This window comes from Agriterribacter sp., assembly GCF_035497235.1.
Lineage (GTDB): Bacteria > Bacteroidota > Bacteroidia > Chitinophagales > Chitinophagaceae > Agriterribacter.
On sequence record NZ_DATJEB010000055.1, the window covers coordinates 1 to 57,010 of the forward strand.

The 57,010-nt window shown below is 41.8% G+C and carries 65 protein-coding genes (1 of these 65 cut by a window edge); 17 read left to right on the forward strand and 48 right to left on the reverse strand.

Translation table 11 applies throughout. The features are described 5' to 3' along the window. A partial coding sequence (locus VL121_RS20330; protein WP_325408452.1) for a hypothetical protein occupies positions 1-1,436 on the forward strand: 1,436 nt, incomplete at its 5' end. A gap of 818 nt (positions 1,437-2,254) precedes the next feature. On the opposite strand, the gene VL121_RS20335 is transcribed toward VL121_RS20330, so the two are convergent. Then, the gene (locus VL121_RS20335) at positions 2,255-4,906 is read right to left on the reverse strand and encodes a CehA/McbA family metallohydrolase (RefSeq protein WP_325408453.1); all 2,652 of its coding nucleotides are present in this window, start codon (positions 4,904-4,906) and stop codon (positions 2,255-2,257) included. Between the two features lie 791 nt (positions 4,907-5,697). On the opposite strand from VL121_RS20335, the gene VL121_RS20340 reads away from it, so the two are divergent. Together VL121_RS20340 and VL121_RS20345 are read left to right on the forward strand one after the other, a co-directional pair. Beyond that, positions 5,698-5,856 carry a hypothetical protein gene (locus VL121_RS20340; RefSeq protein WP_325408454.1) on the forward strand — a complete coding sequence of 53 codons (159 nt, stop codon included), beginning with the start codon at positions 5,698-5,700 and terminating at the stop codon, positions 5,854-5,856. A 390-nt stretch (positions 5,857-6,246) separates the two neighbouring features. After that, a complete protein-coding gene (locus tag VL121_RS20345; protein WP_325408455.1) occupies positions 6,247-6,492 on the forward strand; it encodes a hypothetical protein in 246 nt (81 codons plus the stop codon). On the opposite strand, the gene VL121_RS20350 is transcribed toward VL121_RS20345, so the two are convergent. After that, positions 6,466-7,575, reverse strand: a complete 1,110-nt coding sequence (locus VL121_RS20350) for a galactose-binding domain-containing protein (RefSeq protein WP_325408456.1) — start codon at positions 7,573-7,575, stop codon at positions 6,466-6,468. The two genes, VL121_RS20345 and VL121_RS20350, sit on opposite strands and share 27 nt — an antisense overlap. Positions 7,576-7,928: 353 nt before the next feature. Here VL121_RS20350 and VL121_RS20355 point away from each other — a divergent pair, with 353 nt between their 5' ends. From VL121_RS20355 to VL121_RS20370, 4 genes are all read left to right on the forward strand, one after another. Beyond that, complete coding sequence (locus VL121_RS20355) at positions 7,929-8,804, forward strand: carbon-nitrogen hydrolase (RefSeq protein WP_325408457.1); 876 nt, start codon at positions 7,929-7,931, stop codon at positions 8,802-8,804. A 183-nt stretch (positions 8,805-8,987) separates the two neighbouring features. Continuing rightward, positions 8,988-9,449 (forward strand): hypothetical protein, encoded by a 462-nt coding sequence (locus VL121_RS20360; RefSeq protein ID WP_325408458.1) that lies wholly within the window; start codon positions 8,988-8,990, stop codon positions 9,447-9,449. Between the two features lie 101 nt (positions 9,450-9,550). Then, positions 9,551-10,690, forward strand: a complete 1,140-nt coding sequence (locus tag VL121_RS20365) for an agmatine deiminase family protein (protein WP_325408459.1) — start codon at positions 9,551-9,553, stop codon at positions 10,688-10,690. A 216-nt stretch (positions 10,691-10,906) separates the two neighbouring features. Next, complete coding sequence (locus VL121_RS20370; protein WP_325408460.1) at positions 10,907-11,845, forward strand: hypothetical protein; 939 nt, start codon at positions 10,907-10,909, stop codon at positions 11,843-11,845. A gap of 61 nt (positions 11,846-11,906) precedes the next feature. Here the strand turns inward: VL121_RS20370 and VL121_RS20375 are convergent, their stop codons facing one another. Further along, positions 11,907-13,172 (reverse strand): BaiN/RdsA family NAD(P)/FAD-dependent oxidoreductase, encoded by a 1,266-nt coding sequence (locus tag VL121_RS20375; RefSeq protein WP_325408461.1) that lies wholly within the window; start codon positions 13,170-13,172, stop codon positions 11,907-11,909. 54 nt (positions 13,173-13,226) lie between these two features. Between VL121_RS20375 and VL121_RS20380 the strand changes: the two genes are divergently transcribed. Beyond that, on the forward strand, positions 13,227-14,447 hold the full coding sequence (locus tag VL121_RS20380) for a 1-acyl-sn-glycerol-3-phosphate acyltransferase (RefSeq protein ID WP_325408462.1): 1,221 nt from the start codon (positions 13,227-13,229) through the stop codon (positions 14,445-14,447). A gap of 61 nt (positions 14,448-14,508) precedes the next feature. Here the strand turns inward: VL121_RS20380 and map (VL121_RS20385) are convergent, their stop codons facing one another. The 23 genes from map (VL121_RS20385) to rpsJ form a co-directional block, all read right to left on the reverse strand. Then, positions 14,509-15,312 (reverse strand): type I methionyl aminopeptidase, encoded by an 804-nt coding sequence (gene map, locus VL121_RS20385; protein WP_325408463.1) that lies wholly within the window; start codon positions 15,310-15,312, stop codon positions 14,509-14,511. Positions 15,313-15,314: 2 nt separating this feature from the next. Beyond that, positions 15,315-16,655, reverse strand: coding sequence for a preprotein translocase subunit SecY (secY, locus tag VL121_RS20390; RefSeq protein ID WP_325408464.1), 1,341 nt, complete (start codon positions 16,653-16,655; stop codon positions 15,315-15,317). A 73-nt stretch (positions 16,656-16,728) separates the two neighbouring features. Beyond that, on the reverse strand, positions 16,729-17,178 hold the full coding sequence (rplO, locus tag VL121_RS20395; RefSeq protein WP_325408465.1) for a 50S ribosomal protein L15: 450 nt from the start codon (positions 17,176-17,178) through the stop codon (positions 16,729-16,731). A gap of 132 nt (positions 17,179-17,310) precedes the next feature. After that, positions 17,311-17,490 carry a 50S ribosomal protein L30 gene (rpmD, locus tag VL121_RS20400; RefSeq protein WP_325408466.1) on the reverse strand — a complete coding sequence of 60 codons (180 nt, stop codon included), beginning with the start codon at positions 17,488-17,490 and terminating at the stop codon, positions 17,311-17,313. 6 nt (positions 17,491-17,496) lie between these two features. Next, a complete protein-coding gene (rpsE, locus tag VL121_RS20405) occupies positions 17,497-18,015 on the reverse strand; it encodes a 30S ribosomal protein S5 (RefSeq protein ID WP_325408467.1) in 519 nt (172 codons plus the stop codon). Positions 18,016-18,058: 43 nt separating this feature from the next. After that, positions 18,059-18,412 carry a 50S ribosomal protein L18 gene (gene rplR / locus VL121_RS20410; protein ID WP_325408468.1) on the reverse strand — a complete coding sequence of 118 codons (354 nt, stop codon included), beginning with the start codon at positions 18,410-18,412 and terminating at the stop codon, positions 18,059-18,061. 46 nt (positions 18,413-18,458) lie between these two features. Beyond that, positions 18,459-19,013, reverse strand: a complete 555-nt coding sequence (rplF, locus tag VL121_RS20415) for a 50S ribosomal protein L6 (RefSeq protein ID WP_325408469.1) — start codon at positions 19,011-19,013, stop codon at positions 18,459-18,461. A gap of 138 nt (positions 19,014-19,151) precedes the next feature. After that, complete coding sequence (rpsH, locus tag VL121_RS20420) at positions 19,152-19,550, reverse strand: 30S ribosomal protein S8 (RefSeq protein WP_325408470.1); 399 nt, start codon at positions 19,548-19,550, stop codon at positions 19,152-19,154. Between the two features lie 44 nt (positions 19,551-19,594). After that, positions 19,595-19,864: a 30S ribosomal protein S14 gene (rpsN, locus tag VL121_RS20425; protein ID WP_152267160.1), complete on the reverse strand. Its 270-nt coding sequence runs from the start codon at positions 19,862-19,864 to the stop codon at positions 19,595-19,597. Between the two features lie 2 nt (positions 19,865-19,866). Next, a complete protein-coding gene (rplE, locus tag VL121_RS20430) occupies positions 19,867-20,436 on the reverse strand; it encodes a 50S ribosomal protein L5 (RefSeq protein ID WP_325408471.1) in 570 nt (189 codons plus the stop codon). Between the two features lie 40 nt (positions 20,437-20,476). Next, positions 20,477-20,812, reverse strand: a complete 336-nt coding sequence (gene rplX, locus VL121_RS20435; protein WP_325408472.1) for a 50S ribosomal protein L24 — start codon at positions 20,810-20,812, stop codon at positions 20,477-20,479. Positions 20,813-20,908: 96 nt separating this feature from the next. Continuing rightward, a complete protein-coding gene (gene rplN, locus VL121_RS20440) occupies positions 20,909-21,277 on the reverse strand; it encodes a 50S ribosomal protein L14 (RefSeq protein WP_325408473.1) in 369 nt (122 codons plus the stop codon). Between the two features lie 107 nt (positions 21,278-21,384). Next, positions 21,385-21,642, reverse strand: a complete 258-nt coding sequence (gene rpsQ / locus VL121_RS20445; protein WP_325408474.1) for a 30S ribosomal protein S17 — start codon at positions 21,640-21,642, stop codon at positions 21,385-21,387. A 5-nt stretch (positions 21,643-21,647) separates the two neighbouring features. Beyond that, positions 21,648-21,854, reverse strand: coding sequence for a 50S ribosomal protein L29 (gene rpmC, locus VL121_RS20450; protein WP_325408475.1), 207 nt, complete (start codon positions 21,852-21,854; stop codon positions 21,648-21,650). A 40-nt stretch (positions 21,855-21,894) separates the two neighbouring features. Next, complete coding sequence (rplP, locus tag VL121_RS20455; RefSeq protein ID WP_325408476.1) at positions 21,895-22,317, reverse strand: 50S ribosomal protein L16; 423 nt, start codon at positions 22,315-22,317, stop codon at positions 21,895-21,897. Positions 22,318-22,395: 78 nt separating this feature from the next. Next, positions 22,396-23,208, reverse strand: coding sequence for a 30S ribosomal protein S3 (rpsC, locus tag VL121_RS20460; RefSeq protein ID WP_325408477.1), 813 nt, complete (start codon positions 23,206-23,208; stop codon positions 22,396-22,398). A 25-nt stretch (positions 23,209-23,233) separates the two neighbouring features. Then, positions 23,234-23,575 carry a 50S ribosomal protein L22 gene (gene rplV / locus VL121_RS20465; RefSeq protein WP_325408478.1) on the reverse strand — a complete coding sequence of 114 codons (342 nt, stop codon included), beginning with the start codon at positions 23,573-23,575 and terminating at the stop codon, positions 23,234-23,236. 62 nt (positions 23,576-23,637) lie between these two features. Continuing rightward, entirely contained in the window at positions 23,638-23,910 is a 273-nt protein-coding gene (gene rpsS / locus VL121_RS20470; RefSeq protein WP_324555634.1) for a 30S ribosomal protein S19, read from the reverse strand. A 64-nt stretch (positions 23,911-23,974) separates the two neighbouring features. Beyond that, a complete protein-coding gene (rplB, locus tag VL121_RS20475; RefSeq protein WP_325408479.1) occupies positions 23,975-24,811 on the reverse strand; it encodes a 50S ribosomal protein L2 in 837 nt (278 codons plus the stop codon). Between the two features lie 64 nt (positions 24,812-24,875). Further along, complete coding sequence (gene rplW / locus VL121_RS20480; protein ID WP_325408480.1) at positions 24,876-25,175, reverse strand: 50S ribosomal protein L23; 300 nt, start codon at positions 25,173-25,175, stop codon at positions 24,876-24,878. Positions 25,176-25,259: 84 nt separating this feature from the next. Continuing rightward, positions 25,260-25,904 carry a 50S ribosomal protein L4 gene (gene rplD, locus VL121_RS20485; RefSeq protein ID WP_325408481.1) on the reverse strand — a complete coding sequence of 215 codons (645 nt, stop codon included), beginning with the start codon at positions 25,902-25,904 and terminating at the stop codon, positions 25,260-25,262. Positions 25,905-25,954: 50 nt separating this feature from the next. Continuing rightward, entirely contained in the window at positions 25,955-26,575 is a 621-nt protein-coding gene (rplC, locus tag VL121_RS20490; RefSeq protein ID WP_325408482.1) for a 50S ribosomal protein L3, read from the reverse strand. A gap of 338 nt (positions 26,576-26,913) precedes the next feature. Continuing rightward, positions 26,914-27,219 (reverse strand): 30S ribosomal protein S10, encoded by a 306-nt coding sequence (gene rpsJ, locus VL121_RS20495; protein WP_152267147.1) that lies wholly within the window; start codon positions 27,217-27,219, stop codon positions 26,914-26,916. Between the two features lie 239 nt (positions 27,220-27,458). Here rpsJ and VL121_RS20500 point away from each other — a divergent pair, with 239 nt between their 5' ends. Continuing rightward, entirely contained in the window at positions 27,459-27,647 is a 189-nt protein-coding gene (locus tag VL121_RS20500; RefSeq protein WP_325408483.1) for an ORF6N domain-containing protein, read from the forward strand. Here the strand turns inward: VL121_RS20500 and VL121_RS20505 are convergent. Together VL121_RS20505 and VL121_RS20510 are read right to left on the reverse strand one after the other, a co-directional pair. Continuing rightward, on the reverse strand, positions 27,625-28,155 hold the full coding sequence (locus VL121_RS20505) for a DUF6691 family protein (protein ID WP_325408484.1): 531 nt from the start codon (positions 28,153-28,155) through the stop codon (positions 27,625-27,627). The two genes, VL121_RS20500 and VL121_RS20505, sit on opposite strands and share 23 nt — an antisense overlap. 65 nt (positions 28,156-28,220) lie before the next feature. After that, positions 28,221-28,784, reverse strand: a complete 564-nt coding sequence (locus VL121_RS20510) for a YeeE/YedE family protein (RefSeq protein ID WP_325408485.1) — start codon at positions 28,782-28,784, stop codon at positions 28,221-28,223. A gap of 364 nt (positions 28,785-29,148) precedes the next feature. Here VL121_RS20510 and VL121_RS20515 point away from each other — a divergent pair, with 364 nt between their 5' ends. After that, positions 29,149-31,440: a hypothetical protein gene (locus VL121_RS20515; RefSeq protein ID WP_325408486.1), complete on the forward strand. Its 2,292-nt coding sequence runs from the start codon at positions 29,149-29,151 to the stop codon at positions 31,438-31,440. A gap of 551 nt (positions 31,441-31,991) precedes the next feature. Then, on the forward strand, positions 31,992-32,603 hold the full coding sequence (locus tag VL121_RS20520; RefSeq protein ID WP_325408487.1) for a hypothetical protein: 612 nt from the start codon (positions 31,992-31,994) through the stop codon (positions 32,601-32,603). Positions 32,604-32,818: 215 nt separating this feature from the next. On the opposite strand, the gene map (VL121_RS20525) is transcribed toward VL121_RS20520, so the two are convergent. The 15 genes from map (VL121_RS20525) to VL121_RS20595 all read right to left on the reverse strand — a co-directional run bounded on the left by map (VL121_RS20525) (position 32,819) and on the right by VL121_RS20595 (position 44,746). Next, the gene (gene map / locus VL121_RS20525) at positions 32,819-33,583 is read right to left on the reverse strand and encodes a type I methionyl aminopeptidase (protein ID WP_325408488.1); all 765 of its coding nucleotides are present in this window, start codon (positions 33,581-33,583) and stop codon (positions 32,819-32,821) included. A gap of 403 nt (positions 33,584-33,986) precedes the next feature. Next, a complete protein-coding gene (locus VL121_RS20530; protein WP_325408489.1) occupies positions 33,987-34,556 on the reverse strand; it encodes a hypothetical protein in 570 nt (189 codons plus the stop codon). Position 34,557: 1 nt separating this feature from the next. Beyond that, positions 34,558-35,880: a hypothetical protein gene (locus VL121_RS20535; RefSeq protein ID WP_325408490.1), complete on the reverse strand. Its 1,323-nt coding sequence runs from the start codon at positions 35,878-35,880 to the stop codon at positions 34,558-34,560. Next, positions 35,873-37,162, reverse strand: coding sequence for a DNA cytosine methyltransferase (locus tag VL121_RS20540; RefSeq protein WP_325408491.1), 1,290 nt, complete (start codon positions 37,160-37,162; stop codon positions 35,873-35,875). The genes VL121_RS20535 and VL121_RS20540 overlap by 8 nt, the downstream gene beginning before the upstream one ends. A 3-nt stretch (positions 37,163-37,165) precedes the next feature. After that, positions 37,166-37,495: a helix-turn-helix domain-containing protein gene (locus tag VL121_RS20545; RefSeq protein WP_325408492.1), complete on the reverse strand. Its 330-nt coding sequence runs from the start codon at positions 37,493-37,495 to the stop codon at positions 37,166-37,168. After that, the gene (locus tag VL121_RS20550) at positions 37,492-37,755 is read right to left on the reverse strand and encodes a hypothetical protein (RefSeq protein WP_325408493.1); all 264 of its coding nucleotides are present in this window, start codon (positions 37,753-37,755) and stop codon (positions 37,492-37,494) included. The genes VL121_RS20545 and VL121_RS20550 overlap by 4 nt, the downstream gene beginning before the upstream one ends. Before the next feature lie 370 nt (positions 37,756-38,125). Beyond that, positions 38,126-38,722: a MarR family winged helix-turn-helix transcriptional regulator gene (locus VL121_RS20555; RefSeq protein ID WP_325408494.1), complete on the reverse strand. Its 597-nt coding sequence runs from the start codon at positions 38,720-38,722 to the stop codon at positions 38,126-38,128. A gap of 2 nt (positions 38,723-38,724) precedes the next feature. Then, entirely contained in the window at positions 38,725-38,988 is a 264-nt protein-coding gene (locus tag VL121_RS20560) for a DUF2024 family protein (RefSeq protein ID WP_325408495.1), read from the reverse strand. Between the two features lie 72 nt (positions 38,989-39,060). Further along, on the reverse strand, positions 39,061-39,294 hold the full coding sequence (locus tag VL121_RS20565; RefSeq protein WP_325408496.1) for a thioredoxin domain-containing protein: 234 nt from the start codon (positions 39,292-39,294) through the stop codon (positions 39,061-39,063). A 677-nt stretch (positions 39,295-39,971) separates the two neighbouring features. Further along, entirely contained in the window at positions 39,972-40,673 is a 702-nt protein-coding gene (locus VL121_RS20570; protein WP_325408497.1) for a VIT1/CCC1 transporter family protein, read from the reverse strand. 239 nt (positions 40,674-40,912) lie between these two features. After that, the gene (locus VL121_RS20575) at positions 40,913-41,239 is read right to left on the reverse strand and encodes a type II toxin-antitoxin system PemK/MazF family toxin (protein ID WP_325408498.1); all 327 of its coding nucleotides are present in this window, start codon (positions 41,237-41,239) and stop codon (positions 40,913-40,915) included. Beyond that, the gene (locus tag VL121_RS20580) at positions 41,227-41,475 is read right to left on the reverse strand and encodes an AbrB/MazE/SpoVT family DNA-binding domain-containing protein (protein ID WP_325408499.1); all 249 of its coding nucleotides are present in this window, start codon (positions 41,473-41,475) and stop codon (positions 41,227-41,229) included. Before VL121_RS20580 ends, VL121_RS20575 begins: the two co-directional genes overlap by 13 nt. Positions 41,476-41,677: 202 nt before the next feature. Continuing rightward, the gene (locus VL121_RS20585) at positions 41,678-42,502 is read right to left on the reverse strand and encodes a formylglycine-generating enzyme family protein (RefSeq protein WP_325408500.1); all 825 of its coding nucleotides are present in this window, start codon (positions 42,500-42,502) and stop codon (positions 41,678-41,680) included. Positions 42,503-42,740: 238 nt separating this feature from the next. Next, on the reverse strand, positions 42,741-44,378 hold the full coding sequence (gene groL, locus VL121_RS20590) for a chaperonin GroEL (RefSeq protein WP_325408501.1): 1,638 nt from the start codon (positions 44,376-44,378) through the stop codon (positions 42,741-42,743). 86 nt (positions 44,379-44,464) lie between these two features. Continuing rightward, positions 44,465-44,746, reverse strand: a complete 282-nt coding sequence (locus VL121_RS20595) for a co-chaperone GroES (protein WP_152266749.1) — start codon at positions 44,744-44,746, stop codon at positions 44,465-44,467. 318 nt (positions 44,747-45,064) lie between these two features. Between VL121_RS20595 and nusB the strand changes: the two genes are divergently transcribed. The 4 genes from nusB to coaE all read left to right on the forward strand — a co-directional run bounded on the left by nusB (position 45,065) and on the right by coaE (position 47,534). After that, entirely contained in the window at positions 45,065-45,985 is a 921-nt protein-coding gene (nusB, locus tag VL121_RS20600) for a transcription antitermination factor NusB (RefSeq protein ID WP_325408502.1), read from the forward strand. 69 nt (positions 45,986-46,054) lie between these two features. Then, positions 46,055-46,498: a DUF1573 domain-containing protein gene (locus tag VL121_RS20605; protein ID WP_325408503.1), complete on the forward strand. Its 444-nt coding sequence runs from the start codon at positions 46,055-46,057 to the stop codon at positions 46,496-46,498. A gap of 23 nt (positions 46,499-46,521) precedes the next feature. Next, positions 46,522-46,854: a preprotein translocase subunit YajC gene (gene yajC / locus VL121_RS20610; protein WP_325408504.1), complete on the forward strand. Its 333-nt coding sequence runs from the start codon at positions 46,522-46,524 to the stop codon at positions 46,852-46,854. Positions 46,855-46,940: 86 nt separating this feature from the next. Beyond that, positions 46,941-47,534 carry a dephospho-CoA kinase gene (gene coaE, locus VL121_RS20615; protein ID WP_325408505.1) on the forward strand — a complete coding sequence of 198 codons (594 nt, stop codon included), beginning with the start codon at positions 46,941-46,943 and terminating at the stop codon, positions 47,532-47,534. Positions 47,535-47,713: 179 nt separating this feature from the next. Here coaE and VL121_RS20620 read toward each other — a convergent pair whose 3' ends face one another. Further along, the gene (locus VL121_RS20620; RefSeq protein ID WP_325408506.1) at positions 47,714-48,118 is read right to left on the reverse strand and encodes a hypothetical protein; all 405 of its coding nucleotides are present in this window, start codon (positions 48,116-48,118) and stop codon (positions 47,714-47,716) included. 144 nt (positions 48,119-48,262) lie between these two features. Here VL121_RS20620 and VL121_RS20625 point away from each other — a divergent pair, with 144 nt between their 5' ends. Further along, entirely contained in the window at positions 48,263-49,243 is a 981-nt protein-coding gene (locus VL121_RS20625) for a lipoate--protein ligase (protein WP_325408507.1), read from the forward strand. Between the two features lie 108 nt (positions 49,244-49,351). On the opposite strand, the gene VL121_RS20630 is transcribed toward VL121_RS20625, so the two are convergent. Next, complete coding sequence (locus VL121_RS20630; protein ID WP_325408508.1) at positions 49,352-50,002, reverse strand: YdcF family protein; 651 nt, start codon at positions 50,000-50,002, stop codon at positions 49,352-49,354. A 321-nt stretch (positions 50,003-50,323) separates the two neighbouring features. Between VL121_RS20630 and VL121_RS20635 the strand changes: the two genes are divergently transcribed. Continuing rightward, positions 50,324-51,565: an MFS transporter gene (locus tag VL121_RS20635; protein WP_325408509.1), complete on the forward strand. Its 1,242-nt coding sequence runs from the start codon at positions 50,324-50,326 to the stop codon at positions 51,563-51,565. Between the two features lie 234 nt (positions 51,566-51,799). Here the strand turns inward: VL121_RS20635 and VL121_RS20640 are convergent, their stop codons facing one another. From VL121_RS20640 to VL121_RS20650, 3 genes are all read right to left on the reverse strand, one after another. Beyond that, the gene (locus VL121_RS20640) at positions 51,800-52,948 is read right to left on the reverse strand and encodes a PepSY-associated TM helix domain-containing protein (protein WP_325408510.1); all 1,149 of its coding nucleotides are present in this window, start codon (positions 52,946-52,948) and stop codon (positions 51,800-51,802) included. 26 nt (positions 52,949-52,974) lie between these two features. After that, a complete protein-coding gene (locus VL121_RS20645) occupies positions 52,975-55,335 on the reverse strand; it encodes a TonB-dependent receptor (protein ID WP_325408511.1) in 2,361 nt (786 codons plus the stop codon). 589 nt (positions 55,336-55,924) lie between these two features. Next, on the reverse strand, positions 55,925-57,010 hold the 3' portion of the coding sequence (locus VL121_RS20650) for a cation:proton antiporter family protein (RefSeq protein ID WP_325408512.1). The gene runs 477 nt beyond the window's last position; the window shows 1,086 of its 1,563 coding nt (coding positions 478-1,563); its start codon lies beyond the right edge, outside the window; the stop codon is at positions 55,925-55,927.

Consider the following 57,010-nt stretch of genomic DNA (forward strand, 5'->3'; position numbering starts at 1 on the left):
GGAATTTTATAAAAACATCCGTGCCATACAGTCCCGGGCCTCCGCCAAGATCACTGTATCCGCAATATTATTTTTACTGTGCTTACAAGGTAGGTAATGGAAAAATCCTGCAGGAGCCTGATGCCTGGATGAATGATGTTGGCGAAAAAATCCCTAACTGGTTCGAGTCGGCCCGCCTGTATTACGCGTATACCGGCGATACAACGGTAATGCATATTGTAGAAAAGCTGGCGGAGTACGCCATTGATCATGGCATAACGCCTGCTACATTTGCCTGGCCAAACTTTCCATATACCACTACCAATGCCGGCGATATGGAATTTAAAGGCTTTGACGCTGCCAAACGTTTTGTATTACATGAGGTACAGGTTGATCACGCAGCCGAAATGGGGTTAACATTTTACCGGCTTTATTTATACACCGGAAAGGAAAAATACAAAAAGGCGGCAATTAGTATTGCCAATACATTAGTGAACAAGGCAACGACAGGAAATGCAGATACATCGGTTTGGCCTTACCGCGTAGTAATGAATACCGGTGAAGTAACCGCACCCTACGGCGCCAACTGGATAGGCGCCTATTCTCTTTTGGAGCATTTGGTTAATGACAGAACCGGCAATATTGTCGCATACCAAAGCACTATGAATAAAGTGCGGGATTTTATGCTTCGTTTTCCTATGCAAACCGGATATTGGGCCGATGGGCATACAGATACCGATGTAAGAAGCAATACTTACAAAAGCAATATGGGCAAAAGTAACACGGCGTTATATATACTGGAGAATCCTTCCTTTGACCCTGAATGGAAAAAGGACATACCCAAAATGATACAATGGACAGAAACTAATTTTGTAACGCGTTGCAACGAAGGTGAGCCGGCTACACAATGGGGCGCTAACCTCGTAGGCGAGCAGGATGATTTTTTGCCTAAGATGGATTATCAAACTGCACGGTATGCGGCCGAATGTGCGAAATGGTATGCCATTTCAGGAGATGCCTACTATAAGGGGAAAGCTTACCGTTCGTTAAACTGGGTTACTTATTGCAGCGATTCCATTGGGCTTGCATATGAAAGCCCCGTAAGCAATGGCGTTGCGAGCTGGTGGTCGGATTGTTATGGAGAAGGGCCCAGAATGTTTTATCATGCATTAGCAGCGATTCCTGAATGGGCGCCGCCACATGAAAATCACATCCTGTATTCGCAGGGTATATTAAAAAACGTATGGTACGAAGCTAAAAAAATTCGATACACTGCAACTGGTGAAAATGGCACAGAATTCCTGCGCCTGTCGTTCAAACCCGCAAAGATTTTGCTAAACGGGCAGCGTATCTCTGCTCAAAACAAAAAAACTGGTTATTCAATAAGGTTACTTGGAGGCGGAGATTATGCCGTAACGATTACAAGGGAAAAAGCGGGGCAAATTATTATAGAATGATCGTGGCCTTCAGTTATTGGAAATAGGATAGAGTATTTCTGTTATCTAAAAATATCATCACTTACATAACCCGCGTTCGTATAAGGTCTTAAATAAACAGTATCCTTATTTATATTATTCATCCAAAGTTCTTTATCATCTAATTCTTCAGGAGGATACTGAGAGGTGTTGCAAGGCATAGCTTCCCTGGCAATTTTGTTTTCCGCTTCGCTGCACCATATATGTACGGGCAAATACTTTTTCTATACCGGTTTATAGCCTCTGTGATAACCCATTGATATCTCAGACTTATACGGAGGTTCATCTCTCCAGTGCTCCGTTGGTATCGCAGTATAAAATAATTTTTCAAATTGGGAAGACTGGCCAGACTGGAAAATTTCGGTAACCACCGCGCCAACCATCCTGTGATCCGGATGACCTGAACCACCCTGTCCCCATGTAATGACGATATCCGGCTTATAGATAGTAATAACGCTTACTTATGAATTGACGAATATTTTTTACTACATAGACATTTGCTCTTTTCTTTTTTGCTTGCCCAAAAAAGAAACAAAAAAAGCCCCGCCCGACTGAACATCGTTCGTCCGCCCGGATGACCCAGTCGGACGGGGGCGGGCAGGGATTACTGCCCGTTTTCGTGATTGTTCCCTGATGTGACTTTTGCTCTACTGTAACTTCAACAACAGTAATCCCATTGCTGGCATCGGGTTCAACAGATGGACAAAACCGGTTCTTCCGGTTACCGTCAATAAATTTATCCTATCCGTAACTATGTTTCTATGCTCCTATGTGTTTACACTCCTTCGTTATATCAACCATCATTTACCGGCGCTCATAATACCTGCATAATAATCTCTCGCCTGCCGATAATGCATCCTCACCTGGGCAAGTGTTTCGGGAAAAAATTTTCTCCATTTTCCTTCATCAGCAATATTGGCTAATATATGATCTATCCATCTAACAAAATACAACGCATCTTCTTTGTCTGCCATTATATTTTCCCCGCCAATATATACATATACCGGTGAGGTATGTGTATGATACTCGTTGCCGCTTACCCGCCTGGCAGCAATCCATGAGCTTTTATCAACCACAAAGTTTGATTTCAATACTAAAGGTTTACCGGGCGTAGCGGCGCCACCTGCATTTGCAATAACCTTGCCGTTACACAATATTTCAATTTCACCTTTTGCATCACTCTCCACATTCCATGCAACTTCAATGTTTACTTTTTGCTTATCAGAAAACTGAATGGATGAGCCAGGCGCCTGATCACCATTCACTTTTAAATCCAGAAATTCTTTATCACCCAACCTTGATATGACCGTCTTCCCTTCGCGTATCGCTTCAATCCAGTTGTTATAAGTGAGATTGGTATTAACATGGGCGTAAGTTCGTACGGTTCCCAGCGGCTCAAAATTATTACACGGAAAATCCGTACCGGCAGCAAGAGGCAATTGAATACCGCAGTTGAGCATTTTATAATATACATCAAGGGATTGCTTCCCAAAATACGATCCGTAATTGGGAGAATACGATCCAAAAACATCTGTTGAAACAAAATCAATATTCTTTAATGCCGCTTCCACCGGCAGGTCAACAGGAATGCAGCAGTTTAGCTCCGCAGGTATATTTTCATTAAGATATTCCAGGTGAGCGAATCCTCTTACCGCGTTTTGTTTTTTAGCCCATTCCAATATTGTATAGGGAGATTCTGCCCATATTTGTTCAGCATGCGATAAGCCGAGCATTACCAGGTGTCCGCCCAATGCCTGTTTAGCGAAATTCGTATACGTTGCATCCCAGTGCCATTCAGCATCCCAGCGAACAATGGCTTCGGGAGTTGATTGTGGAGCGTCTTTACCTGTTACCAGTTTCAGATCTGTTTCGGCATTATACACTTCTCCGTTCCCCATATCTGCCAGTAAGGAAATAACCGACAGTCCATTCTTTTTCATAGCAGCCGTTAACGAATCTACTGAATATACGGGAGTGCCTCCACCGCAATTCCTGTGCACATGTATGTCGCCCGCATACCATCCTTTCGCCTTTAGTTTATGGTTTAATATTCCTGCATTTGCAGCCGTGGCAGGTTTAGCAACAAGCGTATATATACAATTAGCCGGAACTACTATTTTTAATTTGCCATCCTTACCAGGCAAATATGTTTTTTGAGTTTTGAGATTATTAAGACTATCCGTAAAAATGAGCTGCGCCGATTCAATTCCCTGAAAATTATCCAAAGATATTTCAAGCTGCGCCGCCTTATTGTATGTATTTAGCCCAACTATTACAGGAGCATTCCGCGAGGGATTGAAGAAAGCAAGCGCAGGCGCTTTACTATCGCTGCTTTGCAATTCTAATAACCAGGAACCAGGCGTTACATATTTTGATATTTGGGAGATGGCAAAAAAATGTTTTCTGGGCGTATAGGTTTTGTTTTCTTTATTATATCCCAAAATCCCCCAATAGCTAAACAGGCTGGGCGCATGATGATCATAATAACTGTCATACCCTTCCCATACCATTGCCGCGGCCGCGCCATTCTTCAGCAGATCCAGCAAATATCCCATGCATTGCGCTGCGAACTGATAATTATAGGCCGTCATAATGCCGTCATCCAATCCATCTCTCCAGGCATTCCATTCGGTTACCCAGAATTTTTTACCAGGAAACGCGGAGTGCTTAATCAGGGAATCTACAGGAGCATAATAACCGCTATAACTATGAACGGCAAAGCGGCTGATGTGGGACATGATGAGCGAATCCTTCATCATCGCCGGAATATAGCGGTTCACACTATTGTTCATACCGGCTGCATCGGGACCAACGAATTGTATATCATTCATCCCGCTTTGCTTTACCCGCATTATAATTTTTTTCATGATGGCCACATACCTGAACTCATTGAGCTTTGGACCTTCTTTTTGAATATCAGGCTCGTTAAAAGGGGCTACCAGTCCAAATTTTAAATGTTGGTTATTCCTGGCATACTGTAAAAAAGAAATAAACATCTCAACAAACTCATCTTCCTGCCCGGGATCTACTGTCTCCCCTCCCATCCACGCGGGAAGATACCCCATCAGGTTGATCATGATATTATGAGAGATGCCTTTTTTATTGAGGTATGCGATTGTTTTCCATACGCTGGTAAACTTTGCTGTTCCATAAAGGCTGTCGTAGTATTTCCAGTTATATACAAACGGGTCATCATTATCATTAACGTCTTCCCATTCTTTAGGCGTTTCTACAATTACACGAAAAATTTTTGCCTGCATGGAGTCAACCAACAGATCAATAGCAGGCTTCAGCTCATCCTCTTTCCAACTCCGCGAATTGATATTAACGCCTATGCCATCTATGGTCTGCAACCGGTTAAGACCACTTACAGCCATTTTAATGTTTTGCTGTGAATAAGAATATATACTAAAAACAAAACAGGCAATCAGCAAAGTAAATTTTACAGGCATATAGAAATTGTTTGATAATGTTTAATTTTCTTCTACTCGTTGTTCCATATTTCACCTAACTAAAATTAAATGCATCAACGCATCAACTGTTAATCAATTTGTGCAAAGTGGTAACCTATTTTGTCTTCCATTTATTAGAGAGAGTACAATCAGAGGGTATTTTTTAGTATGAGCCTGGCGGAATTACTACAGTGGAATCCAATTGCCCGCCCGGATGATTCTGTCCGGACGGGCATCGCACGCTTCAACGTTTGGTAATACTATTCAGCAATGCCAAAAGCATGTTACTTTCAAGGAAATTTTTTATATACAGAAGTTCTTTTGTAAATAAACATTCATTACTCCGGCAACCCTGTCTTGAGCCATCCCATATAATTGTTTCGGTGAATAACCGAAGTGAGGGATGGTTTGTATGCTTCTACAAACGACTTCGGAAAACTTACTTTTTTATAGTTGAGCATAAAATAGAGACGATAATTTTTATAGTTAACTATAAATTTATCGCGTAAATATAGAAAATTGCAGAAAACACAGCTCTTGGGTGATAATCGTTAACCGGATGTGCAATCCGGCGCTGATCTGAACTCCCTGTACAACTATACACATTGGTTGAGAACCTGGAAAATCTTGCTCAAACAGCTATCCATAGCCCCATATACCGTTTCATCAACAATTAAATTATATACCGGAGCTCTTTTTTTTTAAAGAAAACAGCAACATGAAACCTTCTAATTTAAGTAGCAATTGCAATTTTATTCTGCTCTTAAATGGCTGCGTACATTTAACCCTGGGTGGAATACATTGACATCGGTAGCCTGGGCGATTGGGGCGAAGCACACACTGCATATTCAGGCTGGAAGGATACTCCGGCGGGGATGCTGAAACAACATATTGATCTGTATAAACGCTGGTATAAAAAACAACCCTTATCATCAGCAATGATGCAATAGGGCAACGCGATACGGATGACGATCGGATTATATTATATTTGACTACGCCTTAAAAAACGGTATTGGATTCAGGGATGACAGCGGGAATGTGAACAGGAATTAAGCAACTCCGATTGCCGCAACTGGTTGCCGGGAGAAATCATTGCCGGGCAGCACCCTGTCACCATACACAAAAACATGCAACCCGGCATTTACGATATAGCCATTGGTTTACGGGATGAATGCGGCTTTCATAACAAGCTATTGAGCTGCTCATAATAGATAGCAGGAAACTACCGGGAGGATTGTATAAAATAGGAGAAATTGAGTACATTGATTAAGCCAGGCCCTACATGTCTTTTTTTCACCATACAGGCACAATAGAATTATAGGAAAACATGGGGTATTGTTTTGTTTCAAAAACCCCGGGGTAATTATAAAAAAGTGGTAAGTGATAGAATTGCTGCAAAATTTGACAACGAGGTACTCTGGCTGGGGCTATCGTATTCGGCCCACCCGGTAAGCTGCGCTGCCCCACTGGAAGTATTAAAAATTCATGAAGACGAGAACATGATTGCCAACAAAAAAACGGCCGGCATTAAGCCGGCCGTTAAAAAACAATATCTTTTCCTATTTGCTGATAATGATCTGCTTTGAACGGGCAGGCTGGTTTCCTTCCAGCACCTGCAATATATAGGTACCCGCGCTAAGATGCTTATTTAGCTTCAGTTCCGTTATTGTATTGTTCGAGCTCATTTCCTGCTGTTCAATTATTTTACCCGTAATAGTAAGCAGGCGCAGTGTGAGTTTGCCTTGCCCTGTTCTGCCTGATTCCACGCGAATTACATTACCGGCAACCGGGTTGGGAGAAACAATAAAGCTCCGATCTTCCGAAAACCGTACGCTCAAAATATCGGAATACAACGTTTTTTCACCGGTTTCCGTGTACTGCAGCCGGTAATAGTTTATGCCTGCAAGCGGCGATTCATCTACAAAACCATAGCTATTGGAAATGCCATTGGTGCCGGTGGGGTAATATAATTTTCCGATAGTAGCAAAATCAGCCCCATTATTGCTGCGCTGCACATTAAACCGGCTTTCGGCATCCATGCCTGCATTCCAAAGCAATTGAACCGCATTATCTTTTTTTACTGCTGCAAAATCATTGAGTGTAATAGGAAGAATGACATTGGGACCATACACCTCAAACTCATATAGAGAATACCCATAGCTTGCATTATTCCTGGTCAGCCCATTCATTCTTACATGTCTTGCAGGTATACCCGCAACCACATCCCCAATAACAATGGTACTGATATATGCATTAACCGGATTATCAGTAATCGTTGCTACCGTTGTCCAGGTTGTAGCACCTGAAACAGCTTCATCTGTAGTCACTTCAATGTTGAAGTTTTTTCCAATCGCCACTTCCCAATAGAGCTTCACCTCTTTCACTTCATACACAGCGCCCAGATCTACTGCAATCCATTGCGGGTCTGCAATAAGACTTGACCAGCGTCCGTATTCATCACCATTCCCATCAAGCGCCTTTCCGGTTCCCGGATCTACACCCTGTCCTGCACCATCAAAAGCCAAATCAGGGGTATAGGTTCCGTCCTGAATAGATGAAGCTGTTCCTGTTTTTGAAAGTGCAAGGTTAATATCCTGGCCGATTGCCTCATTAATAAACAAACAAGAACCCCAAAGAGCAAAAAATAAAAAGTAAAATTTTGATTTCATAATTATCAAATTTTATCAATTAGTTAATGGTAAACCCTAAAAGAGAATGGGGTTGTGGAATGAGGTTTCAAAGGAACATTAGGAAATGAATAACAAAAAAGCACATACATTCTAATATTATTAAATGTATATGATTGCGTAAAAGTAGCAAATTTTATCATATATCAAGTATAAGCATGTATTTTGTGAATCGCTATATAAAAATACCAGCAGCATAGTAAAAAAGAGAAATGTATTAATTCATGACATTTATAATTGGTGCAAAGCATTTTTTTATACACTTTCGTCATCACAGGAAATAAAGGCTATACTAAATATTAGGGTTAATTTTGCGATTCTTTAAGCCATCATTTATGCGTAATATTAATATCGGACTCATTCAACTGAGTTGCACAGCAAACAAAGCAGAGAACCTGGAAAAAACGATCATAAAAATTCGTGAGGCAGCTCAAAAAGGCGCGCAGATCGTATGCCTGCAGGAATTGTTCACTTCGCTTTATTTCTGCGATGAGGAGGATTATGAAAACTTCAAACTGGCAGAACCTGTTCCCGGGCCTTCCACAGACGTACTTGGAAAAGTGGCTAAAGAAACAGGGGTAGTTATTATAGCATCTTTATTTGAAAAAAGAGCGGAAGGCTTATACCATAATACTACCGCCGTACTTGATGCAGATGGAACTTATTTAGGCAAATACCGGAAGATGCATATTCCCGATGACCCGGCCTACTACGAAAAGTTTTACTTTACACCGGGCGATCTTGGCTATAAAGTATTCAAAACAAAATTCGGCACTATCGGCATATTAATTTGCTGGGATCAGTGGTACCCGGAAGCAGCCCGTATAACAGCGCTTATGGGAGCCGAGATACTGTTTTATCCTACCGCTATTGGCTGGGCCACTTCGCAGAATGAAGCCACCAATACAGAGCAATATAATGCATGGCAAACCATTCAGCGCAGCCATGCCATAGCCAATGGAGTACACGTGGTAAGTGTAAACAGAACAGGCTTCGAGCAAAACGGGGCTATGCAATTTTGGGGTGGATCCTTTGTTGCCAACCCTTTTGGAACAGTATTATACCAGGCCACACATGATAAGGAAGAAGTGCATGTAATAACGCTCAATACTTCAAAAACCGACCAGTACCGTACGCATTGGCCTTTTTTGCGTGACCGGAGAATTGACAGCTATCAGCCTATCACAAAAAGGTTTATTGATGCGGATTAGACAGCGCCTGCACAACATTAATGCGTTCATGCCGATGACGATGATTTCTGATTATCTAACTTTGCATCCAGGGAGACACCTAATAAATTTTCAAAAACAAATAGTAGAACTTTTATGAGAAGGGATGCTTTATCAAAGGTGTTTTTGTTTTGTATTTGCATATGTATAACTGTATGTACAACTGTGTATGCACAGCCTAATGGGCATACCTATAAAACAGCATTGGGCGTTAAATTCTACCCGGGGGCAATTACCGTTAAACACTTTATCAAAAAAGATGCTGCTTTGGAAGGGCTTCTTTATTTTTGGGAAGATGGCTTTCGCCTTACCGGTTTATACGAATTTCATGGAAATATTAACGGTGCGCCCGGATTAAAATGGTATGCAGGATTTGGTGCACACGCAGGATTTTGGAATGAACGGTGGAGAGAGCATGATGATGATGATTATCGCTACAGAAATGATCATGACTTTTATTTTGGAATAGATGGCGTGCTGGGAATGGATTATAAGTTTAAAGGCGCTCCCATTAATATTAGCCTTGACTGGCAACCCTCATTTAATTTTGGTGATGGCCCTTATAATCATTATTATGGCTTTTATTCAGGCTTTGGCGGGTTGGGTATAAGGTATACAATTAAATGAGATTACCGCGCTAAGGTCAGAAGTGCTGTTACGATGCGTAAATAATCGCCGGCAAAAGTGCTTAACTTCACGCGTAAACTATAACTAAAAAAGAAGAGAAATTGGAACGTACACATACATTCTTCCGTTCATTAGATACAACTGCTTCGGGGAATTTAAAAGAAAGCGATTCGGATATTACTGCTCCCGGACTCCCCGCATTTAATACGCCTAAAAAGCTGGGCTACTATTTCCCGGCGGAGTTTGCGCCGCACAGCGCCACATGGTTAAGCTGGCCGCATAAAGAAGCATCGTGGCCGGGAAAGATAAATAACATTTATCCATATTATGGCCAATTTATTAAAGCGGTAAGCGAGGGAGAAAAAGTAAATATTAATGTAAATGACGAGGCTATGAAGTCATTTGCCATTAAATGTCTTGCAGATGCAGATGTTGATCTCACTAAAATAGCCTTTTTCATCCATCCTACCAATGATGCCTGGTGCCGCGATCACGGGCCGGCATTTCTAATTAATCCAAAAGCAGACCATAAAAAGATCATCATTGACTGGGGCTATAACGCCTGGGGTAACAAGTATCCGCCTTACAACCTGGATGATATTATTCCAACCTTAATAGCCAACGAATATAACATCCCGGTGTTTCATCCCGGCATTGTTATGGAAGGCGGCTCGGTTGAATTTAACGGGGCAGGCACACTGCTTACCTCCACAGCCTGCCTGCTTAACCCTAACCGTAATCCACAGCTTAACCAACAGCAAATTGAAGCCTATTTACGCCACTACTATGGGGTTGAACAAATATTGTGGGTAAGCGAAGGTATAGTGGGTGATGATACCGATGGACATATAGATGATACGGTTCGGTTTGTAAATGAAGACACCGTGCTTACGGTTGTGGAGCAAAACAAATCAGACGAAAACTATGAACTTCTGCAAACCAACCTGAAGGAACTGAAACAAATGCGCCTGCCCAATGGCAAGCAACTTAACATCATTGAGCTGCCGATGCCCGATGCGGTTGTTTATGAAGATCAGCGCCTGCCTGCATCCTATGCCAATTTCTATATTGCCAACGCGGCGGTTATTGTTCCAACCTACCGGTGCAGGCAGGATGATATAGCTTTGCAGCTTATCCAGGATTGCTTCCCCAACCGAAAAATAGCGGGTATTGACTCTACTGATCTTATATGGGGACTCGGAAGTTTTCACTGCCTGAGCCAGCAGGAACCGAGCGTGTAGGAAGTTTATGGTTTGGATTACAGGGTGAAAGGTATAAGTTGCAGGTGAAAAGTAAGAAGGGGCTGCCTTCTACCCTCTATCCTACACCCTCTACCCCCACCACTCTGATACCTGATACCTTCACCCCTTTTTACCAAAACTTTAAGCACTAAGTGGCTCTATTTACCGTTCATCAAAAAGCATTGTTTGTAATTTCGTTATCTTACAGTATCACGCATGAAAAGCATATTTCTATACCTTTTTTTATTATGCACAGGCAGCCCAGGCCTTAGCGCCTTTGCCCAAACCAGCAAAAGCCACTTTCCTGCAGAAATGGCCTTGCGTGAAGATTCCATGAAGTCTTATGCTTTTGATATTGTAAATGCGCAACGAGCAGCAGAACGGTTCCGCGCCGACAGTATTTTTACCCGTATGCTGGTAAGGGCCTTAAAAGAACCGCATTCTTTCTCCTATCCTTTCGATTCATTGCAAACCATATCGCGGCTATATGCGCCCGACAGCAGCTTCCGCATTTTTACCTGGCAACTGGTACAGGATGAAACCACATTTCGCAGGCATGGCGCCATACAAATGCATACTGCGGACGGTTCCTTGGTATTATACCCGCTCCTTGATAAAACACAACTGGTAGAAGATATTCAAAATGCCATCACGAACAATGAAGAATGGATTGGCGCCATTTATTACAAAATCATTCAAACTTCCTACCGGAACAAAAATTTCTATACGCTTTTGGGTTACGATGAAAACAGCTTCAGAAGCACAAAAAAGCGTATTGAAGTACTCACCTTTAATAATGGCAAGCCTGTTTTTGGAGGCCCGTTTTTTAGTTTTGAAAAAGACAGCTTGCATAAACCTGTTCAGGCAAGGTTTTCAATAGAATATAAAAAAGAGGGTAATGCCAGTATAAAGTACGATGAGGAATTAGGCATTATTATATTTGATCACCTGATTTCAGAAAACAACCAGCCTGCAAAAAAATATACGTATATACCCGATGGAGATTACGAAGGCTTTAAATGGGAAAAGGGAAGATGGGTGCATATAGATAAAGTATTTACTTTTAAACTGCAGGATGGACAGGCGCCCGTTGAAAAACCAATACGGGAAGGCAAGTTAGATATACCTCCTCCGGGAAAGAAAAAAAACAGGTAGCCAATACCTGCATACGAACCGCTTTTCCCTGCAATATTTTCATGATAGGGCAATCCGTAAATCAGTTGCCGGCCATTTGTGCAATTGCTTTTGCGGCTATCCACCCGCTCGTCCAGGCATGCTGAAAATTAAACCCGCCGGTAATGCCATCTACATTCATTATTTCACCGGCGAAGAATAAGCCGGGATGCTTTTTACTTTGCATGGTATTTACGTCTATTTCAGCTACATCTATTCCTCCACAGGTAACAAATTCTTCTTTAAAAGTGGTTTTACCCTTTACTTCAAACGGCGATGCGGTAAGGAGTTGTATTAATGTATTCTGTTGCTTTGTCAGCAATTCGCTCCAGCGTTGCGTTTCGGTAATATTACTTTGCTGAAGCAGGTAGTGCCATAAACGGGCGGGCAATGCAAACGGATTACGCTGGTATATTTTGTTTGCACCATACTGCTGCCGCCACACCATCCACTCCCTGCGGAGTTGCTGCTCGGAGTAGCCGGGCGCCCAGTTTACAAGCAGTGTAAAGTGATACTGCCTTTCCGCAAGTTCTTTTGCACCCCAGGCGCTTAAACGCAATATACACGGACCGCTCATGCCCCAGTGGGTTATTAGTAACGGACCTTCCGCTATGCGTTTTGTTCCCGCAATTTTAGCAATAACATGCGCTGCACTTACACCCATTAAACCGGTAATGCTGTTACCCGGCATATTAAAAGTAAATAAGGATGGAACGGGAGGTTCAATATGATGTGCGGCAAACTGCAACCAGTTGTACTGTGATGCTTTTGGATATCCCCCGCAGGCTAAGCACACAAAATCTGCCTCCAGAAATCCCGTATCTGAATAATAAACACCAAATTTTTTTTGCTTTGCATCAGGCACCTGCTGCTCATTATTGAACATACTGATCTTTTTTACCGCTGCATTCATACGTATATCAACCCCATAGCGGTTAGCTTCTTTCAGTAAACATTCAATAATAGTTTCGGAACTGTTTGTTGCCGGAAACATGCGCCCGTCATTTTCTGCTTTAAGCGCCACACCCCTGTCTTCAAACCACTGAATTGTATCGGTTGTAAAAAACTGATGAAACGCTTTTTTTACAAACTGAGCTCCGCGGGGATAGTTTTTAATCATTTCCCCTATTTCAAAGCAATGATGCGTAACATTGCAGCGGCCTCCCCCGCTCACGCTTACCTTTGACAATAGTTTACTACTCTTTTCCAGCAAGGTTACCTGCAACGCCGGATGCATCCTGGCCGCATTTACCGCGGTAAAAAAACCTGCTGCTCCGCCACCAATTACAACCAAATGTTTTTGCTTCATTTAATTTTACCTAATTTAACCTCATCTATTTTAAAAATTAAAGCTAAGGCTGATTTGTTTTACTATTGCATAAAATTGCTTGCCCGGTGCAGCTTATTGTTCTTTTTCAGAAAAAAGATCACCTGTGGTTTTCCGCTGCATGCGCTAAAGGGGCCGGCAATCATTGCATCCAACCATCCTAATTCGCTGCTGGATGCCGTTGTTATTGCCTGCCAATGCCGGCAACCTGTACATTTTACGATCAGGAGCGATATGTTCAATAATCCGATGTTCCGTTTATTATTAAAATTTTTAAATGGTATACCTGTTTACAGGGCATCTGAAGAAAAAGAAAAACTAAGAGCAAATTTCAGCAGCATAGCACTTTGCAGTAACATATTAAAAAACCGCGGGATCATTATCGTTTTTTCGGAAGGCATTACCCTGCACGACTGGAAGTTAAAGCCGATAAAAAGCGGAACAGCCAAAATTGTACAACACGCCCTGCGTGATCCCCAACTTATACAAACGCTTCAGGTAGTGCCTGTGGGATTAACCTACAGCGATTATGCACACCCGGCTAAAACCATTATTATACAAACCGGTGAAGTTTTTTATCCTGGAAAACTTTTGTACACTGAGCATTCGGGGGTATGGAAACAGGCATTCAACACCCTATTGTTTGAACGGCTTCAGCCGCTTATTCCGGCAATGGAAAGGGATGAAGCAGGGGTTAAACTCATCTGGCAGTCTGTTATTGCCAATATAACGTTCAGGGATAACTGTAACGCGGGTATGGAACACCTCCAATACCAGGGAAGGCTTTTATCAGCAATAGATATTAAGCCCGCCATAGCGCAAAAAATAAAGTACCCGTTCTTCCACCTGCATTGCACAAACTATTACAAAATCTATTTTGCAGCAGCGCTGTTTGGCATGCCTGCACTGGCAGGACTTTTACTCAACAGCCTTTTTTATTTCCCGGTAAACTGCTTTACAAGGATCAAAACAAAAAGCACTATTTTTTACGATTCTCTTTTTTTTGGATTGCTTACTATCCTGTACCCGGTATATATACTAATAGCTTCTATATCATTGGCATACCTTACCGATATACCCCTGACGTTGTGGGTGCTAACTATTCCTTTCTGTGGCTGGTGTACTGTACAATTTTGGGTGTATGCGCTGAAAATTAAAAATCATCTCACCCTATCGCCCCCGGAAAAAAAATATATGCAGGCGTTTATTACCGGAATGGAATATAGTGTTATATCAAACGCAAAATTTAAGCCATGAATGTTCATTTCACCTTTCACATCTCACGATAATATACAGCTATAATTTGATTGACCCAACGCTAGTAGTACGAAGCATCAAGATACGGGTTCGCCCGCTCATTTGCTTCTATTTCAGAAAAGGAAGATAGTATATCGGGTTTGTTTTTTTGCACACAAACCGTATGTTCGTAATGTGCCGCGGGTTTACCATCCTTCGTTTTTACGGTCCAGCCATCCTCTTCATAAAATACATCTTTCTTCCCCATATTGATCATGGGTTCAATGGCTATCACTAATCCTTCCTTCATTTTTAACCCCGTGCCTCTTTTACCGTAATTAGGCACCTGCGGATCTTCGTGCAGTTGTTTGCCCAATCCATGGCCTACAAGCTCACGCACAACCCCGTAGCCGTGTTTTCTTTCCGTATGCTCCTGAACGGCATAAGATATATCGCCTACCCTGTTACCTGCAATGGCTTTCTCCACACCCTTATATAAGGATTCCTTCGTAACCTTCAGCAGTTGTTTTGCATCTGGGGCAAGCGTACCTAAAGCAAATGTATAAGCGCTGTCGCCATGATACCCGTTCATAAACACGCCTACATCAACAGATACGATATCACCTTCCTGTAACACTTCGTTATTGGGAAAGCCATGCACCACGGCATCATTTACGGAAATACAGCAGGTAAAAGGAAAGCCTTTGTAATTTTTAAAAGAAGGGACTGCACCATTATCGCGGATAAATTTTTCCGCTAATATATCTGCCTGCATTGTAGTAACACCAGGCTTTAAAAAGGTAGCCACCTCGGCTAAGGTGGCGCTAACCAATAAACAACTTTTCCGGATCAATCCTATTTCTTCGTTCGTCTTATAGTAAACCATTTTTATATCGAAACGGGTGATGTAGTTTGCCTTCCCTGGATGCGTCCGCTTTTCATCAATCCATCATATTGACGCATCAGTAAATGTGTTTCAATTTGCTGCAGCGTATCCAATATTACAGCCACCATAATTAAAAGGGAAGTACCTCCAAAGAAAGAAGCGAATAATGGTGTAACCCCGGTTCTTTGAATAAGTCCGGGTAATATACCGGCAATAGCGAGGAAAAACGCACCAGGCAAAGTAATTCTATCCATGATCTGCCCTATATAATCGGCGGTAGGCTGACCGGGTTTTACGCCCGGAATAAACCCGTTGCTTTGTTTTAAACTATCTGAAACCTGCTTAGGGTTAAATATTAATGCAGTATAAAGGAAGGTAAAGGCAATTACCATTACGCCATATACAAGCATATACCACGGGTTACTGGGATCAGAAAAAATTCTGGCGATTCCCTGCCCGCTTTCAAATGAAGAAAAGGAAATAAGTGTAGGCAGGAACATAATTGCCTGTGCGAAAATGATAGGCATTACGCCGGCCGCATTTACCTTTAAGGGAAGAAATTGCCTTGCTCCTGTAAATTGCCGGTTGCCTACTATTTGCTTGGCATAGTTAATAGGTATTTTTCTTACCCCCTGTACCAGGATAACCAGTCCAAGTATAACGGTTATCAGTACAGCAATTTCTATAAGGAAAAATATTAAGCCGCCGCCGCCTTTTACCTGCTTTGCTCCAAATTCCTGAAATAACGCTTCGGGTAGCCTGGCTAAAATTCCCACCATGATAATGATGGATGTACCATTACCTAAACCTTTATCCTGAATTTTTTCTCCCAGCCACATTACAAATAACGTACCCGAAGTAAGCAGTACTACCGTTGATATCCAAAAATAAGGCTGGTAAGCTTCAATAAGCGCATCGCGGTTTTGGTTGGTAAGATAAGCTACAAATGTACCCGCCTGCAGTAAGGTTACCGCAGCAGTTAGATAACGGGTCCACTGGTTGATCTTTTTCCTTCCGGTATCACCTTCTTTCTGTATTTTCTGCATTTGGGGAACCAGTATGGTCATCAATTGCATAAAAATAGAAGCGGAAATATAAGGCATGATACCTAACGCAAGAATAGAGGCATTTGAAAACGCGCCCCCTGCAAATGTATCAAACAGCCCCAGTAAGCCCTGGCTGGCTTTATGTGAAAACTCGGCAAGCTTATTGGGATCAATACCTGGTAAAACAATGTGTGTGCCAAAACGATATATCAATAACAACAGTAAGGTTACCAATATCTTGTCTCTCAGTTCTTCAATAGTCCAGATATTCTTCAGTGTCTGAATGAATTTCTTCACGAAATGTGCGTTTTAGTTTGAGCGCCAAATGGAAAATAACCCATTTAAAATGCGTGATGCAAGGTAAGGAAATTTACTTTACTATTTCAACGGTTCCGCCAACAGCTTCAATAGCTGTTTTAGCTTTTTCGCTAACCGCATCTACTTTAAAATTAAGCGTGGCTTTTAAGTCGCCATTACCCAAAATTTTAACTTTTTCGCTTTTCTTTATCAGCCCGTTAATATACAGGTTCTCAATTGAAATTTCCTGCATATCATATTTTGCCGACAGTTGTTCAATTTGTCCCAGGTTAAATACGGCGTATTCAACACGATGCGGGTTTTTAAATCCGCGCTTGGGCAAACGGCGCTGTATTGGCATCTGTCCGCCTTCGTGCGCCATCTTGCTCTTGTAGCCGGTTCTTGCCTGTTGGCCTTTATTTCCTTTTGTTGAAGTGCCGCCATGCCCTGAAGCTTCCCCGCGGCCTAAACGTTTGTCTTTATGTGTGGCGCCTTTTGCAGGTCTTAACTGATGCAGTTTCATGTTTATCTTTTTTTACTCAACGCCCGGAAAACATTCGGGCTCGCTTTTAATAATTTTAATATCCAATTTTCCAAAGTAAATGAAGCCGGTAGATATTGCTCACATTCCCATATTTCCACACTTCCGCATTCTTTATGCTTCTTCTACTTTTACCAGGTGATTTACTTTATTCACCATACCCAGTATTTGCGGGGTAGCTTCTACTTCTACAGTAGCATTTAATTTCTTGAGTCCAAGCGCAGCCATTGTTCTTTTCTGACGTTCAGACCTGTCAATAATGCTTTTAACCTGTGTAATTTTGATCTTTGTCATGATTGATTATCCGTTGAAAACTTTTTTAAGTGGTATTCTCCTGTCTTTAGAAACTGCTATAGGCTCACGTAACAGCGATAATGCCTTGAAAGTAGCTTTTATCACATTATGCGGGTTAGCGGAACCTAAGGATTTGGCCAGCACGTCTGTTAAACCGGCGCTTTCCAATACGGCACGCATACTTCCCCCGGCAATTACACCGGTACCATGAGCGGCGGGTTTAATAAGCACTTTGGCAGCGCCTTCTTTTGACCACTGATCATGCGGAATGGTTCCTTTCATTACAGGTACCCTGATCAGGTTTTTCTTTGCATCGTCAATGCCCTTGGCAATAGCCTGCTGCACTTCTTTTGCTTTTCCCAAACCATGACCCACCACGCCGTTCTCGTTGCCTACCACAACCAATGCAGAAAAGCTGAATGCCCGTCCGCCCTTAGTTGTTTTAACCACACGGTTAATAGCAACCACCTTCTCCTTGAACTCGATCTCGCCGGCTTTTACCTTGTTTAAACTTACTTTTGACATTATAAATTTGTTATTGGTAATTATAATTTCAGTTATCAAAAAATTAAAATTGTAATCCGCCTTCCCTTGCGCCATCAGCTACCGCCTTAACACGGCCGTGGTATAAATAACCGCCCCGGTCGAACACAACCGAACTAATACCAAGTGCTGCCGCTTTCGTAGCAATGGTTTTTCCCACCAGGCTGCTCAATATCACTTTGGGCGATTTCTGCGCACTGATATCTTTATCCTTTGTAGATGCAGATGCAAGCGTAGCGCCGTTCTCATCGTCTATCAACTGCGCGTAGGTATCCTTGTTGCTTCTGAAAACAGATAATCTTGGTCTTTGTGCGGTACCAGATATCGTTTTACGAATATTGTATCTGATCTTTTGTCTCCTGATAACTTTAGCGTCCATTTTACTTTTATTTTTTTGTCCGATACTGCCGGACCGAATGTTCAAATTATTTACCAGCAGCTTTACCAGCTTTACGACGAAGCTGCTCACCTGCGTATTTCACACCCTTTCCTTTATAAGGCTCAGGCTTACGAAGGCTGCGTATTTTAGCTGCCACCTGCCCAACTAACTGCTTGTCTATACCTTCCAGTGAAATGGTGGGGTTCTGACCTTTTTCCTGGGCGGTAGCCAGCTTTAATTCTTTAGGTATTTCAAAAACAATATTATGTGAAAAGCCTAAAGATAAGTCAAGCAGGTTGCCCTGGTGGGAAGCCTTAAAACCTACCCCTACCAGCTCCAGGTTCTTTTTGTATCCTTCGGTTACACCCTTTACCAGGTTGGCGGTAATAGCGCGGTATAAACCATGTAATGCGCGGTGGCGGATCTGATCGGTTGGGCGCGAAAAATTCACTGTTCCGTCTTTCACTTCCACTTTAATATCACGGTCAATCGTCTGCTTCAATTCACCCTTTGGACCCTTTACCGTTACTACATTATCGCTACCAACGGTAACTGTAACACCTGCAGGAACTATAACGGGTTGTTTACCTATACGAGACATGTTATTTTGAGATTTAAAATTTTAAATTTGAATTCCATTCTGTTGAAAGTGTTCAGTTCCGTATAGAGAACTTAAATTATCAGTCAACTTTTCTTATATGTACTGCGCCCTGCTGTCCGGCAAAACGCATCGTATTGATTAGCAAATATAACAAAGCACTTCTCCGCCAACGTTCTGCAACTTCGCCTGTTTATCAGTCATCACCCCTTTTGATGTACTTACTATAGCAATGCCCAGTCCGTTCATTACTCTTTTAAAGTCTGCCGGCCTGGAATACTGACGCAACCCCGGGCGGCTTACTCTTTCAAGCGACCTGATTACAGGCTGTTTTGTGTGTGCATCATACTTCAAGGCGATCTTAATTACGCCCTGTTTATTATCTTCCTCAAATTTATATTTGAGGATGTAACCCTGATCATACAGTATTTCAGTAATACGTTTTTTAAGATTAGAAGCAGGGATTTCCACAATACGGTGTCCCGCCATCTGAGCATTACGCACCCTGGTCAGGAAATCTGCAATAGGATCTGTTACCATTTTTATGAATTAATCAGTTCAAAATTATTTTTAATCTTCCCTTCCTACCAGCTCGCTTTTTTAACGCCCGGAATAATACCATTTAAAGCCATGTCGCGGAAAGCAATTCTCGACAACCCGAAATAACGGATATATCCCCGTGGGCGGCCAGACACCTGGCAACGGTTTTTTAAACGCACTTTTGATGAATTCCGGGGCAGCGCATCAAGCGCTTTCCAATCACCTGCAGCTTTTAATACAGCACGCTTTTCAGCGTATTGCTCTACCAGCCTTTCCCTTTTTCTTTGCCTGGCTTTTACTGACTCTTTTGCCATAATTAATCTTTTTTAGCATTTTTGAAAGGCATTCCTAATTCTTTCAGCAGTTCATAAGCCTCTTCATTTGTATCGGCCGATGTTACGAAAGTGATATCCATGCCTGTTATTTTATTTACCTTATCAATATCAATTTCAGGAAAGATGATCTGCTCGGTAACCCCCAGGGTATAATTACCGCGGCCATCGAAGGCTTTTTCATTAATCCCTTTAAAGTCACGCACACGGGGTAATGCCGCCGCAATAAGCCGGTCAAGAAATTCATACATTTTTACACCACGCAATGTTACCCTTGCTCCAATAGGAACGCCTTTACGCAGCTTAAAGTTAGATATATCCTTTTTTGATGTGGTAGATACCGCTTTTTGACCTGTAATGGTTGCCAGTTCTTCTACCGCTATATCCACCAGTTTTTTATCGTTTACCGCGCCGTTTACGCCACGGTTCAAACAAATTTTTTCTAACTGCGGAACCTGCATCACGCTTTTGTACGCAAAACGTTTCATCAAAGCCGGTACAACAACTTTTTTGTACTTATCGGCTAATCTCGGAGTGTATTTTGTTGTGCTCATGTTGTCAAAAATTTATTATGCTGTTATCATCACAGCATCATTAAATGGCGGCGCCTGATTTTTTGGATACGCGAATTAGTTTTCCGTTCTCTCTTGTTCGTTTCACTTTAGCCGCTTCACTTCCTTTAGCATCCCAAAGCTTAACGTTACTGATATGAACGGAGGCTTCCTTCTTCACCAAACCACCTTTTGTATTTTGTGCGGAAGGCTTGGTATGACGGGTAATAATGTTCGCGCCTTCTACCAGCACACGGGACTCGTTGGGAAATACTTCCAGCACTTTACGCGGTTTTTTTACATCTTTATCGTCTCCGGTAATAATTACTACCGAATCGCCCTTTTTAACGTTAAATTTGGGTTTAAATCTTTTGCTCATTTTATTTGGCTTTTGGCTATTAGCTTTCAGCTATCAGCCGATTAAGTTCATATAATAATTTGCTAATAGCGCATGGCTAACAGCTCATAACTATTCTTATAATACTTCAGGCGCAAGAGAAATAATTTTCATATATCCCTTATCACGCAGCTCTCTTGCCACAGGTCCAAAAATACGGGTACCCCTGGGATCATCTGCCTGGTTCAGCAATACCACCGCATTATCATCAAAACGGATATAAGATCCGTCTTTACGCCGCAATTTGTTTTTGGTACGAACAATAACCGCTTTTGTAACCGTTCCTTTTTTTATGCCGCCCGCAGGAATAGCGTCTTTAACTGTTACAACAATCTTATCGCCGATCTTTGCATAATCCTGCCCGCTATTGCCCAGTACACGGATACACAGTACCTCCTTAGCGCCACTGTTATCTGCTACATTTAACCTGCTTTCTTGCTGAATCATCTTTTTAGTTATTAGAAATTTGAAATTTGAAATTTGAAATTTAATTTGAGACGATCCATAGATATATATTCTAATCTCAAATCATCAAATCTCAAATCAGAAATAATTTATTTCGCTTTTTCCACTATTTCTACCAGGCGCCAGTGCTTTGTTTTACTCAGCGGACGGGCTTCCATGATCTTAACCGTATCGCCAATACCACACTCGTTTTTTTCATCGTGAGCATGGAATTTGGTTGTTTTCTTCACAAACTTACCATACATGGGGTGTTTGACCTTTCTTTCAATTTCAACCGTAACAGTTTTTTCCATCCTGTTACTGGTTACTACCCCAATCTTTGTTTTGCGCAAATTTCTTTCAGCCATTTTATTTAGCTTTTAGCTTTTTTCTTTAATTCAGTTTTTAACCTTGCAATATCCCTTCTAACCGCTTGTATGGTCATGGGGTTCTCCAGGGGAGATGTAGCATGAGCGAATTTTAATTTCTTCAGGCGCATCTCGTCTTCGCTGATACGCACCTGTAAATCCGCTTCACTCATCGTTTCCAGGCTATTTAAAAAATCAACTTTCTTTGACATTACTATTCGGTTTGAATATTTAAAACTTTAGCTGCTGCGCTTATTGTCCGGCATAATCACGACGGATAATAAACTGGGTTTTGATCGGCAATTTTGCGGCAGCCAGTTCCATTGCCTCTTTTGCCACCTGAATGGAAACGCCATCGGCTTCAAAAAGAATACGGCCCGGTTCCACCACTGCTGCCCAAAATTCGGGGTTACCTTTACCTTTACCCATTCTCACTTCGGCCGGTTTACGCGTAATAGGCTTATCCGGAAAAATACGTATCCACACATTCCCTTCACGCTTCATAGCGCGTGTCATGGCCTGGCGGGCAGATTCTATCTGGCGGTTATTAAGCCAGATGGGTTCGAGTGCTTTCAGTGCAAATGAACCAAAAGATATGGTTGCTCCCCGTTTCGCCACCTGCCTGATCCGTCCTTTCTGCGCTTTTCTGTGTTTTGTTCTCTTCGGCTGTAACATTTTATATTACAATTTGAAAATTTTGAATATTGTTCTTACACCTTATCGCTCACACCTTATACCTCATACCTTAATAAACTATCTCCTGTCTCCTCTTCCGCCGCCCCGTCTGTCTCCACCGCCGCCTCTTCTATCATCGCGCCTGTCACCTCCACCTCTTCTGTCTCCACCACCACCTCTTCTGTCATCACGCCTGTTGTCGCCTACGCCACCGCTAATTTCGCCTTTTCCGTCAATTATATTCGGGTTAAGATCGCGTTTGGTTAATACCTCACCTTTACATATCCAAACCTTGATGCCTATTTTTCCATATACGGTTAAGGCAAACACGTTGGCGTAATCAATTTCCATACGGAAGGTATGTAACGGAACGCGGCCCTGCTTAAGTTCTTCCGTACGGGCAATTTCAGCGCCACCCAAACGACCACTCACTTTTATCTTGATACCTTCGGCGCCCATGCGAAGCGCTGACGCTATGGATAATTTAATAGCACGTTTATAGTTAATACGGTTTTCTATCTGCCTTGCAATGGTATCGCCCACAATATTGGCATCCAGTTCAGGACGGCGAACCTGCAGAATATTTATCTGCACATCTTCTTTACCCGTAAGTTTCTTTAACTCTTCTTTAATATGGTCTACTTCGCCGCCGCCTTTGCCAATAATAATACCTGGCTTGGAAGTATGTATAGTTACGATAAGCTTATTAAGCGTACGCTCAATCACAATTTTAGAAATACCGCCTTTATTGATACGGGCATTAAGATAGGTTCTGATCCGGTTATCTTCGATCAGCTTTTTGGAGTAATCCCTCTTGTTACCATACCAGTTGCTTTCCCAGCCACGGATGATCCCTAACCTGTTACCAATTGGATTTGCTTTTTGACCCATGTTTATAATTTGAAAATTTTCATTTTTATTTCTGGTCTACAATCACAGTTACATGATTGCTGCGTTTGCGTACCCGGTAAGCCCTTCCCTGCGGCGCGGGCAACATTCTTTTGAGCACTCTTCCACCATCTACAAAAATTGTTTTTACTATCAGGTTGCTGTCTGCCGCGTTCGTTCCCTGGTTTTTTTGCTCCCAGTTACTTACTCCGCTCCTTAATAATTTATACAGTGGCGTAGAAGAATGCTGCGGATGATGTTCCAATATTGCCAAAGCCTTCTCTACGTCCATACCACGGATAACATCTGCCAGCAAACGCATTTTGCGGGGCGATGTAGGATAGTTTCTGAGTTTAGCTACTGCTTCCATTTTTTATTGTTTCAGGTTTCAGATTGTCTGTTTGTTACAACTTATAATCCGCCACTAATTTTTTAAGCTATTTTTTTGCTTGAGTGTCCTTTAAAATTACGGGTAGGCGCAAATTCACCTAACTTATGACCCACCATATACTCGGTTACATACACGGGTATAAACTTGTTACCATTATGTACCGCAAACGTATTGCCCACAAAGTCGGGGGTAATAGTGGAGCGGCGGCTCCAGGTTTTGATCACTCCTTTTTTAGCTGTGCCCTCGTTCATTGCCAATACCTTCTTTTCTAAATAATCGGCTACGTAAGGACCTTTTTTTATTGAACGACCCATAATCTATATTTCAGATTTTAGATTTATTGATTTCTGATTTATCTTACCACTTACCCCTTACCACTTATTTCGCCAGCTTCTTTCCGTTTTTGCGCTGAATGATCAGCTTATCTGAACCTTTTTGCTTCCGGGTTTTCAATCCTTTCGCATACTTACCGGTTCTTGATCTCGGATGTCCTCCGGATGCTCTTCCTTCGCCACCACCCATTGGGTGATCCACAGGGTTCATAGCCACACCACGCACACGGGGGCGAACGCCTTTCCAGCGGTTTACACCTGCTTTACCGGCTCTTTCCTGGCTATGATCACTATTACTTACCACACCTACAGTTGCATAACAATTGATCAGTATTTTCCTGAGCTCACCACTGGGCATTTTTAACACCCCGTATTTTTCTTCCTTATTGCTCAACTGTGCGGAAGACCCGGCACTGCGCACCAACTTACCACCCTGCCCGGGCTGCAGTTCAATATTATGTACGTTTGTACCTAAAGGCATATACTTTAACTGTAATGCATTTCCTATTTCGGGCGCTACGCTATCCCCGCTCACTATTACAGACCCTACCTGCAATCCCTGCGGTGCAATGATGTATCTTTTTTCGCCATCAGCATAATGCAGCAAGGCAATAAAAGCAGTACGGTTAGGATCGTATTCAACAGACGCCACGGTAGCTTTGATGTCTTTTTTATCTCTTTTAAAATCTACAACGCGGTATTTCTGCTTGTGTCCGCCACCAATATAGCGCATGGCGCGGCGACCCTGGAAATTACGTCCTCCCGATCTTGGTTTGGGTTCCAGCAAACTTTTTTCAGGCGTATCCGTAGTAATTTCGGCATATCCATTTCCAATTCTCCAACGGGTGCCCGCTGTCATTGGTTTGTATTTTCTTACTGCCATTGTTGTTTCTTTTTATTGCGAACTTTTCAGCTTCGCCAGCTTTAATAATGTAATATCTGTTGGACTATAGTGTGCTGTACAGATCAATATTCTCTCCGTCCGCTATGGTTACATACGCCTTTTTGTAAGCAGGCTTACGTCCAGAAATAACGCCAGCCTTTGTAAATCTCGACTTGCTTTTACTTGGAACAACAACTGTATTTACATTCACCACACTAATGCCATAAAACTCTTCTACCGCTTTTTTTATTTCCAACTTATTAGCCTTGCGTCCTACCCGGAAAGCATAAATATTTCTTTTTTCAGAAAGCTTATTGCTTTTTTCGCTTATGATCGGTTTAACAAGTACATCTGCCAGTTTCATTTCTGTTAATTTGAAAATTTGAAAATTTGAAAATTTGAAAATTCGTCCGCTTCTCTGGTCTAAACCATTTTTTCAAAAATTCTCTTATGCCTCTGCTCCGGCTGTTGTTTCTTCTTCAGAAAATATTTTAGCCGCATTTTCTGTAAGCACCAGCACATCGCTGTTTATAATATCATACGTATTTACATCAGCCAGCAACACCCCCAGTACCGTGGGCATATTACGAAAGCTCAACTGTACATTCTCATTATAACCGGGTAATACGAATAAAGTCCTTTTCTTGTTCAGGTTGAGGCTTTTAATTACGCCGGCAGCTTCTTTGGTTTTAGGCGCGTCCAAAGAAAAATCTTCAATAACCACAATGGCATTTTCTTTTGCTTTATAGGAAAGCGCCGATATTTTAGCCAGGTCTTTTACTTTACGGTTCAGCTTAATGTCATAGCCGTGCGGCTTAGGTCCGAATATGGTACCGCCACCTTTATATAAAGGGTTGCGGATATTGCCTTTACGTGCGCCGCCTGTACCTTTCTGACGATGCAGCTTACGGCTGGATCCTTTCACTTCGGCACGGGTTTTAACCTTGTGTGTGCCCTGGCGCTGCGCTGCCAGGAACTGCTTTACAGCGAGGTAGATTACATGATCGTTTGGTTCAATTCCAAAAATCTCATCAGGCAGTTCCGCTGTACGACCTGTTTTTTCACCTGCTTTATTTAAAATATCTACTTGCATTGTATAAAATATTTTGCCGGTACACAGTTACCTGTGTACCGGCAGTGACTTTACTTTTGAATTAATACAATTGAACCATTATACCCCGGAACAGCTCCGCTTACCAGCAGGTAGTTTTTATCGGGGAACATTTTCACCACTTTTAACCCTTTCACTTTCACCCTGTCGCCACCCATACGGCCCGCCATACGCATACCTTTAAATACACGCGATGCATCGGAAGAGTTACCAATGGAACCAGGCGCTCTCTGGCGGTCGTGCTGCCCGTGCGATTGTTCACCCACGCCATGAAATCCGTGACGTTTAACCACACCCTGAAAACCCTTACCTTTTGTAGTGCCGATTACTTCCACTTTATCGCCCTCGGCGAAAATGTCGAGTGTAACCGTTTCACCAATATTTTTTTCAATAGAAAAATCGCGGAATTCTTTTACGAACTTTTTAGCGGGAGTATTTGATTTGGCGTAGTGACCGGCTTCTGCTTTTGTAGTATGTTTTTCCGTTTTATCGCCAAAACCTAACTGAACTGAACTGTAGCCATCGGATTCTTTTGTTTTAACCTGCGTAACCACGCAAGGACCAGCTTCAATAATAGTAACGGCAGTTTGTGTGCCATCGGCAGGATTGAAGATGCTGGTCATCCCGATTTTTTTACCAATAATACCTTTCATTGTTTTGTTTTTATACCCATTTGGTTAAAGAGACAGACCGGACTATAATTTATATCCAATGCTTCAATCCCCGTTTGCCGCCGACCTTTTCCTTTGTTTCCCACTTGTGAAAGCGGAAGTACCAGCGGTAAACTAACCTCGAAGGGCTAGTTCATATTTAATTCTCCAAAACCGGAAATCATAAACTGATATTTATATTTATGACCAAACGGGTTTTACCCCCTTTCGCTTCCGGCAATCCAGCGCTGCTTTTTTTTGGTTTCCCGCAATTGGCAGATGGAATATATTAAGAACTAAGTTGCTTTATCTTTCCCCGCCGTTGCGGGGGCGATCAAAAATTACGCTTTGATCTCTACATCCACACCGCTGGGCAGGTCTAACTTACTCAGCGCATCTACAGTACGGGAAGACGAAGTGTAAATATCCAGCAAACGCTTGTGGGTGGAAAGCTGGAACTGTTCACGACTCTTCTTGTTTACATGGGGTGAACGCAATACCGTAAAAATCTTTTTTTGTGTAGGTAAAGGAATAGGTCCTGTTACCACGGCACCAGTACTGCGTACAGTTTTAACGATCTTTTCGGCAGATTTATCTACCAGGTTGTGATCGTAGCTCTGTAATTTTATTCTGATTCTTTGAGACATACCGTAAAGTACCCGTTTTGATTTTGGGAGTGCAAAGGTATGTGCCTTATTGTTTATTGCCAAATAGTTGGGAAAGAAAATTTAAAAATGTTTTAGGGGGCTGCAAACTGCCACCGGTAAGGGTTCATTTCAGGTGGTTTACTCGGTAAATCTTCACTTTCCCCTTTTAAATTTATCCATCATTATACATTTTATTATTTTTAAATAAGTAATTGTTTGCTCAACCTGAAAAACATACTATGGATATCACCATCATTCAGCAAAAAATATATAAATTAAGGAACCAAAAGGTAATGCCCTGCTTTGACCCGGCAAACCTGTATGGAGCAGTGACTAAAGCGCTTAATCAGTCTGTTAAGCACAATTTTGGAAGATTCCCGTCCGATTTTATGTTTCAGCCTGCTTTTAATGCGGCAACCTGTTCCTGAAACGTCCATATACCCAGGTACCCGCCACCGCGCTTAGTAAGGTTACTATAATTACCGTAGCACCTGTTCCAATTTGGGCAAACAAGGGTCCGGGACATGCGCCGGTAACAGCCCAGCCTAAGCCGAAGATCAGCCCCCCATAAATTTGTCCTTTATGAAAGCGCTTGGGTTCCAGGTGTATTTTTTCTCCTTCTATTGACCTTGCATTATATCTTTTAATCAGCGCCACACCAATCATACCCACCACCACAGCCGAGCCAATAACGCCATACATGTAAAAGCTTTGCAGCCTGAACATTTCCTGTATCCTGAACCAGGAAACGATTTCCGCCTTCACAAATACGATCCCGAAAAAAATACCCAATACCGCATATTTAATATTAGAAGCAAGCGGCCTGTCAAGAGTGCTTTCATTTACGCACATGGCATTTTGTGAACGCACTTCATAATCCGTATATACCAGTTCTTCTTTTCCAGACGCCTTGCTTATTTTTTCTTTTACCAACATATAAATATTTGAGATTTCTGATTTGTGGATTTCTGGTTTACTGAACCCATAGTTGAACTCATAGATCATAACTGAAGAATATAGGGAAGGATAAGCCAGGTCATTACAAAGCCGCCTATCATAAAGCAACAGGTAGCTACGAGTGATGGCCATTGCAGGTTGCTCAGCCCCATAATGGCATGCCCACTGGTACACCCCCCGGCATAGCGGGTGCCGAAGCCAACCATGAAGCCCCCCACTACTATCATAATAAAGCCCCTCGGGGTAAATAACTCCTGCCACGAAAAAATATCCCCGGGAACAATGCCGCTATAATCTGTTACGCCATAAGCCGCCAGATCTTCCTGCAGATGAGGGTGAACCAGCACCGGTGCCGGATTGGCCAGCCACTGCGCCGCCACTATACCTCCGAGTAAAATACCTCCTACAAAAAAAAGATTCCAGGCCTCTTTCTTCCAGTCGTACCGGAAAAAGGGGATTTTGCCGGGAATACAAATAGCACAGATATGCCGCAGGGATGAGGATATACCGAAGGTTTTGTTGCCAAGCAGCAGTAAAACGGGTACGGTTAATCCAATTAAGGGTCCGGCTATATACCATGGCCAGGGTTGTTTAAGCCATTCAAGCATAATTGTAATTATTTATAAGTGCAATTTACGTAATTAGCTTCAAGGAGGTATCAGGTTTCAGGGTGTCTATTAGCATTTATAGTTTTAGCTTATCAGGAGAGTACACTCTTTTTCAAATTTTCAAATTGCCACATTTCCACATTCTCACATTAAATCTTTATAGCTGATAAGCTGTATGTTTAATTTTTTAATCAACGCTATGATCACAGCATCTGTCCATATATCCACTCCCCCCGGCAGTTTGCAGCTACATCTTTGTAACCGATATGACGTTCTGTCTTTAATGCTTATTTTTACTATTAACGGCATCATCTCAGGAAAAGCATTATGCTTGCCAGGCAATATTATTTAAACACAAAGGGTCATGATCAAAGTTTTTATTCCGCTATTCTTTTTAACTATTACAGCATATACCGGCCTGCCTGCACAGGAACAGCTTCCAGTTGGCACGCACCCGCCTGCTATTGAATACGAACACTTTCCCAACCGCGTGTACGCGCTGGTTTGGCGGAACTGGAACCTGGTGGAACCGGAGCGCATGGCTCAAACCATTGACTGCGGCACAAAAGACATTATAGCGGTTGCGGAATCTATGGGATTACCACCGGCACAATCTGTTTCGCCTGATTTTAAAAAGAGGATATACATTACCGTGATACGAAGGAACTGGCACCTGCTGCCCTATGATCAGTTGCTGACCCTGCTGGATATGACTGCGGATGAACTGGAATTTGCGCTTAAGGAAGACGATTTCCTGTTCGTTAAATTAGGCAACCTTAAACCAATGTGTTCAAAGATCATATATACAAAACCCGATAAAAAAACATTGGCACGTGCAAAGGAGATCAAACAATTGGTACAGCAGCATTTCAAAGCTTCCCTTGCCCGGCCAACCGCCCCCAGGTTTGCTTTTGTAAAGGATCTGCAATCAACAGAAGGTTTACCCAAAAAAGAAACAGCGCAGTATTCAAATGAAAAGGGGTTGCGCTTCATCTACTCTTATTTTGGCATTTTTGGCGACCCTTTAATTGACACCCTCCACGACCCCTACCCCGATGGATTGCTTGCCAGGTTAGCCTCAAAAGGTGTGAACGGAATATGGATGCACGTTGTACTGAATCAACTGGCTCCAGGTGGCAATGATTTCCCTGAGTTTGGAGAAGGACACCTTACCCGGCTTCATAATCTCCGCCGTATTGTGGAAAGAGCAAAACAATATGGCATTTCGGTTTACCTGTATATGAATGAACCCCGGGCCATGCCTCTATCTTTTTTTAAAAACAGGCAGGAGATGATGGGTACGCAGGAAGGTGCATTTGCCGCCTTATGCACCAGCAATGAAAAAGTGCTGAACTGGATCAGTCATTCGCTTGCCTATGTTTTTAAACAGGCGCCTGAACTCGGTGGCGTGTTCACCATTACCGCATCTGAAAATTTCACCAGTTGCGCATCACACGGTAACCAGAAAGCCTGCCCGCGTTGCAGCCGGCGCAAATATGCTGATATAATTGCCGGAGTAAATGAGGCTATGGCAAATGGCGTGCATGCGGGCAATGCCAATGCCAGGGTTATTGCATGGGACTGGGGATGGCACAACCATGGCGATGCGCCGGATGTAATTGCCAAACTACCCAAATCAGTATGGCTCATGTCTGTAAGCGAATGGGCAAAACCCATTGAACGGGGAGGCATCCCTTCACAGGTTGGGGAATATTCCATCTCTGCAGTAGGCCCGGGCCCGCGCGCTACACGGCATTGGGCACTGGCAAAGCAGGCCGGCTTAAAAACGGTGGCTAAAGTGCAGTTCAATAATACCTGGGAGCTATCTGCCGTACCCTGGCTGCCGGTTTCAGATATTATTGCCGAACATGCTTCCAACCTGGCAAAAATGGATACCGATGGCCTCATGCTGAGCTGGTCGCTGGGCGGATACCCGTCTCCCAACCTGGAGATAGCGCAGGCATTTGCTAAAAACCCTGCTGCTAAACCTGAAACAGTGCTTAATGAACTGGCTTTGCAGCTTTACGGCAATGCTGCCGCGCCTTTTGCCCGCCAGGCCTGGACTGCATTCAGCAATGCTTTCCGCGAGTTTCCCTATGGCGGCGGCGTAGTGTACAATGCACCGCAGCAATACGGTCCGGCCAATTTATTATTTGCAGAACCTACCGGGTACGCATCAACCATGGTAGGCTTTCCGTATGATGACCTTAAAGGATGGCGAAGCATTTACCCGGCAGCAGTATTTGCAGGGCAATTTGATAAAGTAGCCAATGGCTGGAAAGAAGGACTCGGTTACTTTAAAAAAGCAATTGAGGTTGCAGAACCCGGCAAACGGGCTATGGCAAAAGCGGATATGGGAATAGCCACAGCGGCATGGCTGCATTTTGCATCCGTTGCCAACCAGGTAAGGTTTGTTATGGCCAGGGACAGTATACGGAATCATCATTTGCCGTCTGCTGAAAAACAAATTCAAATTAAAGCGATCAACAACATACTGAACAATGAAATAACTTTAGCCAGGACACTGTTTGAAATCACGCAATCCGATTCCCGCATCGGGTTTGAAGCATCCAACCAGTATTATTATGTACCGCAGGATTTAATAGAGAAAGTGATCAATTGTGAATTTGTACGTACGCAATTGGGCTCCATGTAAATAACATTTTAGTATTAGGCGCATAGGCCGGAATCATAGTTACAGACTTTGCAAAAGTTAACTGGTAATTGATTGTTCATTTCAAAATGATAACTATTACCTTCAAAACCAATATAAGCTATCAAACTATTTTTTCTTTGTTAATTTTTGCGAAAAAAGTAACCAAAATCCCCGCCATACTGAACATGGTTCGTCCGCCCGGATGGTGCCAGTCGAACGGGGGCGGGCGCCGGAAAACGAATACCCCCGTTTTTCGGATGGTTCCCTGATGTAGCTTTTGCGCTGCTGTGGTTTCAACTACAGGAAGTCTATTGGAAGTATCTGGCTCAACCATCTGCTCAAATTCAGTTTTTTAAATGCTATAGAAGAGACCAATGGATAAATTAACGATAGAAGTGAAAGGCAAAGCTGATAAAAACAATCGCCCAAAAGAAATAGGGCTATATAAATATTTCCACAACTTAAACGACTAATTCTACAACATTTCATAATTCCGAAGAAAGCAAAAGAAAACCAGGGTTTGCAGGTATACCGTTTCTTATCTTTACTACATGTTAGAATTACCTGTTACCGTGCGCATTCCGCTTGCCGGAGAAATGCCCCACCGGCCGGATATAGAAGAACTGCTGCTTAAGAGAAAAAAAGCGGCGATAACAGAAGGGTACAAAATAACGCCCAATACTACCCGCCAGCTTTCTTTTGCTTTCCAGGCAGAGATCAATATTAATAATTCCAAACTTTGGCGCTTTGTGCTTGCCCTTGCCCATTTACTGCCGGAAGAAATATGCTGCGAATACGGCTTATCGGGAGAAGAAACAGTAACCACCGCATACTTTTCTAAGGATATGGTATTACAAAAGCTTGCCGCGTACCAAACGGAATTAACGCAGGATTGTGTGCTTGAATTTAATTTATATGCACATACGGTTAATGCGCTAACAGAGATAAACGTTACTACGCTGAAGTATATACGGTTTTCAGGCAGCGATAAAAATGCTTTTCTTCAATGCATGCAGGATTTTAATCTCGTTGAAATACCCTTGCTTGCTTTTGCAGATGACTATCCTAAAATAGTAGAACCCTTAAGGAAATTTATTGCAACGGCCCGGCGGCCCGAAGATGTGATATGGCTGCTTAACCGTGCATTTGGTATAGAGGGATGATATTCAGGATGCGCTGTATCCTGCTTTTTAATCATACATTATACAATTATCAATAAACCTGTATCAATACATCTGCAGGTATCTTTAACTTGTCGTGTAATTGGCGTATCATGTCTATAAACAACTTTCTTTTCTTATTCAAAATTTCACTTACCCTGCTTTTAAACCTACTTCTTTTGCCAGGCCGGAGACATCGTACAGCAGCGCATTTTATATTAGTTCCAAATTTCATTCATTTCTGTCAATACAATTGGTTTTCCGTCTGTAACCACAATAGTATGTTCGTGCTGTGCCATAAATCCGCCTTTGTTTCCAACCATTGTCCAATCATCTTCAAGCGTTTCGGCATACGTTGAAGTTGTCGTAATAAACGTTTCAATGGCAACAACAGAGTTCTTTTTAAATCTTGTCAGATTAAAACGGTCTCTGTAATTTGCTATGTTGCTTGGTTCTTCGTGTAAATTCCGTCCTATTCCGTGTCCTGTTAAGTTCTTAATTACTTTGTAACCACGTTTCCTGGCTTCTGTTTCTATTAAAAGTCCAATGTCTGAAATGCGAACACCGCCTTTAATGTTAAAGATTGCTTTCTGCAAAATTTGTTTTGAAGCGTCTATAAGTTTTTGATGTTGGTTAATGTCTTTACCAAGCACAAAAGAGCCACCGTTGTCCGACCAAAAGCCGTCAAGTTCGGCAGAAACGTCAATGTTCACCAAATCGCCTTCTTTCAGTATGCTGTTGTCAGACGGAATGCCGTGACAAAATTCATTGTTCACACTTATACAAGTCCAACCCGGAAAACCATAAGCCAGGTACGGTGCTGATTTTGCTCCAAAGTCTGAAAGTATTTTTGCTCCATAGTTGTCCAATTGTTTTGTCGTCATACCGGGCTGAGCATATTTTCGCATTTCTTTTAAAGTATAAGCAACCGCTTCACTTGCTTTTTTCATTCCGATAAGTTCTTCGTTTCTTGTTATTGACATAGTCGTTTAATTCGTTTGTTCATTTGCTTACACCGCCGGCCGTTGCCTGACAGCTAATGTTCATGGCTTGCTGAAGTTGTGGCAATAGAATTCCATCCGCCCGGCTAACTGAAGCTAAATATAAATAAAAGTTGATGATTTGCACATAGCTAAATTAATAACGTTCTGCTCGGTATGAAGCCATATGGAAAACAAAAAGTTGAAACACGGCTTCCGTCCGCCTGCATTTTGGCAAACCTATATTGTACGTTCGCCCTTCTTCTTGGTCTGTCAAACTCCATACTGTGTCCAATGAAGTAGGGTGTGTCCCGGAAGCGTAGGAACAAGGCAGGCTCTTTTGCAAGATTGGCTTTTGTGTGTCGGTTTTGTGTGCCTTGCAAATGTGCCCGATTTGGTGCGTTGGCTAAGTTTTAATGATGTTAGTTAATTCCTCAAATGATGATATGCCGTGAATTTCTTTGGTGTCTACCCAATCAATACCATTGTCAGGCATATAACTTATAATTCCTGTTTTAAAATTATGCTGCTCATTAAATTGCTGCAAGTCGATAAGCCAATTCATGGGCAGCTTTTTAAGTCGTAATATTTCTTGGAAGTCATTTGAAAGTTTATTTATGCCACTCCCCTTTTGTACTAACAATAGCAGTCCAATGTCTATAGTTTTTGCGACTTGCAAATAACCTGATAGTTGTGAATAATCTTTAAGGCTTAATTGGGGTAAATATTTTGCTTCAATTAATATTAGTCTTGCTGTATTATTTTCACAAACAGCAAAAACAATATCAACTTTTAATTTTGGGATGTATGAATTTTCTGGCTTAATAGTAATTCCTGATTGAAGTTCTAAGTCTTTAACAAGTACATCTAATGTATTATTGCATGAGTAGTAAATTTTAAAATCGCTACCTAAGTATGAACTTAAATATTGAGTAAACTTTTTTGAGAATTCTTCGTAGTAACTAATTTCATTCATCCTATTGAATATTTACGTTTAATCCTTTTACTGTGATTTTCCTTTTAATCATTTCTTGGTTTAGCTTGTTTGAAACAGAAGAACAAATAAAAGCCCTTTGATTGGAAGTATTTACAACCAATAATGGGCTATTGAAGCCACTGCCAATAGTAGAAACCAAAACAATATTTTCAGTGCATTGGTTCAAAATTTTACTCATTGAGCCTATATGCCTTTTCCCACTCAAAGATGTTGCAAATAAGTATGCGATGCCTTGGTCTAATCCAGCAAAGTCAACGAATGTTTCATCTTCAAGCAACTTGCTTATTTTAATTTTTTGCTGTGATATTTCTTCGGCAGGAAAATATGTTGATTGAATTTTCTCAAATATTTTTTGTAATTCTTTCTTCGAACCTTTTGATAATCGAGGAAAAAAATTTATCAGGCTGTTTTTCTGTTTAATTAATTCCTCAATTTCTTTTTTTGGGGCATGAGGACAATTTAAAACTGCACAAAAATGATGGTAATGGAAAAATATTTTATTTCTCACTTCGATAGGAAGTTCCAAAGAATTTTGGTCGCCATGAACTGTTATTGGGCTGGGCTTACGAAGTTTTCTTAAGTAACATGGAATTTGTTCTTCTTTCTTCTGTTTCTTTTCAATTGTAGTTACGTCAATTGATTTTGCCTGCAACGCAAATGAGTGTTGTGCTAAAAAAGATTTCACAAGAAACCTAATCTTAAATCCTTTCTTCCAGCCTTTATAGTCGGGGTCAGATGCTGCATGTTGATTTGGATGATTGTACAAAATTTGGTCAGTAATTGAGCCTAAATCAGTAAGCCATGAACACAATTGAACAACAAACTTGAAATTTTTTGTACTGCCGGGAATTTCAACTGATACAACAGGTGCTTCATCTGTAAAACGCCTGTGAGAAAGCGTAAGACTTGCTCTTGTATCAAAGATACCTGAAAGAAAACTTTCAACACTTATTCCTGCAAGTTTAGTTTTTGCAATTGATAAATCAACTGTTGATAATAGAAAACCACCAATTGGTAAATTTAGGTCTTGCAAATCTTTTACTAATGGTGAAATGTCCGCACCTGCAATTGGTGTAATTAGCCATCTGCTATTACCAATTTCGTAAGTAACATCGAAATTATAAGTAGTGCTAAAGCGTTGGCGGATATTGGTAAGAATATCAGTCGCAATAATATTCATTCGCATTGGGGCCATTCCCCACTTTTTAAAAGGAAGGTCAATAACAAAAGTATTTGTGTCAACTTTACCACCACCAACTAACAGTCCTAATAAATACGCTTTAATGTGATTGATATTACCCATTGTCTATGTGCCTGGTTAAGGCTTTTGCAATTACCCAACCAAATATAGGCGGAACTGCATTTCCAATTACTTTGTATGCGTTCGCCATAGTTTTGTAAGGGAAAGTGAAATCGTCAGGGAATGATTGTATTCTTGCAGCTTCACGAATTGTAAACCGCCTGTTTTCAAACGGGTGGGTAATGCCGCAATTTTCTGGTTGGGCAGAAGCTGTAATTGTTCCGTTAATTTCACCTAGAGCAAATCTTCTGTAAAAATTGGGGGCTCTGTATTTTTGTGGATTGTCCCAAATTTTTAAAAATCTTTCAGACATATCTTTTGGGTTCATGTTTTTCCATGACCTTCCGGTTGTAATTGTATTTGAAATTTTATGTAATGGAATTCTTTTTTTAAATTTTTGCAGTGCTTCTTTACCATCAAGGCAAGCACCGATTTTGTCAACCATATATTGTCCGCCTGGCGAATACTTCCAATAGTCTTTGTATTGTGGGGCATTTTTCGGTATATCACATAGGGCTGAACCTAAATACAAGTCATAAGGATTTTCCTTTTCATTCGGAAGGTTATATGCTGCAACGACTTGGTCTAAAAGAGAATAGTCAAAGTAACCAATGTCTTTACGGATCCCAACAATTATTAACCTTTGTCTGTTTGAAGGTACACCATAATCACATGTCTTGAATAATTTATAGTTCGTTTTAAAACCGAGCTTTTCTGTTCTTTTAACTATTTCATCAGGGATACTTGTTCCATTATCCATTTTTGAAGAAAGAATTCCCTTCACATTTTCAAATACAAATCCAATCGGTGGGTTTTTTCTTTTGAGAGCTTGCTTTAAAAGGTTTTCACATTCTTCAAATAAATTACCTCTTTCATCATTGATGCCTTTTCTTAAACCAGCATTTGAAAAAGGCTGACAAGGAAAGCCGGCAAGCAAAAAATCGAAATCAGGAATATTGTTTATATCGATGTTTTTTATGTCATCTTTTACCAAAGAATGTTTTCCGAAAAATGATTTGTTGGAATTATAAACTAATTCAGCGGCAGGGTCAATATCGTTTGCAAATTCAATTTTGAATTTATTTTTTCCAAAGTGTCTATCTCTAAAATTAAAGCCGCCTGTAAATCCTAAATCCAAACCGCCACAACCGCTAAAAAGTGATACAACTTTGTATGTCTTTTTTGCAGAAGCTGTTGCATTACTTTTTGTTGTTTTAAAATCAATCAGAATTTGCGGTTCTTCAACTACCGAAAATTCAGAATTTTCGTTATACGATTTATACATGAATTAGATTTTTAGCTTTCCTTGTTTTGTTGATTTTAATTGCAGGTATTTTACTTTTTCTTCGGCTAATTGAAATAATTCTGCCAAGTTATCCACTTTTTCATATATGAGGATTGCGATTTTTTCGCTGTAAAACTCTTTATCTAATTTTTTTCTGTCTAACTGAAAGACCTTTGCAAGTTTTGGTAGTGTTTCTTCCGGAACACTTCTTTTATTGTTCTCAATTTTTGATAAAGTTGACTGGTCAATATCGAGAGCTGCGGCAAGTTTTGTTAATGTCAAGCTATTGTCAACCCTAAGCTTATGAATGTACTCTCCAAATGTTTCTTTCATGGTCTTGAAATTTTAACCTTGACAATTTTGTCAAATTTAGCAGCCTTTTTTGAATTGCCAAAATTTTTAGCTAAAATATTTGACACTACTTCATTAGGTTGTTGATGATAATTGTCTTGTCCAGGTTTGCAATGAAGTTCATAAGAATTCCTTCCGCCGGGTGGTGGGTGTGAAGGCTTGCTTTGTGTCGGGGTTTTGCGTGCTTTGTCCCGCAAAAAGCGGGATGCTAAAATAGCGTGGGGTTGGATCGGCAAAGTCATGTTAGTTTGAATTTAAGTAGTATGCTGTTTAAGGTGACGTACAACACCCCGCCTTACGCAACTGAGTTTATTTTTGCACTAAGCCAAAAATCCCAAAAGTAGGATAAAACGGGTTAAGTGCCGGGCCTTATTGCGGTACAGATTGAAAGGGTTATCAAACCTAATTATTTATGTCTAAAGTTAAAAAAATAGGGCTGGAGTGGAACAATTAAGAATATTATTGCAACCGCCGGACGGTATTTTCCGGACAGAGTCCGGTAAAAACATAACAGGTACGAAGCCTGGAAACACCGTACAGCAGCCATGCAAAGGCCAACCACTACCGGCGATACCAATGTTAGCTGTTCGCTCTTCTCGTTCAGATTATGATTTATGCAATTTCAAATTCTTTGCAATCAATTCTTATGTCCTGTGTTAATAGTTTTAGGTCAAGCAGATTACAAAAATGGTGTTTGTTTTTAATGGAATAATGTTTACAGTTAAAACAAGTTCTCTGTACACTTATTACTTCCAGTTTATTTAAGCTTATGATAAGGCTTGAAATATTATCCCATAAAACTATTTTGTCAGAGTCTTTTGCTTTTGAAATAATTGTTGTCAGCGGGTTTGCAAAATTTTCTGTTTCCAAAACAATTTTCTTGCCTGCAGCAGTTAAATTTATAGTATAACTTCTGGCGTCAGATGTGTTTGTAACCTTTTGAATTAGTTGCTTTTGTTCCAGAGTTTTTATAGCGTCACTAATTGTTGGTTTTGTGAAATTAAACTCTTGTGCGAGGTAACTTACAGTAGTTTTGTCGGCCGAATGATGCCGGATGAAAATTAATAACTGAATTTGGAGTGGACTCAAACTATGTTCTTTGGCTTTCTCCCAAAGTAAGATTCTAAACACCTGTGATAAGCGTTCCAGCCCTGCAACTATTTTGTTATCAAGATTTTTATTTTGATTATCTAAATTAAATACCGACAAATTTATTTACAGTTTTCCATTTCCATTATGTAATAGCCTCTTTGTTCAATACTTAAGGCCATTTCATCAGTCGCTCTCTCAACATGGCAAAAGTTGCATTCTTTTGCTGTTAAAGATTGGGTTTCCTGATTTTTTGCCAGTAAGTATTCCTTACCAAAAGTATGAATTGTTTTTTCATCTTTTATGTGATCGGGCGTAATAATGTCAAAGTGCATTACAGTGCCGTCTTTTTTTGTAACATAAGTGTCCCAAACTGCTACTTGCATATTCCTGTATTGTTTTGAATGAAAGGAAAATAACAGCCAGTCTGTTCTACCAAACTGGCTGTAAAAAGATTTTTAAGCTTTTACATCCGCCATTGAAGCGCCAAAATTAATGTGAAGCACATTTCCATTTGGAGTTACCAAAGCCGGGACAGACTTTACACCTGCCTTTTCTGCCTCATTAATTCTTGATTTGTCATTTCCAAAATGAACTACCTCAACATTGTTTGCTCCTATAAGATTAACAATGTCATGTTCTGCGCTTACACATACAGGGCAACCTGCATGATAAAAAATTGATTTACTCATTTGTTTACTTTTAGTTGTTGCGGACATTATTGCCCCGGCAAATATAGTAAGGAATCCTAATTAAATATCATCATGCTACAGTAATTCTTTTTTGTCTAACAAAGTGGGGGTGAGAAAAGATTGATTTGGTTATTTACGTTCTTGAAAAATTAAATTGCAGCAGAATGGTATTAGGATGACCGCCAATGGGAAAGTATTGCTGCAGGCGGGATATTTTATAACGTCCAGCCCGGAATCTCAGCCGAGCCAGCAAGTATTCCAATAATTCCGTGATAAAGCCCTTCAAGATTATTTGGAAGAAAATACCTTGGAAGAAAATTCAAGGTAGACGTAAAAATGAAAGTAAGCACAATGAAGACAATACAGAATATTGAAGCCTTGAAGATATAATTGGTTTTGCTTTGAATTACAGTCTGCATATTTTGGTTAAGTCTGTTAAAATTACCGCTAACGTCCAGGGCTTTATGCAGACTGGGAATTAGAATTGTATCTGCCGAGGCCGCTGTTGATTGAAAATATTTTGATGAAGCTAATACTAATGCTGAATAAAGTTTGTGCAGCCCGAACCAATGCCCGGATTTGCAATTTGCTGAAGCTTAGTTTGTCAATCCCAACTTGCATAAACCTCATAGCAGCAGTTTTTATTTAAATTGCTCTATTACTTTCCTAAGTCCAAATTATACTTTAACACCAAAGATATACCCAACTAGTGCAGATAGCCCCATCGCAAGTGTACCCCAAATTGTAATACGTATAATAGCTTTTCTTACATTTGAGCCTCCTGTCTTTGCCGAAATGGTTCCTAAAATAATTAGAAAAACTATCGTGAAACCATATAGGCAGTACTCCATAACTTTTACTGGTGCAAAAAGCACAACCAAAAGGGGTAATATACCTCCAACTGTAAATGAAGCACCCGAAGCTATTGCTGCTTGTATTGGGTTCGCCTGGCTAATCTCGTTTATGCCTAATTCATCTCTAATATGTGTCGCCAAAGCATCTTTTTCTGTTAGTTCAATTGCCACTTGCAAGGCAGTTTCTTTTTTAAGTCCTCTTTTCTCATAGATTTGAGCTAAAATGTTCAACTCTTCTTCAGGCATTTCTTTAAGTTCCCGGCTTTCTCTTTCAATGTCTGCTTTTTCTGTGTCAGTTTGAGAACTTACAGAAACATATTCACCAGCAGCCATAGATAAAGCGCCCGCAACAAGCCCAGCTATTGTTGCCAAAACAATTGGCTCTCTTGTTGAACTTGCTGCAGCAATGCCTATTGCAAGACTTGAAACGGAAATAATTCCGTCATTTGCTCCCAAAACAGCAGCTCTTAACCAATTACTTCGGTGTATGTAATGATTATCTAAGTAGTTGTCAATTGTAATCACTTTCTTGTGTATGTTTGGTGTCTTAAAATTACGCCCAACGATAGCGGCTTGCTGCAGTACTGGCTTTCATAGCTTGTTGTGCTGAAACCGAAGCCCAATTTATAAATAAAAAGCTGAAGTTATAAACAAATGACAGAAGAATTCCGTTTGCCCGGGCCAATGCCTAACAAAGATAAAATGATGAAATTTTATTCGTCTGCCAGCATTGTAGCAAGACGCTTAGTTATTGGCTGTTGTTTTTAGTCTACAAATGTTTCTTTAATTACGCTTTTAACCTGGTCAGTTTCTTTGTCAGTTAAGGTTTCAAAACGTTTTACAATTCTTATTCTGTCAATCGTTCTTATTTGGTCAATTGCAATCCAGCCTTTGGTGACTTTATGTTTCACTTCCACTCTTGTTGGGTAAGGTTTTGAACTGCTTGTCATAGGTGCCACCACAATTGTTTGAAGATATTTGTTCATTTCATTTGGTGATAGTATGACACAAGATCTTGACTTTTTCATTTCACTGCCAATCGTAGGGTCAAGATTAACTAATACAATTTCATACTGATTTACTTGCTCCACTCTTCAAAAGTTTCGTCTTCAAAAATGTCATTCATCAGAAGTTGATCGTCTCCATTTTTGTACATTTTCTCAAATGCTTTTTCCCAATTTTTTCTTGGTTCAGGTTTAGGTTTCAAAATGATAAATTCTTTTTCAAGAATTATTTCAATTTTATCACTTATGTTATACTTTTCAAGAATAGTTTTAGAAAGTCTAATTCCTTTTGAGTTTCCAATATTTATAATCGACAATTCCATTTCTAAATTATTTTGTTATCACAAAGTAATTACATTTATTTGCCAAGCCCTAATTATTGAGTAAAACTTATTGTAAAATAACAGCCAGCTCATCGCTTTGCGCAGCTCCGTTTATTTTTAAATAATTTTAAATGTTTGCAAGCACTTATAATCGCCTCCAAGCGTTTACAAACGGCTAACAGCAATTATTCCGTTATTAACATTAGTTCGGATACTGCACCAGTCTGAAACCGCCGCTATCGTCTTTATAATCCTGCTTTACGCTATTGCGGGTAGAGGTGCGGCAATTGATGGCCTGTGTAAACCACGATCCGCCCCGCCGCACACGTGCCGCTCCCGATGCCGGGCCGGCAGGATTATTGCTTTCGCGAAGCTCATAATAGTTTTTATTATACCAGTCCTGGCACCACTCCCACATATTCCCCGTCATGTCGTATAAGCCCAGTTCGTTAGGCGCCTTTTCTCCTACCGGATGCGGATGCCTGCCGCTGTTGCCGGTATGCCAGGCTACAGCATCAATATTATCGCTGCCGCTATAACGGTAGCCCTTGGTTTTTAACCCTCCTTTAGCGGCATATTCCCACTCAGCTTCGGTGGGTAAGGCATATTTCTTACCGGTGAGTTTGTTTAAGATTTCAATAAATCGCTGCGCATCCTCCCAGCTTACCCTGTCTATGGGGCATTGATCGCAGCCCACAAATTCACTGGGGTTATTACCCATAATTGCCGTCCACTGGCGCTGGGTTACCGGGTATTTGCTGATGGCGAACCCGTCAACAATGACTTCATATTCCGGCTTTTCATCTGCTTCTCCCGAACGGTTGCCCATTATAAACCTGCCACCCGTTACCCATACCATGTTGCCGGATATGCTATCTAATAATTGCTGACTTACCGATGGCAGCTCGGTTTCAGTTTTTTTATCTTTCTTTTTCTTCTTTTTACCAGCGCCTTCCTGTGCCACTAATATATTTATAAAAGCAAAACTCACGGCTACTATTAAAGCATACCTTATCATTAATTTCATACAAAAGGGTTATACCTTCAAATATAGGGGAATTTTGGAATTTGAGGGAATACAGAAGAGGTAACAGGTGCCAGGTTGTGTAATTACTAATAACGGGCTGAGTACTCCTGCTTTTCTATACTGCCTCACCATTTTCTTCTCCTCTTTATCATTTTCTCTGTCAGCACCAAAAAAAATCCCGCCTCTTTGCAGAAGCGGGACCTGTTGTTTTATTTCCCTTAAGAAAAGGAGCTTTGTATTAATAGCCCATTCCGCCCATATCGGGTGCGCCATGGTTATGTCCTGCTGCTTCTTCTTTCTTAGGTTTGTCGGCAATCACACATTCTGTGGTGAGCAACATACCTGCAATAGAAGCCGCGTTTTCGAGTGCAATACGGGTAACTTTGGTAGGATCAATTACACCGGCTTTAAACAGGTTTTCATATACTTCTGTTCTTGCATTAAAGCCGAAATCGCCCTTGCCTTCTTTTACTTTTTGTACTACAATGCTGCCTTCAATACCGCTGTTGATAACGATCTGGCGAAGTGGTTCTTCGATAGCTCTTTTTACAATAGCAATTCCGGTCAGCTCATCTTCATTCAGTCCCCTGAATTTTTCTAAAGATTCGATAGCGCGGATATACGCAACGCCACCACCGGGAACGATACCTTCTTCAACCGCAGCACGGGTTGCATGTAATGCATCATCTACACGGTCTTTCTTTTCCTTCATTTCCATTTCAGTAGCAGCGCCAACCTGTAATACAGCCACACCACCGCTTAATTTAGCCAGGCGTTCCTGTAATTTTTCTTTATCATAATCAGAGGTCGTTACTTCAATCTGCGCTTTGATCTGGCTAACACGTCCGGCGATATCTGCTTTTTTACCTTTACCACCAACGATAGTCGTATTATCCTTATCAATAACCACTCTTTCAGCCCTGCCTAATGCAGTAAGATCAACAGCTTCGAGCTTATGACCCATTTCTTCACTTATTACAGTACCGGCAGTAAGAATACCGATATCTGTCAGCATTTCTTTTCTCCTGTCGCCAAAACCGGGCGCTTTAACGGCTGCTACTTTAAGCGTACCGCGTAATTTATTTACCACCAGGGTAGCCAGTGCTTCACCTTCCAGATCTTCGGAAATGATCAGCAAAGGAGCGCCCTGCTGTGCTACTTTTTCCAGAACCTGAAGAATATCCTTCATGGTGCTGATTTTTTTATCATAAATCAGGATATAAGGCTTTTCCAGCTCAGCCTGCATTTTTTCGCTGTTGGTAACGAAATAAGGAGAAACATAACCCCGGTCAAACTGCATACCTTCTACTACTTCTACAGTTGTTTCTGTACCGCGGGCTTCTTCAACGGTAATTACACCGTCTTTACCCACCCTGCCGAAAGCTTCGGCAATCAGCTTACCAATGTTTTCATCATTATTGGCAGAGATAGAAGCTACCTGCTGAATTTTTTTACTGTCGGAACCCACAACCTGCGACTGTCCGCGCAAGTGTTCCACTACTTTTTCAACCGCTTTGGTAATACCACGCTTTAAATCCATTGGATTAGCGCCGGCGGCTACGTTCTTTAAGCCTTCGCTGATAATAGACTGTGCCAGAACGGTGGCGGTTGTAGTACCATCGCCTGCAATATCGGCAGTTTTGCTGGCCACTTCTTTTACCATCTGGGCACCCATATTTTCTATAGGATCTTCCAGTTCAATTTCTTTAGCAACAGTAACGCCGTCTTTAGTTACAGCGGGAGCGCCAAATTTCTTTTCCAATACCACGTTACGTCCTTTGGGTCCGAGGGTAACCTTTACCGCGTTGGCAAGGATATCCACCCCTCTTTTCATTTTATTGCGGGCTTCTACTTCGAAGAATAATTGCTTTGCCATAATTATAACAATTTGAAAATTTGTGAAATGAAAATTTGTAAAATGAAAATTATCTCCTGTTCAGAGACAACCTGATTCCGTATACTTTAAACGATCGCTAAAATGTCGGATTCTCTCATAATAAGATAATCAGCACCTTCAATCGTAATTTCAGTACCAGCATACTTGCCGTATAAAACGGTATCACCGGATTTTACGCTTACCGGCTCATCTTTTTTGCCTGGTCCTGCTGCAACAACAGTTCCGCGCTGAGGTTTTTCCTTAGCGGTATCAGGAATAATAATGCCACCGGCAGTTTTTTCTTCGGCAGCAGCGGGCTTCACAATCACCCTGTCATGAAGTGGAGTTACATTGAACTTTTTAGACATAGTTAATAATTTTTTGTGTTGATTAAAGATTGGTTTAATAAATCTTTAAGGCTGCCAAAGGTCATCGAATAACATGCCAAAGCGTCAAGCCCGGAAAAAATTTCAGGTTTTGGGATTAATTACGGGTTAAATCAAAAAGTTGGCAGGGTTTGATACAAAACGGTATGTCAAATTTGCACAACGGAACAAAGTCTGTTTGAGATTTACGATTTGAAATTTGAAATTAAGACCCGAAGCCCAACCCCATAACCTGAAACCTGAGACCTGAAACCTGCCTCAAATTTCCTATCTTCGCCGCCCTATAATAAGCTCTTTAAGATGATTAGCAGAAGAAATATCCGGGTTAAAGTAATGCAAACGCTGTATACCATTGATACAGCCGAAGATCAGAAAGATAAGGCGAACAGGCTATTGGACAAACACCTGGAGCAAACGCGGCAATTATTTGTTTATATCCTGCATTTTATAATACAGGTGGCGCGCTATGCCGAGAAAGATTCCCATCACAGATCGTCCAAGCACCTGCCCACCGAGCAGGACCTTAATGTAAATATTAAAATAGCCGGCAATGAGTTCATATGGAAGATACAGGAAGACCTTTCTTACCGGAAAGCCTGCAGCGATATTAAACCACAGCAATGGGACAACGACAGCCTTATCCGGAAAACCTACCTGAAACTGGCTGAAACGCCTGTGTATAAGGAATATATTGCACTACAGGAACGTAATAAAAAATCGGAGAAAAACATCCTGGAATTTATTTTTACCGACCTCATGCTTGCCAGCGATGGCTTTACGTCAGAAATGGAGGATATTTTTATTCATTGGGATGACGATGCGGAAATGATGAGCCAGTTAATACTGAACTTCCTGCAAAAACCTGCACATTGTAACTTCCAGGACATGCTCGGCGCCGAAAAAAGAAAATTCGCCAATGACCTGCTGGATGCCGTAATCAATAAGGAAGCCTACTGTATGGAACTCATCAAACCCAAATTAAAAAACTGGGATGCCGAGCGAATAGCAGTACTGGATATGATTTTGATGCGGATGGGCATATGTGAATTCCTGTATTTTGAAACCATTCCAACCAAGGTTACCATTAACGAATACATTGATTTGGCCAAAGCCTACAGCACGCCCCAAAGCGGGCAGTTTGTGAACGGCATACTGGATAGCATCCATAAAGATTTGCTGGCGCAGGATAAATTACACAAAACAGCTTATAAAAAGCCCTGAAATTAGTGCCGGGAATGCAGCTATGATATACCTTCAAATACCTACATTTGCAGCTCCAAAGTATTTACGATGATGATAAAAAATCCTTTTTTACTCCTGGCTGTTTTGGGTATTGGATTTGCAGCCTGTCAGTCTTCGGAAAATAAACCGGCGGAAAGCAGTATTACCACCGCCCCGGTAAATGAGCCGGCGCCTGTTACCACTATTCAATGGCTGGATTCCGCGTTTAATAAAGGAACAATCACCGAAGGCGAAAAAATAGAGATCGTTTACCGCTTTAAAAATACAGGCGAAAAACCGCTGATCATAAAAGATGTACGCCCTTCCTGCGGTTGTACGGTAGCCGAAAAGCCCCTTGAACCTATTGCACCGGGCAAAGAAGGAAGCATTAAAGCGGTGTTCGACAGTCAAAACAAACCCGGACCTTCTCACAAAACCATCACCGTAATATCAAATACCCGGCCGGAGCACTATGCATTAACCTTTAATGTTATAGTAAATAAAAAAAGTTAGTCTTTAATATTTAAATTACACACATGAACAATTATTTCGTTTTATTGCAAAGTGGCGGAGGCAATGCACAGATGATGCAGATGATAATGCTTGTTGGTATTATTGCTGTATTTTACTTTTTTATGATTCGCCCCCAAACTAAAAAAGCAAAAGAAGCCAAGAACTTTCAAAGCAGCCTGCAAAAAGGTGATAAAATAGTAACCATAGCCGGCATACACGGTAAAATTGATAAAGTAGAAGATAATACTATTCAATTAGAAGTGAGCCCCGGAAGTTACCTGCGCATTGAAAAAAGCGCGGTGAGCATGGAATGGAGCAAACAACTGAACAGCGGAACTGCAGGCGACAAAAAATAAGCTGCTGTAAAACCTTAGTTTTATATCCGGAATCCAATATAAAATGGATTCCGGATTTTTATTTTACATTATCTCAATCAATACTTGTGCTGAAAGCAGGCTTAACAGGTGGTATCGGATCGGGCAAAACCCTGGTTGCCCGCGTTTTTGAACTATTGGGTATACCCGTTTACAATGCGGATACCGCCGCCAAAACCATGATGAATGAAGATGAAGGCCTTAAAGCATTAATGGTGGCACATTTTGGAGAAAGCGCTTACGTAAACGGCATACTCAACCGGGCGTATATTTCGTCTGTTGTTTTTGAAAACAATGAAAAGTTAGCCTTATTAAATTCACTGGTACACCCGGCTACAATACGGGCAGCCGAACAATGGATGCAACAACAAAATACGCCCTACGTAATTAAAGAAGCCGCCTTGATCTTTGAAAGCGGCTCACAGGAAGGGCTCGACCTGGTAATAGGTGTTTACGCTCCCCTGCATCTTCGTATCCACAGAACCATGCAACGCGATAATATAAACCGCGAAGCCGTTCTGAAGCGCATGAGCCACCAGGTGAATGAGGAACTGAAAATGAAGCTCTGCGACTTTGTATTATATAATGACGAACAACGATTGTTAATACCACAGGTCATTGCCTTGCATGAACAGTTGTTACTGTTAAGCAACAAAAGGTAATAATATACCGCATAACAGAACCTTTGTTGATCTGTTATTGGCAGCAGGAATCTTCTGCATTCGCCACAATGATTTTATTTCTCATTTTTCAGCAGTCCGCACTTTAGCTATTTTTTTTAAGCACTGAGATTGCATTTCACTTCGTGTCCCGGCTTCGGATTTAATTTATACGCAGCCCGCTATAATGGTTTACTTTGCTTATTCACTATTTTCATGTCGGGAAAAAGCGCTGCCGCCAGCATAAGCACAGATCCGATCAGCACAATATATAACCCATACTTCCTTTCCGGACAGGTACCCATTTCGCAGCGGGCATAGATCAGGAAATTACGCACCGCCCACGCCAGGCCCAGCGCGCAAAAAAACCAGTTTACTCTTTTTGCCCATATATAAGGCAGAAGGAATAAAATGCACGCCGGTACACAAAAAATAATATGCAGCTTGCCGGGCTTACCCAGGTTGGTACCCTGGCCATCCATTCCGGTAAGTATGGTTGATAAAGCCGCGATTTCAATCCAGGGCAAATAACAGGCAATGATTACCAGTATAGTGCAAGCCAATCCTATCCATTGAGAATATTTCATGTATACAACAGGTTAAGAAATACAACTACGATCAGGCTGCAAGTATACTATTTTTAAAAACACTTTCCACCTTTGCTGGCATGGTGAATCACTTCATCAAAAGATTAATGGGCCGGTATTGCGTAAATTTGTACAAATTATCACATGCTTTGTATTTACCACCATTCCACAGATCCCTATTTTAATATAGCCACAGACGAATATATTTTTAAACATATAGCGGAAGACTGCTTCATGCTTTGGCGCAATGACAATGCCATCATCGTAGGCAAGCATCAAAACACATTAGCGGAAATTAATTTCGATTATGTAAAGCAACACAACATCCGTGTGGTAAGACGGCTTTCAGGAGGCGGCGCCGTGTATCATGACCTGGGAAACTTAAATTTTTCTTTCACCAAAACAGGAAAGGATTCATCCCTGATGGATTTTGAAAAATATACCCGTCCCATTGTGGAAGTGTTGAGAAGCCTGGGGGCGAACGCGAGGTTTGAAGGCCGGAACGATATTACGATTGACGGTAAAAAAATTTCAGGAAACGCAGAGCATATTTATAAGAACAAAATACTGCATCACGGCACTTTATTGTTTTCTTCGGAAATGAAAAATGTAAGTGAGGCATTGCGGATAAACCCTCTAAAATACAGGGATAAGGCGGTGAAATCCATTCCCAAAAGGGTTACCAATATCGCGGAGCATCTTGCCACGCCATTGAGCATAGAAGCATTCACGCAAAAAATCATGGACCATATTATTGCCACCAATGCAGATTGTGTGCCCTATGCGTTTACTGCAGCAGACATCAGCGCTATTGAAAAGATAAGGGATAAAAAATATGCTACCAACGAATGGAATTACGGACAGTCGCCCCATTACAGCTTCAGAAAAGAAGTAAAAACCGATGGCGGCATGCTGGAAATGAACCTTGATGTTGAAAAAGGAGTTATTCAAAAAGTGAAGATATTCGGCGATTTTTTTAATGAGAAAGACATTACTGAAATTGAAAATGCATTGGAAAACAAAGCGCATAACGAGCCTGTGCTCCGCGATGTTTTAAACAACTTTACTATTGATGCCTACTTCAAGGGAATGACAGCGGATGACCTGGTGTCTGCTCTTTTTTAACTATGCTTCTTAATAACCTGAATCAGTCAGCTATACGAATCTCCGACTTCGGGAAAATGCGGTCTGACGCTCCTTCACCGCGTGCCGGCTGCATCCGGGAAAAGTCGTTTAATCTTTCATCAAATGTTTATCAAACCCTAATGCAACCAGCCTTTCATAAGCATCCCAGATTTCCGCAGGTATCTCCTGGTAAACCTGGAACCCTTTTGAGGGATAGTGCTGGATCCGTTGCAAATCGCCCGTCATAATATGAATTACCCGTTCCAACGGTATTTCATTTGTTGCGTATTCATCAAAGGTCAGTTGCGGAGAGGTGATCAATACATTTTTATTGGGCCAATGTTTTTTAAAAGTGGCGTAAGACCTTCTTTCCATATAGGGCTTTTGCACCACAATAAAACTATTGGGATCAAGCCCTTTTTCTTTCAGTAACTGCGCGGTAAATGAAATATTTTCCCCTGTATTGGTTGACTTGTTTTCCATAAGCAGGGCTGCAGCAGGTACGCCTTTTTGTATAGCAATGGCCGCAAACCGGTCGGCTTCCGGTTCCGTCCACATCCCCTGTGTAAAATTTCCCAGTCCGCCGGACATGATAACCAGCGGCGCCCATCCCTGCAAATACAATTCTGCTGCCCGGTCTGCTACCCGCAGGTCATGACTGCCCAGCGCCAGTATGCAATCAGACTTTGCAAGGGTATGGTTCATATGGTGATAGTTCCATAAACGGCGGGCAAGGAACAAAGCTTCTGCTGTAATCATACAGGTTGTATTTAAAACCAATAATAGCATGGTATGCTGACTGTCAAAAATATTGGCAATAAACGTCAAATAAAAACCGGACTGACCTATAATAGCCAAAAGTTACTTCTTTACTACTACTTCTGTCCTGTTCCGTCCCGTTTCACCCCTGTTTCAAATGCCAACCCACCGGTATAATACAGAACCCATGCACAGCACAAACAGGCTTAAAAATAATTTGATTTCATATAAATTCAAAAGCGTGCGTTTTTTTATTATATTGCCTGAATGTTTGCGTTAATCTTTTGAAAAAAATTCCATAACTCACTAAACCAAATATTAATGAACGAGAACATTAACAAAAGCGCTTTATTTAACGGGAGCTGCTTTGCACTGATCACTACCGCCTTTACTTTCAGCATCAGGGCGGGTATTTTACCACAACTTGGTACTGAATTTAATCTTACAGCTGAACAGCTTGGGTTTATTAACCTCATGTTTTTCCTGGGATTTCCTATTTCAATGATCCTCGGAGGATTGTTCTATCACACGTTCGGCGCAAGAAACATTATGAGAGTAGCTTTTATTACGCACACCCTGGGTATTATATTTACCATCTATTCCGGGGGGTATGCACTGTTGCTCATTTCAACGCTTTTCATTGGCTTTGGAAACGGTTGTACGGAAGCAGCCTGTAACCCAATGATTGCCGATATGTATTCGGGCAATAAAATGAGTAAGATGCTCAACAGGTTTCATATGTGGTTCCCGGGTGGTATTGTTCTCGGAAGTCTTATTTCCAAATTTATGACCGATGCAAATTTGGGCTGGCAGGCACAGATGTGGATTACCATGGTTCCTACCATTATTTACGCCATTCTTTTTTACGGGAAAACCTTTCCTAAATCAAAAATTGAAGGCGCTACCCATCTTGGTAAAAACTTTAGGGCTATGTTTACACCAACCTTTATTTTCCTGTTTGTATGTATGTCGCTTACGGCTATTTCTGAATTCGGTCCGCAGCAATGGGTAGGATTGATCATGAGTAAAAGCGGGGCAAGCCCAATGCTGATTCTCGCCTTAGTTACGGGATTAATGGCTGTTGGAAGATTCTTTGGAGGTCCGGTTACCCATGCTTTAGGCCAAACAGGTGTTTTACTGGGGGGGGCTATCTTCGCATTAATCGGAATATACATGTTCAGTACTGTTACTGGCTCTATGGCTTACGTAGCGGCTATATTTTTTGCGATAGGCGTTTGTTTCTTCTGGCCTACAATGGTAGGTGCAGTTGCACAACGTGTTCCGCTAAGCGGCGCGCTGGGCATGTCAATTATCGGCGGCGTAGGCATGTTTTCCACGGCAATATGGCAACCCATCATCGGTAACTGGATTGATCAGGATAAAGCTGCTGTAGCAACAACCGGCTTAACCGGTGACCAACTGGAGCTGATTGCAGGGCAGGCAACGCTGTCTAAAATGGTTGCTTTCCCGGCTATACTGATTGTACTGTTCATTATATTTTTCTTCTGGCAAAAAAAGGTAAGTCCCAATAGCGCTGCTGTGGCAGCAGCGGCTGCGCATTAAAGGGGTAAGTGGTGAGTAGGAAGAGTTGATTTTACCAAAAAAAAGCAATAGCCATACAAAAGTGGTTGTCTTAACAAAAAAGACAACCACTTTTTTTATGCGAACGTCAGAATAAGTGTGGGAGGAGAGAAGTGAAAGATGAGAGGAGAGTGATAAGTGGTAAGTACTAACCTGATAGACTGACCGCTGACAGCCGATAGCTTTAATGCAGCACCTTATATCCTATACCTTCAGCTAAGCCACAGAAGCTGTCACTACTGTTTGTTTCACAAAAACGGCCTTCTTTTTCTTTTTCCGTCCCAGCCAGATATAAAAACCCGTTACGGGTAAGCTGGCGGCAATAAGGCTTGCAAAAAAAGCCAGTATCTTTCCCGGAAGGCCCAATATAGCGCCTACATGCATATCGTAGTTCATACGTACAATTTTATCTGCCAGCGGCGCATCTTCAAACTTCCCGGCATAGCTGCCGGTAGCCGGTAATTCTTTGCCGGTATATTGATCGTAATGATAATAATCGGAATTGTAATAGGTGCCGGGTTTATGATTGATTGCTATTTCAACCGGGTCGGTTGGAATGCCGGCGAAATACACACCAATGCTTTCATTTTCTTTTAACCCTGCGCGGTGTTCCTGCCATAAATGATCGGCCATATTGGCAAACGATGCCGTTTTTGTGGTATCCGAAACCGGGTGTGTATGTTCAACCATTGTTTCACCGCCACTTGTAATCCAGTATAAGGATTTAGCGAACCATTGAAAACCGAATACCAATCCTGTAATTGCCAGGAAGATGGCTATCCAGGTCATGTAAAAACCCAGCACATTATGCAGATCGTAATTTTTACGCCGCCATCCTGCACTCCATTTAATGGTGAATCTTTGCTTTTTTGCCGCTTTGTTCTTTGGCCACCAAAGGATCAAACCACTGATCATCATCACCAAAAAAACAAGTGTGGCAGATGCTGCAATAGGCTGCCCGATATCATTTGGCAACCACAAATAATAATGACCATCCAATACAATACGGAAGAAATCCTTATTCATGTTTTTATGCTTCAGCACTTCCCCACTGTACGGATTCATGAAAAGAAGTTCATACTCTTTTTCATCATAATAGGACGCAACGGCTGCTTTGTCTTTACCCGGGTATTCAATGCCCAGCGCTTTTTTTGATGTTAAGTGTTTTTCCGCAATGGCTTTCAATTCCGATGGTGGTAAAACAGCTTTATTCTCCACTTTTACGTTCCGAAAAGATTCGGTCATGTTCCTGATCTCCAGTTCAAATACCAGTATACAACCGGTAATGCCCAGTATCAAAACAACCAGCCCGGAACTGAGTCCGAGCCAGAGGTGAATTTTTCGAGTAAGTTTCTTAAATGTCATGCCTTACAAACAATAGCATTGTGGAATTAAAATCTATACAATACGCTAAACCGCATGTTCGTTCCCGGCTCTGCCTGCCAGTAATAATAATCCTCGTACGGCGCGCCAGAATATAAATATTTGTTCAGAATATTATTCACCACCAGGTTAAAGCCTATCTTTTCTTTTTGGTAAGAAAGGCTTCCGTCTAAGCGAAAGTAATCGGGCAGGCTGTTTTTTGAATTATCAAAAACATACCAGGGAGAACGCTTTACCTGGTACTGGTAGCCCACTGAAATACCAAAGCCGGTTAATGCTCCCCTGTCCATCCTGTAGTTCAGCCACGCGTTCTGGATATGACGGCTGGAGCCGGCAACCTGTGTGCCGATAACTTCTTTATCGCTGTCTTTGGTCACTTTGGCATCCGTGTACGCATAGTTAATGATCACATCAAGCCCTCTTACGATCTGTCCTCTTATATCAACCTCCACTCCTTTCGTTTTTTGCTGACCCGATTGACGGGTATAATAACCACCTGCGGGATTTAGGTGATCAAAATCGGTAGTCTGCACATTATTCCGGGTGATCTGGTAAACCGAAACGGCGGAATTCCATTTGCCATTCACCCAGTCTTTTTTTATCCCCGCTTCAATATTTCCGCCTGTAATGGGATCAAAACTTTTTCCCTGCCAGTCGGACCCAAAATTTTCTAAAAAAGATTCATCCTTTACAAAATAAACGGCTGTATTCTTATCTATCGAATAGCTAAGGCCTAAACGCGGCGTAAACCGGCTGCTCTTAAAATCCCCGCTGTACACATCGCCGGTTTTAAGGGTAGTATAGCGGCCGGCTACAGTGAGGCGCAATGCATCGTCAAAAAAGCCCAGTTCATCCTGCACATACAAACCGGTATACCCATCGTAATACCGTACACCTCTTTCCCTGATGTTTTTGGTTCGGTCGAACACCGGCTGGGTGGCATTTCCATATGCAGGAGCGTAAATATTAAATTCACCTCCCAGTGCGCCACCCTGGTTCCAGTCGTGATAATATTCCTTATTGCTCATATCCAGCCCTGCCAGTATTTTGTGCGATACGGCGCCTGTCTGCACTTCACCATTAACAAACATCTGCCCTATTTTACTTGTGCCCAGCACATCCCATATAGACATACCCCGGTACAATATGCTATCATTCTGCGGATCAAAAGCTACCGGCCACTGCGGCCATAATGAAGCCCCCTGCTGCTGGTAATTAAAATAGGCAGCCTGCGCTGTCATTTTCCAGTTGTTGCTGAGCTTATGATCAAGGATCACGAGCAAACTTTTATCATTCATTTTAGTAGGAGCCAGATTGGCTTCGGCTGTAGTAAAATCTCGGGGAAGGTCTGCATACCCTTTTTTGGAAAATAAATAGTTGGATCCAATTACATTCACTTCAGAAAACTGGTGTGTATACTCTAAAGTAACAGATGTTTTATCGTCTATTAAATATTTCAGTACGGGCACAACAGAGTAACGGTTATTAAAATCGAACTGCCGGTGCGAGCCTTTTAACTGGCCCATTACATTGATGCGGTATAATAATTTTCCATCTTCCGAAAATTTCCCATCGAGATCAAGGTTGGCTCGATAAAGGTCAAAGCTGCCCATTGATATGCCCACTTCTCCTTTGTTACGGCCGCTGGGCTTTTTGGTTACCACGTTATAAAAGCCGCTGGGATCGCCATTGGCCAACATAAACCCCGCAGGACCTTTTACAAATTCAATTCTTTCCACCATGCTCATATCTTCCGTTAAAGGCCCCCATGCCGTAGATACATTCATCCCGTTTCTAAAAGCGCCCACATTGCTTCCCCGCATGGTTATCCGCGCGTAATTATCCCAGTGCTCCACCCTGCTGGCGCCGCTCACATTGCGGGTTACCCCTTCCAGCATATCAAATATCTGCTGGTTGCCGATCTGTTTGGCTGTTACTACCTGTATATTCTGCGGCACTTCTAAGATGGGGCTTTGCAGCCGCAGGGAGTTGGAGGTACGATTGGTTTTAAAGCTGTTCCTGTTGGCTATTACCACTACTTCATTCAGTTCCCTGTTTGATAATGTGAGCTGAAAAGATACGGTTGTGGCTTTCCCGTTCTCAACAGTTACTTCCTGCTCCGCATCTTTATACCCCACAAGGCTTACGGCAAGTGTATAACTGCCCGGCTGAATATTTTTAATTTCAAAATTGCCGCTATTATCAGCAACTGCATTCTTCACCGTATTTTTTAAAAGTATTGTTACACCTTCGGCCGGTTTATTATCGGCCGTGGTAACTTTCCCTTTGATAGAGCCGGTTGCAGGCTGTGCGGAAATACCTGTGAGCAATGCCAGCACCGCAACCATAAGCAAATTAATTTTCTTCATTTCGTTTTACGTTGGTTTGTTTAAGACAAAGCAAAAATATGTGCAGGGGAAAAAAATGCACTACTCAATTGGGAAATCGTGTTACGAAAAGAGGAATTTACAGACCCGGTAATAAAAGAGAATTGGCCGGTTATGGGAATGTGCGGAGGCGAGAAAGTGAGAAGTGAAAGATGAAAGTAAAAGGGAATTTTGTTTATCCTTTGCCTTCTCACTGCTCACAAAAAAATATAACATACCAAAACCTGCGGTCTGACCCTCCTTCCGTTGGGTACCGACCGCATGATATCTTATTTGTTTGTGACAACGGTTGCCCCGTTTTCAGTCCAGAACTTTTCCAGTATGACTTTAACTGATGCATCAATATTTTTTTCTTTTAGCATCCCCGGAGTATACTCCTTTGCCAGCACAAACAAGTGATCATGCAGCTCTTTGTCATCAACCGAATTCTTTAATGTAAGAGTAAAATAATTTAATGATAAAGCTGTAGGGCTGTCTGCATATTGTAACTCCAGAATCTATTCCGGTATCAGGAATACTATGCATCATTTAGTGCCGTAGAGACGATGCATGATCAGCCACGCTATCATTTTTATTCCTGGTTTACCGGCAAGCGCGACATTACTACTCTTTCCGCCAACTCTGTGCCGGTCTGCACAAGCGGGTTGAACAGTGTATTAACGCCGGCGGCTTTCAATATTACAGCCTGCGCTTCCGACTCCGTTACCGCGCTAACTGCCCCAATAAATCCTCTTTTACGAAGCGTTTCAATAACATTAAGTTTAGCCGCCTCTTCGCGTATAGCAACTACCACACCCTGTAATTCATCTATGTCTAAGTTTTCCCAGAGCGTTTTACTGCTGGCATCGCCGTACAGTATTCTCCGTTTGCCGGCGCGATGTTTTTCCAGCACACCCGGGTCCGTATCAAAGCCCACTACTTTTTTGCCACTTTTATACAGGTAGTCGTAGGCAGCGGTACCCATTCTGCCCATGCCCACTACAATGAAATTGGCAATGCCTATAGAATTAGGTTCTGCGTCACTGCGTGCTTTTTTTCTTTCAAACCGCTCTAAAAAATATTGCAGCCGGTTGTAAATAACAGTAGCCTTTTTGTTCATGGGCGCTCCCACCAGGAAAGATAAGGCCACCGTGGTGGCCAGCGTAAGGAGCAGCGATTCGGGCAGCAGGCCGGCACTGATGGCAACAGCACCTGTAATGAGTGCAAACTCACTGAAACTGGCCAACGATGTGGCCGTAAGAAAAGCAGTGCGTGCACGCAACCGGAAACCGGTGAGGATGCTGAAGAATATACCCACTCTTAACGGCAGGAACAGCACGAGCGCTGAAGCATATGCCAGGTCGCGCCAAACCGGGGTTCCGGTAAGTCCTATCTTCAGAAAGAACCCGATAAGGAAGGCCTCCCGAAGCCCCCACAATTTTTCGGTCATTTCATCCGATTTCTCTTCCCCCGCATGCAGCACGCCAAAACAAAAGGCGCCCAGCTCCGCACCCAGGTGCAGCCATTCAAACAGAAAGGATCCCGCCAGCGCCATGAATATCCCGTATAACATCAGCAGTTCGGCGTCTTTAATAGAACGAAGCAGCCAAACGGCAGCAGGTTTAAGCAAGGGCAATAGCAGTAATGCCAGTGCCCAGGGGGAGGGCGCCTTAAGTCC

What these genes read in the sequence shown, in the direction of transcription:
- VL121_RS20335 (WP_325408453.1), bottom strand. Translation starts at nt 4,906, where the DNA reads ATGCCTGTAAAATTTACTTTGCTGATTGCCTGTTTTGTTTTTAGTATA.
- VL121_RS20350 (WP_325408456.1), bottom strand. Translation starts at nt 7,575, where the DNA reads ATGAAATCAAAATTTTACTTTTTATTTTTTGCTCTTTGGGGTTCTTGT.
- VL121_RS20355 (WP_325408457.1), top strand. Translation starts at nt 7,929, where the DNA reads ATGCGTAATATTAATATCGGACTCATTCAACTGAGTTGCACAGCAAAC.
- VL121_RS20370 (WP_325408460.1), top strand. Translation starts at nt 10,907, where the DNA reads ATGAAAAGCATATTTCTATACCTTTTTTTATTATGCACAGGCAGCCCA.
- VL121_RS20375 (WP_325408461.1), bottom strand. Translation starts at nt 13,172, where the DNA reads ATGAAGCAAAAACATTTGGTTGTAATTGGTGGCGGAGCAGCAGGTTTT.
- map (WP_325408463.1), bottom strand. Translation starts at nt 15,312, where the DNA reads ATGGTTTACTATAAGACGAACGAAGAAATAGGATTGATCCGGAAAAGT.
- rplO (WP_325408465.1), bottom strand. Translation starts at nt 17,178, where the DNA reads ATGAAACTGCATCAGTTAAGACCTGCAAAAGGCGCCACACATAAAGAC.
- rpmD (WP_325408466.1), bottom strand. Translation starts at nt 17,490, where the DNA reads ATGACAAAGATCAAAATTACACAGGTTAAAAGCATTATTGACAGGTCT.
- rpsE (WP_325408467.1), bottom strand. Translation starts at nt 18,015, where the DNA reads ATGTCAAAAGTAAGTTTAAACAAGGTAAAAGCCGGCGAGATCGAGTTC.
- rplR (WP_325408468.1), bottom strand. Translation starts at nt 18,412, where the DNA reads ATGGACGCTAAAGTTATCAGGAGACAAAAGATCAGATACAATATTCGT.
- rplF (WP_325408469.1), bottom strand. Translation starts at nt 19,013, where the DNA reads ATGTCTCGTATAGGTAAACAACCCGTTATAGTTCCTGCAGGTGTTACA.
- rpsH (WP_325408470.1), bottom strand. Translation starts at nt 19,550, where the DNA reads ATGGTAACAGATCCTATTGCAGATTTCCTGACCAGGGTGCGTAATGCT.
- rpsN (WP_152267160.1), bottom strand. Translation starts at nt 19,864, where the DNA reads ATGGCAAAAGAGTCAGTAAAAGCCAGGCAAAGAAAAAGGGAAAGGCTG.
- rplE (WP_325408471.1), bottom strand. Translation starts at nt 20,436, where the DNA reads ATGAGCACAACAAAATACACTCCGAGATTAGCCGATAAGTACAAAAAA.
- rplX (WP_325408472.1), bottom strand. Translation starts at nt 20,812, where the DNA reads ATGAGCAAAAGATTTAAACCCAAATTTAACGTTAAAAAGGGCGATTCG.
- rplN (WP_325408473.1), bottom strand. Translation starts at nt 21,277, where the DNA reads ATGATTCAGCAAGAAAGCAGGTTAAATGTAGCAGATAACAGTGGCGCT.
- rpsQ (WP_325408474.1), bottom strand. Translation starts at nt 21,642, where the DNA reads ATGGCTGAAAGAAATTTGCGCAAAACAAAGATTGGGGTAGTAACCAGT.
- rpmC (WP_325408475.1), bottom strand. Translation starts at nt 21,854, where the DNA reads ATGTCAAAGAAAGTTGATTTTTTAAATAGCCTGGAAACGATGAGTGAA.
- rplP (WP_325408476.1), bottom strand. Translation starts at nt 22,317, where the DNA reads ATGTTACAGCCGAAGAGAACAAAACACAGAAAAGCGCAGAAAGGACGG.
- rpsC (WP_325408477.1), bottom strand. Translation starts at nt 23,208, where the DNA reads ATGGGTCAAAAAGCAAATCCAATTGGTAACAGGTTAGGGATCATCCGT.
- rplV (WP_325408478.1), bottom strand. Translation starts at nt 23,575, where the DNA reads ATGGAAGCAGTAGCTAAACTCAGAAACTATCCTACATCGCCCCGCAAA.
- rpsS (WP_324555634.1), bottom strand. Translation starts at nt 23,910, where the DNA reads ATGGGTCGTTCAATAAAAAAAGGTCCTTACGTAGCCGATTATTTAGAA.
- rplB (WP_325408479.1), bottom strand. Translation starts at nt 24,811, where the DNA reads ATGGCAGTAAGAAAATACAAACCAATGACAGCGGGCACCCGTTGGAGA.
- rplW (WP_325408480.1), bottom strand. Translation starts at nt 25,175, where the DNA reads ATGAAACTGGCAGATGTACTTGTTAAACCGATCATAAGCGAAAAAAGC.
- rplD (WP_325408481.1), bottom strand. Translation starts at nt 25,904, where the DNA reads ATGCAAGTAGATATTTTAAATAAAGCAGGTGAAAAAACAGGTCGTACA.
- rplC (WP_325408482.1), bottom strand. Translation starts at nt 26,575, where the DNA reads ATGAAAGGTATTATTGGTAAAAAAATCGGGATGACCAGCATCTTCAAT.
- rpsJ (WP_152267147.1), bottom strand. Translation starts at nt 27,219, where the DNA reads ATGTCTCAAAGAATCAGAATAAAATTACAGAGCTACGATCACAACCTG.
- VL121_RS20500 (WP_325408483.1), top strand. Translation starts at nt 27,459, where the DNA reads ATGGATATCACCATCATTCAGCAAAAAATATATAAATTAAGGAACCAA.
- VL121_RS20505 (WP_325408484.1), bottom strand. Translation starts at nt 28,155, where the DNA reads ATGTTGGTAAAAGAAAAAATAAGCAAGGCGTCTGGAAAAGAAGAACTG.
- VL121_RS20510 (WP_325408485.1), bottom strand. Translation starts at nt 28,784, where the DNA reads ATGCTTGAATGGCTTAAACAACCCTGGCCATGGTATATAGCCGGACCC.
- VL121_RS20515 (WP_325408486.1), top strand. Translation starts at nt 29,149, where the DNA reads ATGATCAAAGTTTTTATTCCGCTATTCTTTTTAACTATTACAGCATAT.
- VL121_RS20520 (WP_325408487.1), top strand. Translation starts at nt 31,992, where the DNA reads ATGTTAGAATTACCTGTTACCGTGCGCATTCCGCTTGCCGGAGAAATG.
- map (WP_325408488.1), bottom strand. Translation starts at nt 33,583, where the DNA reads ATGTCAATAACAAGAAACGAAGAACTTATCGGAATGAAAAAAGCAAGT.
- VL121_RS20530 (WP_325408489.1), bottom strand. Translation starts at nt 34,556, where the DNA reads ATGAATGAAATTAGTTACTACGAAGAATTCTCAAAAAAGTTTACTCAA.
- VL121_RS20535 (WP_325408490.1), bottom strand. Translation starts at nt 35,880, where the DNA reads ATGGGTAATATCAATCACATTAAAGCGTATTTATTAGGACTGTTAGTT.
- VL121_RS20540 (WP_325408491.1), bottom strand. Translation starts at nt 37,162, where the DNA reads ATGTATAAATCGTATAACGAAAATTCTGAATTTTCGGTAGTTGAAGAA.
- VL121_RS20545 (WP_325408492.1), bottom strand. Translation starts at nt 37,495, where the DNA reads ATGAAAGAAACATTTGGAGAGTACATTCATAAGCTTAGGGTTGACAAT.
- VL121_RS20550 (WP_325408493.1), bottom strand. Translation starts at nt 37,755, where the DNA reads ATGACTTTGCCGATCCAACCCCACGCTATTTTAGCATCCCGCTTTTTG.
- VL121_RS20560 (WP_325408495.1), bottom strand. Translation starts at nt 38,988, where the DNA reads ATGCAAGTAGCAGTTTGGGACACTTATGTTACAAAAAAAGACGGCACT.
- VL121_RS20565 (WP_325408496.1), bottom strand. Translation starts at nt 39,294, where the DNA reads ATGAGTAAATCAATTTTTTATCATGCAGGTTGCCCTGTATGTGTAAGC.
- VL121_RS20580 (WP_325408499.1), bottom strand. Translation starts at nt 41,475, where the DNA reads ATGGAATTGTCGATTATAAATATTGGAAACTCAAAAGGAATTAGACTT.
- VL121_RS20585 (WP_325408500.1), bottom strand. Translation starts at nt 42,502, where the DNA reads ATGAAATTAATGATAAGGTATGCTTTAATAGTAGCCGTGAGTTTTGCT.
- groL (WP_325408501.1), bottom strand. Translation starts at nt 44,378, where the DNA reads ATGGCAAAGCAATTATTCTTCGAAGTAGAAGCCCGCAATAAAATGAAA.
- VL121_RS20595 (WP_152266749.1), bottom strand. Translation starts at nt 44,746, where the DNA reads ATGTCTAAAAAGTTCAATGTAACTCCACTTCATGACAGGGTGATTGTG.
- nusB (WP_325408502.1), top strand. Translation starts at nt 45,065, where the DNA reads ATGATTAGCAGAAGAAATATCCGGGTTAAAGTAATGCAAACGCTGTAT.
- VL121_RS20605 (WP_325408503.1), top strand. Translation starts at nt 46,055, where the DNA reads ATGATGATAAAAAATCCTTTTTTACTCCTGGCTGTTTTGGGTATTGGA.
- yajC (WP_325408504.1), top strand. Translation starts at nt 46,522, where the DNA reads ATGAACAATTATTTCGTTTTATTGCAAAGTGGCGGAGGCAATGCACAG.
- VL121_RS20620 (WP_325408506.1), bottom strand. Translation starts at nt 48,118, where the DNA reads ATGAAATATTCTCAATGGATAGGATTGGCTTGCACTATACTGGTAATC.
- VL121_RS20625 (WP_325408507.1), top strand. Translation starts at nt 48,263, where the DNA reads ATGCTTTGTATTTACCACCATTCCACAGATCCCTATTTTAATATAGCC.
- VL121_RS20630 (WP_325408508.1), bottom strand. Translation starts at nt 50,002, where the DNA reads ATGATTACAGCAGAAGCTTTGTTCCTTGCCCGCCGTTTATGGAACTAT.
- VL121_RS20635 (WP_325408509.1), top strand. Translation starts at nt 50,324, where the DNA reads ATGAACGAGAACATTAACAAAAGCGCTTTATTTAACGGGAGCTGCTTT.
- VL121_RS20640 (WP_325408510.1), bottom strand. Translation starts at nt 52,948, where the DNA reads ATGACATTTAAGAAACTTACTCGAAAAATTCACCTCTGGCTCGGACTC.
- VL121_RS20645 (WP_325408511.1), bottom strand. Translation starts at nt 55,335, where the DNA reads ATGAAGAAAATTAATTTGCTTATGGTTGCGGTGCTGGCATTGCTCACA.